At 68.3% G+C, this 54,817-nt stretch carries 55 protein-coding genes (2 of these 55 cut by a window edge); 29 read left to right on the top strand and 26 right to left on the bottom strand.

Annotated elements, in window-relative coordinates:
• The 3 genes from ACE3QW_RS16945 to ACE3QW_RS16935 form a co-directional block, all read left to right on the top strand.
• Window positions 1–441: the 3' portion of a DUF1134 domain-containing protein gene (locus ACE3QW_RS16945; protein ID WP_374252771.1), read on the top strand. Its footprint begins 114 nt before the window's first position; only the last 441 of its 555 coding nucleotides appear in the window; its start codon lies beyond the left edge, outside the window; its stop codon occupies window positions 439–441.
• Between the two features lie 143 nt (window positions 442–584).
• Window positions 585–1,910 carry a hypothetical protein gene (locus ACE3QW_RS16940; RefSeq protein WP_374252707.1) on the top strand — a complete coding sequence of 442 codons (1,326 nt, stop codon included), beginning with the start codon at window positions 585–587 and terminating at the stop codon, window positions 1,908–1,910.
• A 48-nt stretch (window positions 1,911–1,958) separates the two neighbouring features.
• Entirely contained in the window at window positions 1,959–2,369 is a 411-nt protein-coding gene (locus ACE3QW_RS16935; protein ID WP_374252706.1) for a DUF1801 domain-containing protein, read from the top strand.
• A gap of 3 nt (window positions 2,370–2,372) precedes the next feature.
• On the opposite strand, the gene ACE3QW_RS16930 is transcribed toward ACE3QW_RS16935, so the two are convergent.
• Both ACE3QW_RS16930 and ACE3QW_RS16925 read right to left on the bottom strand, forming a co-directional pair.
• Window positions 2,373–3,152 carry a DUF2865 domain-containing protein gene (locus ACE3QW_RS16930; RefSeq protein WP_374252704.1) on the bottom strand — a complete coding sequence of 260 codons (780 nt, stop codon included), beginning with the start codon at window positions 3,150–3,152 and terminating at the stop codon, window positions 2,373–2,375.
• A gap of 304 nt (window positions 3,153–3,456) precedes the next feature.
• Window positions 3,457–3,618 carry a hypothetical protein gene (locus tag ACE3QW_RS16925; protein ID WP_156026377.1) on the bottom strand — a complete coding sequence of 54 codons (162 nt, stop codon included), beginning with the start codon at window positions 3,616–3,618 and terminating at the stop codon, window positions 3,457–3,459.
• A 273-nt stretch (window positions 3,619–3,891) separates the two neighbouring features.
• On the opposite strand from ACE3QW_RS16925, the gene ACE3QW_RS16920 reads away from it, so the two are divergent.
• The 6 genes from ACE3QW_RS16920 to ACE3QW_RS16895 all read left to right on the top strand — a co-directional run bounded on the left by ACE3QW_RS16920 (window position 3,892) and on the right by ACE3QW_RS16895 (window position 11,152).
• Window positions 3,892–4,821 carry a LysR family transcriptional regulator gene (locus ACE3QW_RS16920; protein WP_024279610.1) on the top strand — a complete coding sequence of 310 codons (930 nt, stop codon included), beginning with the start codon at window positions 3,892–3,894 and terminating at the stop codon, window positions 4,819–4,821.
• 272 nt (window positions 4,822–5,093) lie between these two features.
• On the top strand, window positions 5,094–5,588 hold the full coding sequence (locus ACE3QW_RS16915) for a formate dehydrogenase subunit gamma (RefSeq protein WP_374252702.1): 495 nt from the start codon (window positions 5,094–5,096) through the stop codon (window positions 5,586–5,588).
• Window positions 5,588–7,150, top strand: coding sequence for a formate dehydrogenase beta subunit (locus tag ACE3QW_RS16910; RefSeq protein ID WP_374252700.1), 1,563 nt, complete (start codon window positions 5,588–5,590; stop codon window positions 7,148–7,150). Before ACE3QW_RS16915 ends, ACE3QW_RS16910 begins: the two co-directional genes overlap by 1 nt.
• A 13-nt stretch (window positions 7,151–7,163) precedes the next feature.
• On the top strand, window positions 7,164–9,995 hold the full coding sequence (gene fdhF, locus ACE3QW_RS16905) for a formate dehydrogenase subunit alpha (RefSeq protein ID WP_374252698.1): 2,832 nt from the start codon (window positions 7,164–7,166) through the stop codon (window positions 9,993–9,995).
• 70 nt (window positions 9,996–10,065) lie between these two features.
• Window positions 10,066–10,932 carry a formate dehydrogenase accessory sulfurtransferase FdhD gene (fdhD, locus tag ACE3QW_RS16900; protein ID WP_374252769.1) on the top strand — a complete coding sequence of 289 codons (867 nt, stop codon included), beginning with the start codon at window positions 10,066–10,068 and terminating at the stop codon, window positions 10,930–10,932.
• Entirely contained in the window at window positions 10,922–11,152 is a 231-nt protein-coding gene (locus tag ACE3QW_RS16895) for a formate dehydrogenase subunit delta (protein WP_024279615.1), read from the top strand. Before fdhD ends, ACE3QW_RS16895 begins: the two co-directional genes overlap by 11 nt.
• 36 nt (window positions 11,153–11,188) lie before the next feature.
• On the opposite strand, the gene ACE3QW_RS16890 is transcribed toward ACE3QW_RS16895, so the two are convergent.
• The 6 genes from ACE3QW_RS16890 to ACE3QW_RS16865 all read right to left on the bottom strand — a co-directional run bounded on the left by ACE3QW_RS16890 (window position 11,189) and on the right by ACE3QW_RS16865 (window position 16,657).
• Complete coding sequence (locus tag ACE3QW_RS16890; protein ID WP_374252696.1) at window positions 11,189–12,190, bottom strand: cation diffusion facilitator family transporter; 1,002 nt, start codon at window positions 12,188–12,190, stop codon at window positions 11,189–11,191.
• A gap of 80 nt (window positions 12,191–12,270) precedes the next feature.
• Entirely contained in the window at window positions 12,271–13,044 is a 774-nt protein-coding gene (gene pcaD, locus ACE3QW_RS16885) for a 3-oxoadipate enol-lactonase (RefSeq protein WP_374252695.1), read from the bottom strand.
• Between the two features lie 93 nt (window positions 13,045–13,137).
• Window positions 13,138–13,524, bottom strand: a complete 387-nt coding sequence (locus ACE3QW_RS16880) for a DUF3126 family protein (protein WP_024279618.1) — start codon at window positions 13,522–13,524, stop codon at window positions 13,138–13,140.
• A 68-nt stretch (window positions 13,525–13,592) separates the two neighbouring features.
• Complete coding sequence (cysE, locus tag ACE3QW_RS16875; protein ID WP_374252693.1) at window positions 13,593–14,492, bottom strand: serine O-acetyltransferase; 900 nt, start codon at window positions 14,490–14,492, stop codon at window positions 13,593–13,595.
• Between the two features lie 78 nt (window positions 14,493–14,570).
• Window positions 14,571–15,323: an alpha/beta fold hydrolase gene (locus tag ACE3QW_RS16870; protein WP_374252691.1), complete on the bottom strand. Its 753-nt coding sequence runs from the start codon at window positions 15,321–15,323 to the stop codon at window positions 14,571–14,573.
• Window positions 15,251–16,657 carry a hypothetical protein gene (locus ACE3QW_RS16865; protein ID WP_374252689.1) on the bottom strand — a complete coding sequence of 469 codons (1,407 nt, stop codon included), beginning with the start codon at window positions 16,655–16,657 and terminating at the stop codon, window positions 15,251–15,253. Before ACE3QW_RS16865 ends, ACE3QW_RS16870 begins: the two co-directional genes overlap by 73 nt.
• A 196-nt stretch (window positions 16,658–16,853) precedes the next feature.
• On the opposite strand from ACE3QW_RS16865, the gene ACE3QW_RS16860 reads away from it, so the two are divergent.
• The 3 genes from ACE3QW_RS16860 to ACE3QW_RS16850 are packed head-to-tail and all read left to right on the top strand — an operon-like array spanning window position 16,854 to window position 20,734.
• Window positions 16,854–18,686 carry a type I secretion system permease/ATPase gene (locus ACE3QW_RS16860; protein WP_374252688.1) on the top strand — a complete coding sequence of 611 codons (1,833 nt, stop codon included), beginning with the start codon at window positions 16,854–16,856 and terminating at the stop codon, window positions 18,684–18,686.
• Between the two features lie 7 nt (window positions 18,687–18,693).
• Complete coding sequence (locus ACE3QW_RS16855) at window positions 18,694–20,037, top strand: HlyD family type I secretion periplasmic adaptor subunit (protein WP_029557978.1); 1,344 nt, start codon at window positions 18,694–18,696, stop codon at window positions 20,035–20,037.
• Between the two features lie 55 nt (window positions 20,038–20,092).
• Window positions 20,093–20,734, top strand: coding sequence for a glutathione S-transferase family protein (locus ACE3QW_RS16850; protein ID WP_374252686.1), 642 nt, complete (start codon window positions 20,093–20,095; stop codon window positions 20,732–20,734).
• Between the two features lie 18 nt (window positions 20,735–20,752).
• Here the strand turns inward: ACE3QW_RS16850 and ACE3QW_RS16845 are convergent, their stop codons facing one another.
• Together ACE3QW_RS16845 and ACE3QW_RS16840 are read right to left on the bottom strand one after the other, a co-directional pair.
• Window positions 20,753–21,502: a sulfite exporter TauE/SafE family protein gene (locus tag ACE3QW_RS16845; protein WP_374252684.1), complete on the bottom strand. Its 750-nt coding sequence runs from the start codon at window positions 21,500–21,502 to the stop codon at window positions 20,753–20,755.
• 139 nt (window positions 21,503–21,641) lie between these two features.
• On the bottom strand, window positions 21,642–22,349 hold the full coding sequence (locus ACE3QW_RS16840) for an aspartate/glutamate racemase family protein (RefSeq protein ID WP_374252682.1): 708 nt from the start codon (window positions 22,347–22,349) through the stop codon (window positions 21,642–21,644).
• Window positions 22,350–22,601: 252 nt separating this feature from the next.
• Between ACE3QW_RS16840 and ACE3QW_RS16835 the strand changes: the two genes are divergently transcribed.
• The 9 genes from ACE3QW_RS16835 (at window position 22,602) to ACE3QW_RS16795 (ending at window position 31,792) form a co-directional block, all read left to right on the top strand.
• Complete coding sequence (locus ACE3QW_RS16835) at window positions 22,602–24,296, top strand: ABC transporter substrate-binding protein (RefSeq protein ID WP_374252680.1); 1,695 nt, start codon at window positions 22,602–22,604, stop codon at window positions 24,294–24,296.
• Between the two features lie 219 nt (window positions 24,297–24,515).
• Entirely contained in the window at window positions 24,516–25,460 is a 945-nt protein-coding gene (locus tag ACE3QW_RS16830) for an ABC transporter permease (protein WP_374252678.1), read from the top strand.
• Between the two features lie 8 nt (window positions 25,461–25,468).
• Window positions 25,469–26,350, top strand: coding sequence for an ABC transporter permease (locus ACE3QW_RS16825; RefSeq protein ID WP_374252767.1), 882 nt, complete (start codon window positions 25,469–25,471; stop codon window positions 26,348–26,350).
• Window positions 26,347–27,408, top strand: a complete 1,062-nt coding sequence (locus tag ACE3QW_RS16820; protein ID WP_029557971.1) for an ABC transporter ATP-binding protein — start codon at window positions 26,347–26,349, stop codon at window positions 27,406–27,408. Before ACE3QW_RS16825 ends, ACE3QW_RS16820 begins: the two co-directional genes overlap by 4 nt.
• Window positions 27,405–27,620, top strand: coding sequence for a hypothetical protein (locus ACE3QW_RS16815; RefSeq protein WP_250166645.1), 216 nt, complete (start codon window positions 27,405–27,407; stop codon window positions 27,618–27,620). The genes ACE3QW_RS16820 and ACE3QW_RS16815 overlap by 4 nt, the downstream gene beginning before the upstream one ends.
• Window positions 27,617–29,059, top strand: a complete 1,443-nt coding sequence (locus ACE3QW_RS16810) for an amidase (RefSeq protein ID WP_374252676.1) — start codon at window positions 27,617–27,619, stop codon at window positions 29,057–29,059. Before ACE3QW_RS16815 ends, ACE3QW_RS16810 begins: the two co-directional genes overlap by 4 nt.
• Window positions 29,056–30,072 carry an ABC transporter ATP-binding protein gene (locus ACE3QW_RS16805; protein WP_374252674.1) on the top strand — a complete coding sequence of 339 codons (1,017 nt, stop codon included), beginning with the start codon at window positions 29,056–29,058 and terminating at the stop codon, window positions 30,070–30,072. The genes ACE3QW_RS16810 and ACE3QW_RS16805 overlap by 4 nt, the downstream gene beginning before the upstream one ends.
• On the top strand, window positions 30,072–31,322 hold the full coding sequence (locus ACE3QW_RS16800; protein ID WP_374252673.1) for a Zn-dependent hydrolase: 1,251 nt from the start codon (window positions 30,072–30,074) through the stop codon (window positions 31,320–31,322). The genes ACE3QW_RS16805 and ACE3QW_RS16800 overlap by 1 nt, the downstream gene beginning before the upstream one ends.
• Window positions 31,319–31,792 carry an ureidoglycolate lyase gene (locus ACE3QW_RS16795; RefSeq protein ID WP_374252671.1) on the top strand — a complete coding sequence of 158 codons (474 nt, stop codon included), beginning with the start codon at window positions 31,319–31,321 and terminating at the stop codon, window positions 31,790–31,792. Before ACE3QW_RS16800 ends, ACE3QW_RS16795 begins: the two co-directional genes overlap by 4 nt.
• A gap of 6 nt (window positions 31,793–31,798) precedes the next feature.
• Here the strand turns inward: ACE3QW_RS16795 and ACE3QW_RS16790 are convergent, their stop codons facing one another.
• The 11 genes from ACE3QW_RS16790 to ACE3QW_RS16740 all read right to left on the bottom strand — a co-directional run bounded on the left by ACE3QW_RS16790 (window position 31,799) and on the right by ACE3QW_RS16740 (window position 43,850).
• Complete coding sequence (locus ACE3QW_RS16790; RefSeq protein ID WP_374252669.1) at window positions 31,799–32,947, bottom strand: acyltransferase family protein; 1,149 nt, start codon at window positions 32,945–32,947, stop codon at window positions 31,799–31,801.
• A gap of 188 nt (window positions 32,948–33,135) precedes the next feature.
• On the bottom strand, window positions 33,136–34,080 hold the full coding sequence (locus ACE3QW_RS16785) for an NAD(P)H-dependent flavin oxidoreductase (RefSeq protein WP_374252668.1): 945 nt from the start codon (window positions 34,078–34,080) through the stop codon (window positions 33,136–33,138).
• Between the two features lie 95 nt (window positions 34,081–34,175).
• Window positions 34,176–35,093, bottom strand: coding sequence for an enoyl-CoA hydratase-related protein (locus ACE3QW_RS16780; RefSeq protein ID WP_374252666.1), 918 nt, complete (start codon window positions 35,091–35,093; stop codon window positions 34,176–34,178).
• A gap of 3 nt (window positions 35,094–35,096) precedes the next feature.
• Entirely contained in the window at window positions 35,097–36,305 is a 1,209-nt protein-coding gene (locus ACE3QW_RS16775) for an acetyl-CoA C-acetyltransferase (protein ID WP_374252664.1), read from the bottom strand.
• Between the two features lie 24 nt (window positions 36,306–36,329).
• Window positions 36,330–38,135: a long-chain fatty acid--CoA ligase gene (locus ACE3QW_RS16770; RefSeq protein WP_374252662.1), complete on the bottom strand. Its 1,806-nt coding sequence runs from the start codon at window positions 38,133–38,135 to the stop codon at window positions 36,330–36,332.
• A gap of 10 nt (window positions 38,136–38,145) precedes the next feature.
• Window positions 38,146–38,955 (bottom strand): ABC transporter ATP-binding protein, encoded by an 810-nt coding sequence (locus ACE3QW_RS16765; protein WP_029557960.1) that lies wholly within the window; start codon window positions 38,953–38,955, stop codon window positions 38,146–38,148.
• 5 nt (window positions 38,956–38,960) lie between these two features.
• The gene (locus tag ACE3QW_RS16760) at window positions 38,961–40,142 is read right to left on the bottom strand and encodes an ABC transporter substrate-binding protein (protein WP_250166656.1); all 1,182 of its coding nucleotides are present in this window, start codon (window positions 40,140–40,142) and stop codon (window positions 38,961–38,963) included.
• A 44-nt stretch (window positions 40,143–40,186) separates the two neighbouring features.
• On the bottom strand, window positions 40,187–41,230 hold the full coding sequence (locus ACE3QW_RS16755; RefSeq protein ID WP_374252659.1) for a branched-chain amino acid ABC transporter permease: 1,044 nt from the start codon (window positions 41,228–41,230) through the stop codon (window positions 40,187–40,189).
• Entirely contained in the window at window positions 41,230–42,108 is an 879-nt protein-coding gene (locus ACE3QW_RS16750) for a branched-chain amino acid ABC transporter permease (RefSeq protein ID WP_029557956.1), read from the bottom strand. The genes ACE3QW_RS16755 and ACE3QW_RS16750 overlap by 1 nt, the downstream gene beginning before the upstream one ends.
• Window positions 42,108–42,962, bottom strand: a complete 855-nt coding sequence (locus ACE3QW_RS16745; protein WP_374252657.1) for an ABC transporter ATP-binding protein — start codon at window positions 42,960–42,962, stop codon at window positions 42,108–42,110. The genes ACE3QW_RS16750 and ACE3QW_RS16745 overlap by 1 nt, the downstream gene beginning before the upstream one ends.
• 126 nt (window positions 42,963–43,088) lie before the next feature.
• Window positions 43,089–43,850 (bottom strand): FadR/GntR family transcriptional regulator, encoded by a 762-nt coding sequence (locus tag ACE3QW_RS16740; RefSeq protein WP_029557954.1) that lies wholly within the window; start codon window positions 43,848–43,850, stop codon window positions 43,089–43,091.
• 410 nt (window positions 43,851–44,260) lie between these two features.
• On the opposite strand from ACE3QW_RS16740, the gene ACE3QW_RS16735 reads away from it, so the two are divergent.
• Both ACE3QW_RS16735 and ACE3QW_RS16730 read left to right on the top strand, forming a co-directional pair.
• Window positions 44,261–44,872, top strand: a complete 612-nt coding sequence (locus tag ACE3QW_RS16735; RefSeq protein WP_374252655.1) for a hypothetical protein — start codon at window positions 44,261–44,263, stop codon at window positions 44,870–44,872.
• 66 nt (window positions 44,873–44,938) lie between these two features.
• Window positions 44,939–45,436 carry a nuclear transport factor 2 family protein gene (locus ACE3QW_RS16730; RefSeq protein WP_374252653.1) on the top strand — a complete coding sequence of 166 codons (498 nt, stop codon included), beginning with the start codon at window positions 44,939–44,941 and terminating at the stop codon, window positions 45,434–45,436.
• 7 nt (window positions 45,437–45,443) lie between these two features.
• On the opposite strand, the gene ACE3QW_RS16725 is transcribed toward ACE3QW_RS16730, so the two are convergent.
• The 5 genes from ACE3QW_RS16725 to ACE3QW_RS16705 form a co-directional block, all read right to left on the bottom strand.
• Entirely contained in the window at window positions 45,444–45,581 is a 138-nt protein-coding gene (locus tag ACE3QW_RS16725) for a hypothetical protein (RefSeq protein WP_374252652.1), read from the bottom strand.
• Window positions 45,582–45,600: 19 nt separating this feature from the next.
• Complete coding sequence (locus tag ACE3QW_RS16720; RefSeq protein ID WP_374252651.1) at window positions 45,601–45,915, bottom strand: BrnT family toxin; 315 nt, start codon at window positions 45,913–45,915, stop codon at window positions 45,601–45,603.
• A gap of 149 nt (window positions 45,916–46,064) precedes the next feature.
• Window positions 46,065–47,084, bottom strand: a complete 1,020-nt coding sequence (gene ilvC, locus ACE3QW_RS16715; RefSeq protein WP_024279649.1) for a ketol-acid reductoisomerase — start codon at window positions 47,082–47,084, stop codon at window positions 46,065–46,067.
• A 162-nt stretch (window positions 47,085–47,246) separates the two neighbouring features.
• Window positions 47,247–47,762, bottom strand: a complete 516-nt coding sequence (gene ilvN / locus ACE3QW_RS16710) for an acetolactate synthase small subunit (RefSeq protein WP_029557951.1) — start codon at window positions 47,760–47,762, stop codon at window positions 47,247–47,249.
• Window positions 47,763–47,948: 186 nt separating this feature from the next.
• On the bottom strand, window positions 47,949–49,709 hold the full coding sequence (locus ACE3QW_RS16705; protein WP_029557950.1) for an acetolactate synthase 3 large subunit: 1,761 nt from the start codon (window positions 49,707–49,709) through the stop codon (window positions 47,949–47,951).
• Between the two features lie 427 nt (window positions 49,710–50,136).
• Here ACE3QW_RS16705 and ACE3QW_RS16700 point away from each other — a divergent pair, with 427 nt between their 5' ends.
• From ACE3QW_RS16700 to ACE3QW_RS16675, 6 genes are all read left to right on the top strand, one after another.
• Entirely contained in the window at window positions 50,137–50,619 is a 483-nt protein-coding gene (locus tag ACE3QW_RS16700; protein ID WP_051679152.1) for a hypothetical protein, read from the top strand.
• Between the two features lie 10 nt (window positions 50,620–50,629).
• The gene (gene ubiA, locus ACE3QW_RS16695; protein WP_374252648.1) at window positions 50,630–51,595 is read left to right on the top strand and encodes a 4-hydroxybenzoate octaprenyltransferase; all 966 of its coding nucleotides are present in this window, start codon (window positions 50,630–50,632) and stop codon (window positions 51,593–51,595) included.
• Between the two features lie 84 nt (window positions 51,596–51,679).
• Window positions 51,680–52,531 (top strand): 3'(2'),5'-bisphosphate nucleotidase CysQ, encoded by an 852-nt coding sequence (locus ACE3QW_RS16690; protein ID WP_250166664.1) that lies wholly within the window; start codon window positions 51,680–51,682, stop codon window positions 52,529–52,531.
• On the top strand, window positions 52,528–52,773 hold the full coding sequence (locus ACE3QW_RS16685) for a DUF4170 domain-containing protein (protein WP_024279655.1): 246 nt from the start codon (window positions 52,528–52,530) through the stop codon (window positions 52,771–52,773). The genes ACE3QW_RS16690 and ACE3QW_RS16685 overlap by 4 nt, the downstream gene beginning before the upstream one ends.
• A gap of 60 nt (window positions 52,774–52,833) precedes the next feature.
• Window positions 52,834–53,532 (top strand): lysophospholipid acyltransferase family protein, encoded by a 699-nt coding sequence (locus tag ACE3QW_RS16680; RefSeq protein WP_029557946.1) that lies wholly within the window; start codon window positions 52,834–52,836, stop codon window positions 53,530–53,532.
• Between the two features lie 10 nt (window positions 53,533–53,542).
• Window positions 53,543–54,817, top strand: partial view of a 3-deoxy-D-manno-octulosonic acid transferase gene (locus ACE3QW_RS16675; RefSeq protein WP_374252645.1) — the 5' portion only. Its footprint extends 21 nt past the window's final position; only the first 1,275 of its 1,296 coding nucleotides appear in the window; it begins with the start codon at window positions 53,543–53,545; its stop codon lies beyond the right edge, outside the window.

Below are 54,817 nucleotides of genomic sequence, written 5' to 3'. Positions count from 1 at the left end.
TTCTTCGGCAGCGTCTCCCGCGGGCTGGCGCTGTCCATCGAGAAGGCGGTGGGCCAGTGGGGCCAGCCGAACGGCTACATCCTCGGCCAGGAAGGCGCCGGCGCCTTCATCGGCGGCCTGCGCTACGGTGAGGGCGTGCTCTACACCCGCAACGCCGGCGACCTGAAGGTCTACTGGCAGGGCCCCTCGGTAGGCTGGGACTTCGGCGGCGACGGCGCCCGCACCATGATCCTCGTCTACAACCTGAAGAGCGTGGACGACATCTTCCGCCGCTTCGGCGGCATCTCCGGCTCGGCCTATCTCGTCGCGGGATTCGGCATGACCGCGCTCGGCGCCGACGGGATCGTGGTGGTTCCGATCCGCTCGGGCGTGGGCGTGCGCCTCGGGGCCAATCTCGGCTACCTCAAGTTCACCCCCAATCCCACCTGGAACCCCTTCTGATCGCATTGGGGGCCTGACGGCGCTGGCACGCGCGCGCGGGCCATGGCATGAATGACGCTGGCGCCCCCTGCGACGGCGGGCGGAAGGCTCGGTCGCAGGGCGGCTCCGCCGATGTGGCCTCTAGGCAAAGGGCGAGTGCGCGCGTGATCGAGCAGATCATGTACTTCATGCTGGGCGTGCTGATCGCAACGCTCGTGGCTTTGCTCGTGCTGCCCGCGGTCTGGCACCGGGCCGTCCGGCTCACCACCAAAAGGGTGGAGGCGGCGGTGCCCATCTCCATCTTCGAGGTGCAGGCCGACAAGGACCAGCAGCGCGCCTTCTTCGCCCTCAACCAGCGGCGGCTGGAGCTGCAATCCGACGCCATGCGCGACACCATCGTCGCCAACGCCGCCACCATCGAGACCCAGCGCCAGCGCACGTTCGAACTGGAAGGGGAACTGAAGACCCTCCAGGCGCAGCACACTTTCCTGCAAGCCACCAGCGCCGAGCGCGATGTGCTTTTGGGCGAAACGCAGGACCAGCTCGCCGACCGCACCGCCACCGTCGCCCGCCTGGAAGAGGCGCTGGCGGATCGGGTCGCCGCCCTCGCCGCACTGGAAGCCGCACACGGCACCCTCACCGGGGATGCCCGCGCCCAGGCCGAGGCCTTGAAGGCCCGCGAGGAGGCGCTTGCCGCCGCCCGCACCCGCGTTACCGCCATCGAAGCGGACGTGGCGAGCCTGAGCGCGCGCCTCGCCGACACCGCCCGCCGGCTCGAGGAAACGTCCGCCACCCTTGAAGCCGAGCGCGCCGCCACCCTTGAGGCCCGCGCCATCGCGGCCCAGGCTGCGACCGAACTTTCCACCGATCTCACCGAGGCGCAGGAAGCCCTTGCCCTCAAGGTGGTCGAGAGCGAGGCGCGGGCGCAGACCATCGCCGCTCTGGAGGCCGAGCGCGACCGGCTCGCCCAGACGCTCGCCACGGCGGAGGCCGACCTCGACGCCAACCGCGCCGTCGTCCACGCCTTCGAGCAGCGGCGCGCCAGCGAGTTCGGCGCGGCCGAGGCCGAGAACCGGCGGCTTGAGGATGCCCTGCGCATGCTCAAGGCCGACCACGCCCTCATGGAAGAGGCAGTGCAGCGCCGCCGGGACGACGGCAATACGGCTCCCGCTCCGCTCGCTAGCGAAGTCTCTGCTGCCGATGGCGCCGACAACGCGATCCTGCGCGAAAGCATGACCGACCTCGCGGCGCGCCTCGCCGCCCTCACCGCCCGGTTGGAGGGTAACGGCTCACCCATCCGTCAGGCCGTGGCGGATGACGCCGGCGGCGACCTTGCCGCGCGCATCCGCGCCCTGCTCGATCAAACCGACGGCAGCGCCGAAGAAGAGGCACCCGCCGGCGACGCTCCGGCGATCGAAGCCAATGCCGTTCCGTCCGATGGCACCGTCCGTCGCAATCGCAAGTCCGCGCGCAGCCGGGCGGCCGTCTAAGTCGTCCGGTTGGACGCGATCTGCCTCTCGCACAGCCGAAGAGGATGAATGAGCGACCTCGATTCCCCTGAGGCCCGCATTGACGCCAGGATTGCGGGACTGAAGGACTGGCGCGGCGACGCCCTCGCCCGCGTGCGCGCCCTGATCCACGAGGCCGATCCTGAGGTGACCGAGGCGGTGAAGTGGGTGAAGCCCACCAATCCGTCCGGCGTGCCCACATGGGAACATGACGGCATCCTCTGCACCGGGGAGGTCTACAAGGCCTACGTGAAGCTGACCTTCGCCCATGGCGCAGCGCTGGATGATCCGAGCGGGCTGTTCAATGCGGGCCTCGGCGGCGGCACCCGCCGGGCCATCGACATTCATGAAGGGAAAGAGGTGGAGCCCGAGGCGTTCAAGACCCTGATTCGGGCCGCCGTGGCCCTCAACACCGCCCGGCAGGCCTCGAAGCGCCGGTAACGCCTATCGCGAGGCCACCGTGAGCTCGTCGAGGCGCGCGCGCATGGATCGCGGCAGCTCGGGGAAACGGGACGGCTCGACGAAGTCCGCCGCGCGATAGGGCGGCCCCTTGGTCTTGCCGGTGAAGACGCGGGTGCCCTCGGCGGTCATCACCACATCGCCGCGCTTCAGCGTGGGGTCTTCCATGACATCCACATGGGTGAGGCCGCCGACCTTGCCGTTGCAGGTGCAGCCCTCGACGAGGCGCTGACGGTAGACATAGGCATTGGGCAGTTCCGAATAGGGCTTGCCCTCGCGGGTGACGGCTCCCTCGATCCCGCGCGCTGGATCCGAGGTGCTCACCACGGTCATCTTCGCGGCCGGACAGAAGGCGGCGCATTGGGCCAGATCGCTCTTCTCCACCCCGGCGCGGCCGGCGAGCGGGAAATACCGCCCGTCGCAGGTGCGCACGCAATAGCCGTGGCCACCGCCGCTGTAGCTCGGTGCCGCATCAAGCATGCGCGGGGTGACGATGATGCGGGGCTGCTCGCTGGACCGATAGGTCGGGCGAGCGCCGAACAAGGCTGAGAAAAAGTCCGTCAGGGGCGACCCGCCATGCGAGGGGAACATCCCCCGCGACTGCGCCCTGGCATCGCTGCCGAAGGGCACGAGCGCCAGCGCAAGGCCCAAGGCGAAGGCCACCATCAGTGCCAGCAGCCCGTCTTCCCGGCCGCGTGCCGATGGAAGCGCACGCTCGCCAGCATTTTCGTACTGCGGCGCTCCTTGCACAGCTTGTTCCGCCATTTTCCACCCCATCCCAGGCTCTTCGCATCCCAAGCGTCACCGCGTCTCACCGCGGCCACACGCCGTTTCGAGGCCGTGGCTGGCGAGATGCCCGCTCAGGCTGAAGACGTGTGCGGCGCCCCGATCGTTCCGCCCGGCGTTCGCGACTGGTCAGGGCAGCGGACGTTCGGGCCGAAGGCGCTGGCATCGAATTTGGCGCGGTTCCCGCGCGTGAAGATGCCCCGGGGCATGGGGCTCAAGACGTGCGATATCGCCCGGAAGCCTCGCCGCGCAAGCCACGGACAAGCTCCATCTCGATATGATCTCAGGCGAATGCGGATACGCTGCGAACAGGCGGCCTCGGCGTTTCGGCCGGGTGCTCGTGCGGCTGCATCAGGAAGGCAAGGGTGGGCGTCGCGACCAGCAGGGTGGCGAACAGCATCACGACCACGGAAATCAGAACAGACCCATTGGCTACGCGGAGCATCGCGGGACTCCCTCTCCCCGATTCCGGCTGATGGTCCGCCGCACCATCGCCATCCCTAATATAACCTTAATTGCTGGTGGACGGTTCCCGTGCCCAAGGTCACGTTCGCGAGAGTGGGATTGCGCGAATCAGCAAATACACCTTCGGCTTACCGCCACTGACGGCAGCGATGTTTCCCGTGTCGCGCTGCGGCAGTGGATGACCTCCGCCAGCGCTGCGGTGCGGCAACGAAGCCGCCTTGCGCGCCACCGCCCGCGGCACTGATATGGCGGCATGATAGACAAGCTCGAATACCTGATCGCTCTTGCCCGTGAACGCCATTTCGGCCGGGCCGCCGAAGCCTGCGGCGTCACCCAGCCCACCCTCTCCGCCGGCATCAAGCAGCTGGAGGACACGCTGGGAGTGCTGCTGGTGCAGCGCGGCTCCCGTTTCATGGGCTTCACCCCCGAGGGCGAGCGGACGCTGGAATGGGCGCGGCGCATCGTGGCCGACTCGCGCGCCATGCGTCAGGACATCGACGCACTGAAGCGCGGCCTCGCCGGCCCCCTGCGCATCGCCGCCATTCCCACAGCCCTGCCCATGGTGGCGGCGCTGACGACCCCGTTCCGCGCCCGCCATCCGGACGTGCGCTTCACGGTGATCTCGCGCACCTCCATCGAAATCCTGAACCACCTGGAAAATCTGGAGATCGACGCGGGCCTCACCTATCTCGACAACGAGCCCCTCGGCCGGGTGAACACGGTGCCGCTTTATCGCGAGCGCTACCGCCTCGTGACGGCCGCCGATGCCAAATACGGCGACCGGGAAAGCGTGACCTGGGCGGAAGTGGCGGAGTTGCAGCTCGCCCTCCTCACCCCGGACATGCAGAACCGGCGCATCGTGGACAATCTCCTCGCCGCCGCCGGCGCCAGCCACAAGCCGACACTCGAATCCAATTCCATGATCGTGCTGTTCACCCATGTGCGCACGGGGCTTTGGTCGAGCGTGATGCCGGCCATGCTCGCGGACTCGCTGGGGCTCACCTCCACCGTGCGGTCGATTCCGATCCTGGAGCCGGACATCTCCCACTCCATCGGCCTCGTGGTGCCCCATCGGGAGCCGACCACGCCGATCACGGCAGCTCTCGTTGCGGAAGCGCGACGCATCGCTCCGAAGCTGGAGCAGGCCACCGTGACCGACCCGGCAATTGCTGCAATGCAATAATTCGGAGCGGCCATGGCCGCTCCCAAAACCGTGTCCGCATAGAAAAACACGATCAATATACCAAGAACCATCCCAGACTGACCGGAATGACGCAGGCCAGCGCCTTGATTTCCGGTTCTGGCTCGTCTCGAACGGGCGCCGCTTGATAGAGATGTTCTATCGCAACATCCCACAGCTGCCTTGATTGAAGGGCCGCGTATGACACACTTTCCCCCAAGCAACACGAAGCAGCGGCAACGCGGCCTCGGTCAGTTGGGGAAAGTGAGACGTCCATGGCGGTCTATGAGGATTGGAGCACCGAGCGCGCAGCGCAGGTGATCGCGGAGCACAAGCATCTCGACGGGGCGACCATGCCGATCCTGCACGCCCTGCAGGAGACGTTCGGCTTCGTGCCCGATCCCGTGGTGCCGATGATCGCGGAGACGCTCAATCTCTCCCGCGCCGAGGTCTACGGCGTCCTCACCTTCTATCACGACTTCCGCCGCGAGCCGCCGGGCCGCACGGTGGTGAAGCTCTGTGCCGCCGAGGCGTGCCAGTCCATGGGCAGCACCGCCCTCACCGCCTATGCGGAGGAGAAGCTGGGCGTCTCCATGGGCGAGACCTCGGCCGATGGCCGCGTGACGCTTGAGCCCATCTACTGCCTCGGCCTGTGCGCCTGTGCCCCCTCCGCCCTCGTGGACGGGCAGCTGGTCGGCCGCCTCGACCACGCTACGGTCGACGAAATCGCCGAGTGCGTCGCCGCCGGCAAGCACTTCGGAGAGGTGTGATGAAGTCCCCCCGCATCTTCGTTCCCAACGACGCCACCGCCATCGCCTGCGGCGCCGACCGGGTCGCCAAGCGGCTCGAGGCCGGCCTGCTGGCCCGTGGCATCACCGCCGACATCACCCGCAACGGCTCGCGCGGCATGTTCTGGCTGGAGCCGCTGGTGGAGATCGAGACCGAGCGCGGCCGCATCGGCTACGGCCCCGTCACGCCCGCCGAGGTGGACGAGCTGCTGCACGCCGGCTTCCTGCATGGCGCCGACCATCCCAAGTGCATCGGCGTGGTGGACGAGCTGCCCTGGCTGAAGAAGCAGACGCGGCTCACCTTCGCCCGCATCGGCATCATCGACCCGCTCTCCCTCACCGAGTACGAGGCCCACGGCGGCTATCGCGGCCTGAAGCGCGCGCTGGAGCTGGGACCGTCCGGGACGGTGGAAGAGGTGTTCGAGAGCGGCCTGCGCGGCCGTGGCGGCGCAGGCTTCCCGACCGGCATCAAGTGGCGCACGGTCGCCGCTGCCCCGGCCGACCAGAAGTACATCGTCTGCAACGCAGACGAAGGCGACTCGGGCACCTTCGCCGACCGCCTCATCATGGAAGCGGACCCCTACTGCCTCATCGAGGGCATGACCATCGCCGGCCTCGCCGTGGGCGCGACGAAGGGCTTTGTCTATTGCCGCTCGGAATATCCCCTCGCCTTCGTGGTGATGGAGAAGGCCATTGAGAAGGCCCGCATGGCCGGGCTGCTCGGCGACAACATCATGGGCTCGGGCGTCTCCTTCGACATGGAAATGCGCATGGGCGCCGGCGCCTATGTGTGCGGCGAGGAAACCTCGCTGCTCGAAAGCCTGGAAGGCAAGCGCGGCCTCGTGCGCGCCAAGCCGCCGCTGCCGGCGCATGTGGGCCTGTTCGGCAAGCCCACGGTCATCAACAACCTCGTCTCCCTCGCCACCGTGCCGATCATCCTCGACAAGGGCGGCAAGTTCTATCGCGACTTCGGCATGGGCCGTTCGCGTGGGACGATGCCCATCCAGCTCGCGGGCAACATCAAGCACGGCGGCCTGTTCGAGACCGCGTTCGGCATCTCGCTGGGCGAGCTTGTCAACGAGATCGGCGGCGGCACCGCCTCCGGCCGTCCGGTGAAGGCGGTGCAGGCGGGCGGGCCGCTGGGCGCCTACCTGCCGGTGCACCAGTTCGACACGCCGTTCGACTACGAGGCCTTCGCGGCCAAGGACGCGCTCATCGGCCATGGCGGCATCGTGGTGTTCGACGACACGGTGGACATGGCCCACATGGCCAAGTTCGCCATGGAGTTCTGCGCCCACGAGAGCTGCGGCAAGTGCACGCCCTGCCGCATCGGCTCCACCCGTGGCGTCGAGACCATCGACAAGATCGTCGCCGGCGAGAAGCGCGAGCAGAATCTCGCCCTGCTGGAAGACCTCTGCCACACCATGAAGCTCGGCTCGCTCTGCGCGCTCGGCGGCTTCACGCCCTACCCCGTCGTCAGCGCCCTCACCCATTTCCCGGAAGACTTCGGCGCCACGCCGAAGCTGCCGGCCGCCGCAGAATAATTGGAGGAACGACATGTCCCTCGTCCATGAAATCGACTACGGCACGCCGGCTTCCAAGTCCGAGAAGCTGGTCACGCTCACCATCGACGGCATGAAGGTGCAGGTGCCGGAAGGCACCTCCATCATGCGCGCCGCGATGGAGGTGGGGAACCAGATCCCCAAGCTCTGCGCCACCGACATGCTCGACGCCTTCGGCTCCTGCCGTCTGTGCCTCGTCGAGATCGAGGGCCGCAACGGCACCCCCGCCTCCTGCACCACGCCGGTGGCGGATGGCATCGTGGTGAAGACCCAGACCGAGCGGCTCAAGAAGATCCGCAAGGGGGTGATGGAGCTCTACATCTCCGACCACCCGCTGGACTGCCTGACCTGCTCCGCCAACGGCGATTGCGAGCTGCAGGACATGGCCGGCGTCGTCGGCCTGCGCGACGTGCGCTACGGCTATGAGGGCGAGAACCACACGAAGCTCGGGAAGGACGAGTCCAACCCCTACTTCACCTATGAAAAGTCGAAGTGCATCGTCTGCAACCGCTGCGTCCGCGCCTGCGAGGAAGTGCAGGGCACCTTCGCGCTCACCATCTCCGGCCGTGGCTTCGACAGCCGCGTCTCGCCCGGCATGGACGAGAGCTTCCTCACCTCGGAGTGCGTCTCCTGCGGCGCCTGCGTGCAGTCCTGCCCGACCGCGACGCTGAACGAGAAGGCCATGTACAACATCGGCACCCCCGAGCATTCGGTGGTGACGACGTGCGCCTATTGTGGCGTCGGCTGCACCTTCAAGGCCGAGATGCGCGGCGACGAGCTGGTGCGCATGGTGCCCTACAAGGATGGCAAGGCGAACCGGGGCCATTCCTGCGTGAAGGGCCGTTTCGCCTATGGCTACGCCGTCCACCAGGACCGCATCCTGAAGCCCATGATCCGCTCCTCCATCCACGAGCCGTGGAAGGAAGTGAGCTATGAGGAGGCGATCGCCTACGCCGCCTCCGAGTTCAAGCGCATCCAGGAGAAGTACGGCAAGCGCTCGGTGGGTGGCATCACCTCCTCGCGCTGCACCAACGAGGAGACCTACCTCGTCCAGAAGCTGATCCGCGGCGGCTTCGGCAACAACAACGTGGACACCTGCGCCCGCGTCTGCCACTCGCCCACCGGCTACGGCCTGTCCGTGACCTACGGCACCTCGGCCGGCACGCAGGACTTCGACAGCATCGAAGAGTCCGACGTGGTGCTCATAATCGGCGCCAACCCGACCGACGGCCACCCGGTGTTCGGCTCGCGCCTCAAGAAGCGGCTGCGCCAGGGCGCCAAGCTCATTGTGGTCGATCCGCGCCGCACCGACGTGGTGCGCTCGCCCCACATCGAGGCGGCCTACCACCTGCCGCTGCGGCCCGGCACCAACGTGGCGATCGTCACCGCCATGGCCCACGTCATCGTCACCGAGGGTCTGGTGAACGAGCAGTTCGTGCGCGAGCGCTGCGACTGGGAGGAGTTCCAGGAATGGGCCGCCTTCGTCGCCGAGGAGCGCCACTCCCCCGAGGCGGTGGAGAAGTACACCGGCGTTCCGGCTGACGCGGTGCGCGGCGCCGCCCGGCTCTATGCCACCGGCGGCAACGGCGCGATCTATTACGGCCTGGGCGTGACCGAGCATTCGCAGGGCTCGACCACCGTCATCGCCATCGCCAACCTCGCCATGGCCACCGGCAACATCGGCCGCAACGGCGTGGGCGTGAACCCGCTGCGTGGCCAGAACAACGTGCAGGGCTCGTGCGACATGGGCTCGTTCCCACACGAGCTGCCGGGCTACCGCCACATCTCGGACGACGCCACCCGCGCATCGTTCGAAGCCCTCTGGGGTGTCGGGCTCGACGACGAGCCGGGCCTGCGCATTCCGAACATGTTCGATGCGGCCGTGGAAGGCACCTACAAGGGCATGTACGTGCAGGGCGAGGACATCCTCCAGTCCGACCCCGACACCAAGCATGTCTCCGCCGGCCTTGCCGCGCTGGAGTGCCTGGTGGTGCAGGACCTGTTCCTGAACGAGACCGCCAACTACGCCCACGTCTTCCTGCCGGGCTGCTCCTTCCTTGAGAAGGACGGCACCTTCACCAATGCCGAGCGCCGCATCCAGCGCATCCGCAAGGTGATGGCGCCGAAGAACGGCTATGCGGACTGGGAAGTCACCCAGATGCTGTCCAACGCGCTGGGCTTCCCCATGACCTACAGCCACCCCGGCGAGATCATGGACGAGATCGCGGCGCTGACGCCCTCGTTCGCCGGCGTGAACTACAAGCTGCTCGACGAGATGGGCTCGGTGCAGTGGCCCTGCAACGAGAAGGCGCCGGAAGGCACGCCGATCATGCACATCGGCGGCTTCGTGCGCGGCAAGGGCAAGTTCATGCTCACCGAGTATGTGCCCACCGACGAGAAGACCGGGCCGCGCTTCCCGCTGCTGCTCACCACCGGCCGCATCCTCAGCCAGTACAACGTGGGCGCCCAGACCCGGCGCACCGAGAACGTGGTCTGGCACCCGGAGGACGTGCTGGAGATCCATGCCCACGACGCCGAGGTCCGCGGCATCCGCGACGGCGACTTCGTGAAGCTCGACAGCCGCGCCGGCTCCACCTCGCTGCGCGCGGTGATCTCCGATCGCGTCGCCCCGGGCGTGGTCTACACTACCTTCCATCACCCGGTGACGCAGGCCAACGTGGTGACGACCGACTATTCGGACTGGGCCACCAACTGCCCCGAATACAAGGTGACGGCGGTGCAGGTCTCGCCCTCCAACGGCCCGACCCAGTGGCAGGAGGAGTACGAGAACCTCAGCCGCACCAGCCGCCGCATCGCGGCGGAGTGAGGCCGGGGGCCTCCGCCCCCCTGCTCCCCCCTTCCGGGCGCCCTCAGGTGCTCCCATCTGAATGGACGAGATGACCGACGAGCCTGCCTGCCCCCTGCCTGCCAACCTCCCCGCGCCCCCTCCGGCGCGGCGGGTGGAGCGTGTGCAGCTGCGGGACGGGCAGGTCTCCTCCGGCACCCGGGCGGTGCCGGAGGAAGTGCCGGTCGCCCTCACCTTCAATGGCACCACCCATGCGGTGATGATGGCGAGCCCCACCGACATCGCCGCCTTCGCGCTGGGCTTTGCCCTCACCGAGGGCATCGTCGCGGCGAAGGAGGAAATCCTCTCCCGCGACGTGATCGTCGTCGATGAGGGCATCGAGGCGCGCATGTGGATCGCCGAGGAGAAGATGAAGCATCTTTCCGCCCGGCGCCGGGCGCTCGCCGGCCCCACCGGCTGCGGCCTGTGCGGGGTGGAAAGCCTCGCCGAGGCGGTGAAGCCCGCCGCCCATGTCACCGCCACGTCCGTCTTCGCGCCGGACGTGGTGCTGGACGCCATGGCGACCCTCGGCCCGCTTCAGACGCTGAACCGCGAGACCCGCGCGGTGCACGCCGCCGCCTATTTCGAACCCGGCCGGGGCATCCTCGCGCTGGCGGAGGACGTGGGCCGCCACAACGCTTTGGACAAGCTCGTCGGCATGGCCGCCGATGCCGGCTTCGACACCGCGCGGGGCCTGCTGCTGCTCACCAGCCGCGTCTCCATCGAGATGGTGCAGAAGGCGGCAGTGCTGGGTGTGGGCGTCATCGCCGCGGTATCCGCTCCCACCTCCCTCGCCATCCGGACGGCGGAGGCAGCGGGCATCACCCTTGCCGCCATCGTGCGCGATGACGGCTTCGAGATTTTCACCCATCCCGGGCGCATCGCGCCCGCGTCATCGGAACGGGACCATGTCGCATAACTCCACCGAGAAGCTGGTCTACATGGCCAACCAGATCGCCACCGCCTTCGCCGCGCAGAAGCACGAGGCGGCCGTGGAGGCGACGCGCACGCACATCAAGAAGTTCTGGGACCCGCGCATGCGCTCCAAGATCGCCGAGCACGTGGCGCACGGCGGCGAGGGACTTCAGCCCATCGCCCGCGAAGCGCTGGAAGGGTTGCAGGCGCCGAAGGCGGCCTGATTTCGCCCGCCGCCCGCCTGGAGCGGGCGATCGGCTTTACACCACATCCCTCGGCGCGAGGGCGCATTGCATGCGCCCCTCTTCCACCTGCAGCACCGGGTGGACGATGCCGAAGCGGGCTTTCAGCTCCGCGCACGTCTCCGACAGGAAATCATCGTCCAGCGTCGCGCCGGGCCGCACCAGATGGGCGCTGAGCGCCACAGATGTGGTGCTGAGGCCCCAGATGTGCAGGTCGTGGACCTCACTCACCCCCGGCCGCGCAGCGAGATAGGCTTCCACCTCCGCGGCGTCGACGCCCTCCGGCACCATGTCCATGGCGAGGTTCACGCTGTCCCGCAACAGCCCCCATGTGCCGGCGATGATGGCGACGGAGATCGCCAGCGACACCACCGGGTCCAGCCACAGCCAGCCGGTGAGGGCGATCACCGCACCGGCGATCACCACGCCCAGCGAGATCGCGCCGTCCGCAACCATGTGCACGAACGCGCCCCGGACGTTCAGATCGCCCTTGCGCCCCGCCATGAACAAAAGCGCCGTGCCGATGTTCACGCCGACGCCCACCAGCGCCACCACCATCACGATTCCGGTCTGGATCGGCTCGGGATCGGCGATCCGGCCGAAAGCTTCCAGGATGATGCCGCCGGTGGCGACCAGCAGCAGCGTCGCATTGGCGAGCGCGGCGAGGATGGAGGAACGGCCGTAGCCGTAGGTGTGCTTCGCCGTCGGCGCCCGGCGCGACAGCCATGCGGCACCCCAGGCGAGCAGCAGGCCGAGCACGTCGGAGAGATTGTGGCCCGCATCCGCCAGAAGGGCGAGCGAGCCGGACATGAAGCCGAACCCTGCCTCGATGATGACGAAGCCGAGGTTCAGCCCGGCACCGATGGCGAAGGCCCGCAGCGAATCCGGCGGGGCGTGGGAATGGCCGTGGCCGCCATGGCCGTGCGAATGGCCGGCGTGGTCTTGGTGTTGGTCGTGGTCTTGGCTATCGTGGTCGTCGTGATCGTGGCCGTGACCGTGACCGCTCTGATGGGATGCCATGCCGCGCCTCCACGCATTCGCGGCATCTTCCACAAGCGCCGGGCGATGTCACGCCCGGCCGGCGCGACGCGAGCGCGCGCCTATGCGAGGAACGCCGAGACGGTCCGCACAAACGCCTCCGGCTGCTCGATGGCGGAGAGGTGCCCGCCCGGCAGGCGCGCCAGCTTCGCGCCGGGAATGGCCGCGGCGATGGCCTCGCCCCAGGCCGGTGGCGTCGAGCGATCGCCGTCGGAGACGATGACCAGCGTCTGGGTGGCGATGCGCGCCACGTCGGTGCGGAAATCCATGTCGCGCATGGCGGCACTGGTGCCTATGTAGCCGGAAGGCTTCGTGCCCGTGACCATCGCCCGGACCTCCGCCACGCGGGCGGGGCGCTGCGCCTTGAACTCGGACGTGAACCAGCTGTCGATGACGGAATCGGCGATGGGGCCGGTGCCGTCCTTGCGCACCGCCTTGATGCGGTGATCCCAGAAGCGCGCCGGGCCAGCATGGGCGGTGGTGTTGGACAGGATGAGGCGGGTGAGGCGCTGGGGCGCATTCAGCGCCAGCCACTGGCCCACCATGCCGCCCAGCGACAGGCCGCAGAAATCAGCGGTGGCGAGGTTCAGCCGGTCCATGATCGCCAGCACGTCGCGGCCGAGGTCGCCCATGGAATAGACTTGGTCGGGTGCGGCGCTCTCGCCATGGCCGCGGGCGTCGTAGCGGATGAGGCGGCGGCCCGCGAACAGCGGCACCACCTCGTCCCACATGCCGAGCGTGCAGCCGAGGGAATGGGAGAGGATGAGCGGCGGCGCGCCCTCCGGCCCCGTCACCTCCACCCTGAACCGCTCCCCGGAGACCTCCAGCAGCGCCACGGCGCCCTCCCCTCTGGATTCAATATGCCAGAGGTGTAGCGCGTTCAGGGCCGGGCGCAAGCGTCCCGCTGGACGCCCGCGCCTGTCGCAGGCTCACTCGAGGTCGGTCTCGAAGATGGCCATGCGGAAGTTCTGCGTGGCCTTCCCCTTTTCCTCGTCCTTGGTGAGAGTGCCGATGGCATCATCGCCGAGATAGACCTCGGCCGTGTCCTTGGACTTGGCGAAGGCGACCACCTTGAACTTCGGGTTGCCAAACTTGGTGCGGAGGTAGCTGGGGGCATCCTTATCCAGAACCGGCATGCGGAAATGATAGGAAAGCTCGCCGTCCTCCTCGTCCTTGTCCAGAGTGCCGATCGCTTCCTCGCCGAGGAACACCTCGGCGCTGCCCTTCGGCTTCGCGCGGGCTGCCACGTTGATCTGCGGATTGTTGAAGAGGTTCCGCATATAACGCTGCACCTGCTCGATCTCGGTCTTGTCCAAGGGGTGTCCTCCTGAGAGCGGATGGCCGCCTTATGGCCGCCATCGGGTGCGCGTTCAAGCCGGCGGGGTCAGATGTCCGCACCGGACCAGATGTTGTCCTCGAACATCTGGTCCATGGAGCGCGAAGGCTCGGCGCAGCCGGCCTCGCCCACCACCTTGGCCGGGATGCCGGCGACGGTCGAATTGCGGGGCACCGGCTTCAGCACCACGGAGCCGGCGGCGACGCGGGCGCAGCGGCCCACCTCGATATTGCCCAGCACCTTGGCCCCGGCACCGATGAGCACGCCGCGGCGGATCTTGGGATGGCGGTCGCCGCTTTCCTTGCCGGTGCCGCCGAGGGTAACACCCTGCAGGATCGAGACATCGTCCTCGATCACCGCCGTCGCGCCGATCACGATGCCGGTCGCATGGTCGAAGAACACGCCCCGCCCGATCGGTACCTGCGGATGGATGTCCACGGCAAAGACGGAAGAGGCCCGGCTCTGGAGATAGAGCGCGAAGTCCTTGTGCCCGTTGTTCCACAGGGAATGAGCCAGCCGGTGCGACTGGATGGCGTGGAAGCCCTTGAAATACAGCACCGGCTCCAGCGTGCGGTCAGCGGCGGGATCGCGGTCCACCACCGCCATCACGTCCGCGCGGAGGGCCTGGGAGATGTCCTTGTCGCGGGCGACCGCATCGAGCCAGGCGGCGCGGATGGCTGAGCCCGGCAGATCGGTGTCGCCGAGACGGGCGGCGATGCGCTCGCCGATCACGGCTTCCAGGCTCGGCTGGCCGAGGATGGCGCTGGTGAAGAAGCCGGCGAGCAGCGGCTCGCGCTCGGCGGCCTCCTCGGCCTCGTTGCGCAGGCGCGCCCAGACCGGGTCCACCACATCGTGCCAGCGCTCGGTGCCAACGCGCGTCACGCGCGGCACGGCGATGTCGGGCGCGGGCGAAACCGGCAGGGGCGAAACCATCGGCACTTGCGGCATCTCTGCCTCCTCGGGGATCAGACTTGCTCCTGTTCTAGCACATGCTGCGGCAAGGCGAGAGGTTCCCACAGGCCGGCGTCAGGGGCGCGCCTTCAGGAAGTCGAGAGCGCCCTGCTTGAACACCTTGTCGCCCACGGCGGGATTGTGGTCGCGGTTGGGGATGTCGAGCTGGGTACCGTCCGGCAGCAGCGCCACCAGCGGCGCTGCTGCGCCGGCCACCGCATCGCGGGTGCCGATGGCGACCATCACCGGCTGGAAGATGCGCCCCACCTCCTCCTGCGTCAGCACCTGCCGGGAGCCACGGATGCAGGCGGCGAGCGCCTTGAGGTCCGCCTTGTTGGCGTCGGCGAAGGCGCGGAACATGCGGCCCATGGCATCCTTCACCTCGTCGAGGCTCGGCGCCTCCAGCGCGTCCGCCACCGTCTGCGGCAGGCCCGCGCCTTCCACGAGATGGATGCCCAGCCCGCCGAAAATGGCCGAGCGCACGGCGTGGGGAAAATGCAGCGCCATCTGGGCCGCGACCCGCGCGCCCATGGAATAGCCGATCACGTCCGCCCGATCGAGGCCGAGGTGTCGCAGCAGGTTGTGGGCGTCCTCCGCCATCAGGCGGGTGTCGTAAAGGGCGGGATCGTAGAGCTTTTCGGATTCCCCGTGACCGCGATGGTCGAAGGCGATGACGCGGTATCCGGCCTCGGTGAGCGTCTTGGTCCAGGAGGGGCCGACCCAGTTGATCTCCTTGGTGGAGGCGAAGCCGTGGATCAGGAGGACCGGCTCGCCGGCACCCTGATCGAGATAGGCGATATCGACGCCATCGGAGGAGAAATGGGGCATGAGGGACCTTCGGGGGGAACGACAAGCGGGGGAGCCTCGCGCCGCTCGGGCGCGCGGGCGGGGAAACTAGAAGGTCCCTCCCCGCCTGCCAACTCCCCGTCGGTCTCCTCCTGCCCCAGCGCGCGCACCGCTTCCGTGGCCGCGAGCACGTCGCGGGTAGCGGCGGCGATGACATCGGCGGCGACCGGGGCCGGAATGGCGATTTCCGCTGCGGGCACGACGGTCGGCGTCCGCCGCACGAAGAGCCTTCCGCGTGGCATCGCACCGGGAGGCTCGGGCCGGCGCCCCCGGCGCCGCTTGTGCCGCCATGTGCGCCGGGCGCAGGCGACGCAGAAGGAATTGAAGCTCGACACCAGGGCGAACAGGTAGAAGGCCGCGAGGAAGCCCCACCAGATGAGTTGGAACAGCAGGCTGGTGATGGCGATGGCGCCGCGCCCCAGCGTCTTCAGGATGGCGAGCGTCTGCACGCCCTTGGTGTCGGCGAGCCGGGCGACACGGGAGAGGTCGCGGCCGCCCTCGGCCACCTTCAGCCCTTCCAGCGCGGCGCGGGTGCCGGCCTTGGCCTCGATGCGGGCGGTATCGTCCAGCATGCGGGTGAGGGTGGCGAGGCGATCGGTGCGCACCACGCTCTTCACCGCCGCCCCGTCCACCGCTGCCGAGCCGGAGAGGAGGCGGCGCAGGGCGACGAAATCCACGCTTTCCCGAGCGGCGCGGGTGAAGCTGCGCAGCAGCCCGGCGGAGAGGCGGCCGGTGCGCTTCGCCACCTTAACCAGGGAAATTCCCATGCGCACCGGCAGGCTCGCGCCCACGGTGGCATAGGTGCCGGCGGTCACCGCGATACCCACGGCGGACAGGCCGAGAATGAGCTGGTCCGGTTCCTCCCCGCGCGCGATCTTCAAACCCTCGCGGCCGGCATCGCGGATGTCGCCCCAGACCATGAGGTCGCTGGTCGCCGCGCCGGCAAGACCCGCGAGATCGGTCGGCTGGCCGGTCACGAAGCCCATGCCGAACGCCTTGGCGGAGTGGAGCGCCTGCGCCGCCACGCCGTTGGCCGTCTCCACCCGCGCGCGCAGATCGGCGGGGACGGCGAGGTGCCGGGCGTCGGCCAGCGCGAGATAGGAGCTGGCCAGCGCCGCATCGTCCTCCGCCAGGGCCGCCTCGATGGCGCGCGCCGCATCCGCGCCCGTGAAGCCCTGAAGGCCGAGGTCCGCGAGCGCGGCGGGATCATCCCGCGCGGCGATGAGCTTCGCGCTCTCCTTCGCCACGGGCACGAGCCAGGGCGCCGCGCCGAGCAGCGAGATGAAGACGACGAGGAGGGCGAAGATGCGGGCCATGGTCATTCCGTGCCGTTATCTTCGCACCGCATTGTGGCGAAGTCGAAGACGCCCACCTGCCGCAAGGACACGGCAGATTGCCATCGCGCCGTGTCGCGGCGCGGCTTCCGCCGGCCGCTTCGCCCGCATACAAGGGAGGGGCGCCGTCGCGCGCGAGACGAGCACAGGCCCGAAGCCGGGCCGGAGACGCTGGGGCATGAGCGTTACGGGATCGAGAGAACCAGCCGCCGCGGGCGCGCCGACGGCACTGGACCAGGCTCTGAGGACGATCCGGCCGGCCTTCGTGAGCGTCGTGGTGTTCAGCTTCTTCATCAACCTGCTCGGCCTCAACGCCTCCATCTACATGATGCAGGTCTATGACCGGGTGCTCGGCAGCCGCAGCATCGAGACGCTGGTGCTGCTCACCCTCATCACCGGCTTTCTCTATCTGGTGTGGGCGGCGCTCGAAGGGCTGCGCTCCCGCCTGCTGGAGCGCGCGGGCATCGCCTTCGACACCAAGGTGGCGGCGGACGTGTTCGATGCCGTGCGCCGCATGGCGCTGCGCGCGCCGGGCAACGGACAGGCGCAGGCGCTGCGCGACCTCGACACCGTGCGCGACTTCTATGCCGGCGCCGGCCTCGCCGCTTTGTGCGATGTGCCGTGGGTGCCCATCTACATGATCTGCGCGACGCTGCTGCATCCCTATTACGGGGTGCTGGCGGTGGCGAGCTGCCTGTTCTCCGGCTTCCTCGCGGTGCTGAACAACCGCGCCACCCGCGAGAGCCTCGCTGAGGCGGGCCGCGCCGGCATCAAGGCCAATGCCCTCGCCACGGCCACCCTGCGCAATGCGGAAGTGCTCAAGGCCATGGGGATGTCGAAGGCCCTGCGCGCGCGCTGGAGCGAGGCGCACGAGGGCGCCATGGGCTGGCAGAGCCGCGCCGGCGACCGAGGCGCGCTTCTCATCGGCATCACCAAGTTCAACCGGGCGCTGGTGCAGAGCATCGTGCTCGGGCTCGGCGCCTGGCTCGCCATCCAGAAGCAGATTTCGCCGGGCATGATCATCGCCGGCTCCATCCTCGTGGGCCGCTGCATCCAGCCCATCGAGCAGGCGGTGAGCAACTGGAAATCGGTGGTGAACATGCGCACCGCCTATGGCCGCATCCAGCTGCTGCTGCGCGCCGCCCCTCCCCCGCCTGAGCGGCTGCGCCTGCCGGAACCCACGGGGGTGGTGAGCGTGGAGAACCTGTTCGTGCGGGCGCCGGGCCGCGAGACGGCGGTGCTGCGGCAGCTGTCGTTCCGGCTCGACGCCGGCAGCGTCCTCGGCGTCATTGGCCCGACGGCGGCCGGCAAGTCCACCCTCGCGCGAGCGCTGGTCGGCGTGTGGCCGGCCGCGTCAGGCGCACTGCGGCTCGACGGATCGGACCTCGCCCATTGGGACGAGGAGCAGCTCGGCCGCCATGTCGGCTACCTGCCGCAGGACGTGGAGCTGTTCGCCGGCACCATCGCCGAGAACATCGCCCGCTTCACCGCCGCCGAGCCGGAGGCCGTGGTGGCGGCGGCGCAGCTCGCCGGGGTCCATGAGATGATCCAGCAACTGCCGCAGGGCTACAATACCGAGATCGGCGACGGCGGCCTCGCCCTGTCGGGCGGGCAGCGCCAGCGCATCGGCCTTGCCCGCGCGGTGTTCGGCCTGCCGGCGCTGATCGTGCTGGACGAACCCAATGCCAGCCTCGATCCGGCCGGCGAAGCCGCGCTCACCGAGGCGCTGAAGCAGTTGAAGGCGGCGCGCCGCACGGTGGTGCTCATCACCCACAGGCCGGCCGCCCTCGCCCAGTGCGATCTCGTGCTCGCGCTCAAGGATGGCGCCGCCCTCGCCTTCGGCCCGCGCGACGAAGTGATGAAGCGCGTCGCCCAGGGTTCGGCGCCCACACAGATGCCCCAGCCCGCAGCCTCTGCCGGGGGTGGGGCACCGACTGTTCGCGTCCGCAAATCCGTCGCCGGCCTCGGCACCGCGCCGGCCTCTTCGGCCGGCCCGGCGAACCAGCCGTGAGGCGCGCATGACCTCGCCCGCCTTTCCCGACCGTCCCTTCGCCGGCGCCTCGCCCCGGCCGCCCTCGGGCTATCGCAGCGTCGCGCTCGCGGGCTACGCCCTGATCGCCGTCACCTTCCTCGGCTTGGGCGGGTGGGCGGCGATGGCCCGCGTCGACGGTGCGGTGGTCGCGCCGGGCGTGATCGGCGTGGAGAGCAAGCGGCAGGTGGTGCAGCATCTGGAAGGCGGCATCGTCGCCGCCATCCTGGTGCAGGAGGGGCAGAAAGTGGGACGGGACGAAACCCTGTTCCGGCTCGATCCCACCCAGTCGCGGGCCAATGACGAGGCCGCCCTCGCCCAGCGACGTGCCGCTTTGGCTCTGGAAGCCCGGCTCGTCGCCGAACGGGACGATGCCACCACCATCACCTTCCCCCCGGAGCTTCTGGAACTCGCCCGCGTGCCTGCCGTCCGGGAGGCCATGGCCGACCAGATCGCCCAGTTCCGCGACCGCCGCGCCGCATTCCAGAGCCAGATCGACATCCTGAACGGCCGCATCCTCCAGCTCGGCCATGAGCTGGAGGGGCTTGCCCAGGAACGCGCTTCGGCCCGGCAGCAATTGGTCTTCGTCGAAGACGAACTGACCGCCGTGCGCGAGCTGGAGCGCAAGCACCTCGTCAACAAGTCGCGCGTCTCCTCACTGGAGCGGGAAAAGGCGCGGCTGGACGGGCTCGTCGGCCGCAACATTGCTGACGAGGCCAAGGCACGGGGCTCTATCGGCGAGCAGAAGATGCAGATCGTCCAGCTCACGCAGCAGCGGGCGGAGGATGTCGGCTCCCAGTTGCTCGACATCCGCGAAAAGCTGGCGGAGCTGAAGGAGAAGGTTCAGGTCACGCGCAGCGTGCTGGAGCGCATCGAGATCCGCGCCCCGAGCAGCGGGATCGTGCAGAACATCAACCCGCGCATCTACACGGTGGGCGCCGTGGTGCGCCCCGGCGATACGCTGCTGGAGATCGTGCCCCTGGACGCGCCGCTGGTGGTGGAGGCCCGCGTGCCCGTGCAGGACATCGACCGCCTCGACCTCCATGAGGCGGTGGAAGTGCGCTTCCCCGCCTTCCACGGCCGGACCACGCCCATGGTGCTCGGCCATCTCGCGTCGGTGTCGCGCGATCGGCTGGTGGACGAGACCACCCACCAGCCCTATTTCCTCGCCCGCGTCGGCGTGGACGAGACGGACGTGCCGGCCGACCTGCGCAGCCGGCTCCAGCCGGGCATGGATGCGGAAGTCGCCTTCCACACCGGCTCGCGCACAGTGCTGAGCTATCTGCTGCGCCCCCTCGCCGATGCCATGGCCCGCGCCTTCACGGAGCGATGACGGCCTCGCGCCAGCAAGCGAACGGGACTAGAAGGGCGCCGAAAGAGGACGGGATATGACCATGCTGAAGGTCTGGGGCCGCATCAATTCGGTGAACGTCGAGAAGGTGATCTGGACCGCCCAGGAGCTTGGCTTGCCCTTCGAGCGGATCGAGGCCGGCGGCGCCTTCGGCCTGGTGGATAGCCCGGAGTTCCGGGCCAGGAATCCGGTCGGCCGGGTGCCGGTGATCGACGATGACGGCTTCGTGCTGTGGGAATCCAACGCCATCGTGCGCTATCTCGCCACCCGCCACGGGCTCGGCACGCTGATGCCCGCCGATCTGCGCGCGCAGGCCGAGGCCGGGCGCTGGATGGATTTCCAGCTCGGCACCGTCGCGGCACCGCTGAGCGCGCTGACCTGGGGCATCGTGCGCACCGCGCCGGAGAAGCGCGATCCGAAGGCCCTCGCCCCGGCCTTCGCCAATCTCGGCGCGGCGCTGGCGATCGTGGAGGCGGGGCTCGCCGGCCGCACTTATCTGGTGGGCGAGAGCCTCACCGTCGCCGACATTCCGCTCGCCTGCTGCGCCCACCGCTGGTTCAACATGCCGCTGGAGGGCACCGGGCTGGAACGGCCCGACTTGCCCAACCTCGCCGCGTGGTACGGACGGCTGAAGGCGCGGCCGGCGGTTGCGGGACTGATGCCGGCGCCGCTCACCTGAGGCGCGGGTGATGCGCCTTCAGAAGTGCGTCACCCCATCGTAGATCAGCTTCACGCCGACCACCGCGAGGATGGTGTAGACGAGGCCGAAGAAGCGCGCCGGTGAGACGCGGCGCACCAGCCAGACGCCGGCCATGGTCGACACCACGGCGATGGGAATCAGCGCGGCCGAGGTGGCGAGATTCTCGAATGAGATCTGGCCCAGCGCCAAAAAGAACGGCAGCTTCACCCAGTTCACCACCGCGAAGAAGGCGGTGGCCGTCGCCGCGAACTGCTGCACGGGAAGCGGGCGCCGCAGCAAATATATCATCAGCGGCGGACCACCCGCATTGGCGATCATGCTGGTGAAGCCGGAGACGGCGCTCCACACCGCGGCGGCGATGGGGCCCGACTCCCCCGGCGCGCGCTTCAGCCGCCGCGACAGGAAGGCGCGTGCCGCCTCCACCACCGAGAGCACGCCGATGCCGAAGGCCACCGCCGCGTCGGACACAGAGGCCGCGAGCAGATAGCCGAGCACGATGCCGGCAAGGGCGCCCGGAAGGGTGCGCAGCAGTTCCTTCGGGCTCCAGCGGCGCCAGTAGGCGTAGAGGCTCACCACGTCCTGGACGATCAGCACCGGCAGGATGATGGCGGCCGCCTGGATGGGCGACATCACCAGCGCCAGAATGGGCTGGCCCAGCACCGAAAGGCCGGTGAAGCCGCCCTTGGAGAGGCCCACCACAATGGTGGCCGGCACGGCGGCGGCATAGAAGAGGGGATCGACGATCAAGGGGGAACTCGCTGCGGCAGCCGCCCCTCACGCGGGGACGGGCACCGGTCGCGCGGAGGCGCCGGCCTGCCGCCTATAGCAGCCCGCCCGGCGCGGCACGACAGAAAATCCCCTGCAAGGCCAAGCCCCAGTCCGCCGCTCAGCGCCTTTCCCTGCGGCATGAGCCGAGCCGGGCGAGGGCCAGCGCCTGCTCGAATCCGGCTTCGAGGGAATCGATGATAGGCAGGGGCGCGGCGACCTCGATCTCGGCGGCGTAGCCGGCCAGCGCCGCGCCGCCGAGGATGAGCACGTCCGGCGCCTGTGCGGCGATGGTCTCCTCCACCACCCGCGCCACCGCCCAGGTCTTGTCCGAGGAGCCGTCCGCATGGCGGGCAGACAGAGCGAGCGCGTCGCCGGGCACCATGGCGATGCCGGCGCAGCGTCCGTCCAGATGGGTGCGGCGCATCAGCTCGCGCAACATGGCGGGCCATTCGCCGTGCGGCACCACGATGGAGAAGCGTTCGCCCAATTGGAGCGCGGCGAGGATGCTCGCCTCGGCCATACCGGCGAAGGGAAAGGCGAAGGTGCCGCGCAGCGCCTCCAGGCCCGGCTCGCCGAAGCAGGCATAGAGGGCGGCATCGAAGGGGGGACGCCCTTCCTCCTGCTCCTTGGCCGCGGCCGCAGCCACCGCCTCCAGCGCCGCATGGCCCGCCACCGCCGCCGACTGGCGCGTGGTGACATAGGGCTGGCCGAAGCTGGCCGTGACGCCGGCAAGTTCGACGCCTGCGGGCGCACGACGGTTCAGCGCCGCCACCATGCGATCGGTCACGGCCTCGCTGGTATTCGCGTTCAGGACCAGAATCTTCAAGGCGCCCTCCCCTGCCCGCCCCAAAGGAAGCATCCGGGGGCCGCCCTGAAAAGCGCCCCGCACGCCTCTCGACCCAAAATGCATGCGATGAACCGCATTTGCTCAATTGATAGGCAATCATGCAATTTGTCGATGATTTGACGACGAACTGTTTCAAGCATTCCGCAGCGGCACAAAGGATCGGGACGGCTTCTGCGCCGTGGCACAGGGGTTGCTAGCCAGCATGGGCATCGCGCCGAAGAGGACTCGACGATGCTCAAGAATGACCTGCGCAACAGCCCGGCCAGCCGCCTCCTGAGGACGGCCGCCTTTCTCGTGGCCACGGGGGGCGCCATCGCCGTCCCGGCCCTTCTGGCACCGGGCTTTGCCGCTGCGGAGACCACCCTGCGCATCGGCATGACGGCGGCCGACATTCCGCGCACCCTCGGCCAGCCCGACCAGGGTTTCGAGGGCAACCGCTTCACCGGCCTCACCATGTATGATGCGCTGGTGCTGTGGGATCTGTCCTCGGCCACCAAGCCCAGCGTCCTCGTTCCCGGCCTCGCCACCGAGTGGAAGGTGGACGATCAGGACAAGACCAAGTGGATCTTCAAGCTGCGCCCCGGCGTGACCTTCCATGACGGCTCGCCGTTCAACGCCGATGCCGTGGTGTGGAACGTGGACAAGGTGCTCAACAAGGAGGCACCCCAGTTCGATGCCAGCCAGGTGGGCGTTACGGCTTCGCGCATGCCGACACTCCGCTCGGCGAAGAAGATCGACGATTTGACGGTGGAGCTGACCACCGCCGAGCCCGACTCCTTCCTGCCCTACAACCTCACCAACCTGTTCATGGCGAGCCCCGCCCACTGGCAGAAGCTCTATGAGACCGCCGAGGGCGCCGACGCCAAGGCGAAGGCCGCTGTGGCCTGGACCATCTTCGCCCGCAGCGCCTCCGGCACCGGCCCGTGGAAGATGGCCGCCTTCGTGCCGCGCGAGCGGCTAGAGCTGGTTAAGAACGCCGCCTACTGGGACAAGAACCGCATCCCGAAGACCGACCGCATGGTGCTCCTGCCCATGCCCGAGGCCAACGCCCGCACCGCCGCCCTCCTCGCCGGGCAGGTGGACTGGATCGAGGCGCCGGCGCCCGACGCCCTGCCCCAGCTGAAGTCTCGCGGCTTCAAGATCGAGGCGAACGAGCAGCCCCACGTCTGGCCCTGGCAGTTCTCCCGCATCGAGGGCTCGCCGTGGAACGACATCCGGGTGCGCATGGCGGCGAACCTCTGCATCGACCGCGAGGGCATGAAGGAGGGCCTGCTCGGCGGCCTCATGGCCCCCGCCACCGGCACCGTGGAGCCCGGCCATCCCTGGCGCGGCACCCCTACCTTCCAGATCAAGTATGATGTGAAGGAAGGCCAGAAGCTGATGAAGGAGGCCGGATTCGGCCCCGACAAGAAGCTGAAGGTGACCACGCAGACCTCGGCCTCGGGATCCGGCCAGATGCTGCCGCTTCCCATGAACGAATACCTGCAGCAGGCGCTGGCCGAGTGCTATTTCGACGTGAAGCTCGACGTGATCGAGTGGAACACGCTGTTCACCAACTGGCGCAAGGGCGCGAAGGACCCGTCCGCCAACGGCTCCAACGCAGTGAACATCACCTATGCGGCCATGGACCCGTTCTTCGCCATGGTGCGCTTCCTCCAGTCGGGCATGGCGCCGCCGGTGTCCAACAACTGGGGCTACATCAACAACCCCAAGTTCGACGAGCTGGTGAAGAAGGCGCGCAACTCCTTCGACCCCGCCGCGCGCGACGCCGCCCTCGCCGAGCTGCATGCGGCTTCGGTGGACGATGCCGCCTTCCTGTGGGTCGCGCACGATGTGGGCCCGCGCGCGCTCAGCCCCAAGATCAAGGGCTTCGTGCAGCCCAAGAGCTGGTTCGTGGACTTCTCGCCGGTGTCCATCAGCCAGTGAGGCACGCAGGGTAACGGCGCGCGCTTCCGTTCCCCTGACGGCCGTCATGCCCGGGCTTGTCCCGGGCATCCACGTCGGGCCGCCTGAGTGACCTCTGACGCTGAACCCGGCCGCACCACGTGGATGGCCGGGACAAGCCCGGCCATGACGGTCGGCAGATACGCATCCAAGCGCGGGGCCGCCGGCCCCGCGCCCTTCCAACACAAGCAGGATCGCCCCGTGCTGGTCTATGTCCTCAGGCGCATCGTTTATGTGATCCCCATCGTCGTCTCGGTGGCGCTGGTGTGCTTCCTTCTGGTGCACATCACCCCCGGCGACCCGCTGGTGGCGGTGCTACCGCCGGACGCCTCGGCGGAACTCGCGGCGCAGCTGCGCGCGGCCTACGGATTTGACCAGCCGCTTCCGGTGCAGTTCGGCCTGTGGGTCTGGCATGCGCTGCATGGCAATCTCGGCACCTCCATCGCCACCGGCCGCCCGGTGCTGGCCGAGGTGACGGCGGCGGTCGGCAACACCTTCATCCTGGCGGTTTCGGCCGCCGTCATCGGCTTCGCGCTGGGGGCCTTCTTCGGCCTCATCGCCGGCTATTTCCGCAACACCTGGGTGGACAAGCTCGCCACCTCCATCGCGGTGGCCGGCGTTTCCGTGCCCCATTACTGGCTGGGCATGGTGCTGGTCATCATCTTCTCGGTGTGGCTCAACTGGCTGCCCGCCGTGGGCATGGGGCCGGGCGGCTGGTCGTGGGACTGGGAGCACATGCGCTTCCTCATCCTGCCCGCCGTCACCATGTCGGTGATTCCCATGGGCATCGTCACGCGCACGGTGCGGGCGCTCACCGGCGACATCCTCTCGCAGGATTTCGTGGAGGCGCTGCGCTCCAAAGGCCTGCGTGAGACGCAAGTATTCCGCCATGTGGTGAAGAACGCCTTGCCCACCGCCATCGCCGTCATGGGCCTGCAACTCGGCTACCTGCTCGGCGGCTCGATCCTCATCGAGACGGTGTTCTCCTGGCCGGGCACGGGCTTCCTTTTGAACTCGGCGATCTTCCAGCGCGACCTGCCGTTGCTGCAGGGCACGATCCTCGTGCTGGCGCTGTTCTTCGTCTTCCTCAACCTCGTGGTGGACATCGCCCAGGCGGCGATCGACCCGCGCATCAAGAGGGCCTGATCGTGGCGATGACCAGCGATGCTGCCCTCGAGGCGGCCCCCGTCGAGAAGGCCCGCGGCTATTGGGCGACGGTGGCCCGCCGCATCTCCCGCGACAAGATGAGCATGGCCTGCGCGGCCATCCTCATCCTCATCGTGCTGGCGGCCATCTTCGCGCCCTGGCTCGGCCTCGCCGATCCCTACCAGGGCTCCATGATCCGCCGGCTGCGCCCCATCGGCACGCCGAACTATCCGCTCGGCACCGACGAGCTCGGCCGCGACATGCTCTCCCGCCTTGTCTATGGCGGGCGCCTCTCGCTGCTCATCGGCATATTGCCGGTGATCCTCGCCTTCGGCATCGGCACCAGCCTCGGGCTGCTGGCCGGCTATCTCGGCGGCAAGGTCAACACGATCATCATGCGCACGATCGACGTGTTCTACGCCTTCCCCTCGGTGCTGCTGGCCATCGCCATCTCGGGCGTGCTCGGGGCGGGCATCGTCAATTCCATCGTGTCTCTCACCGTGGTGTTCGTGCCGCAGATCACCCGCGTGGCGGAGAGCGTCACCACCTCGGTGCGCTCGCTCGACTTCGTGGATGCGGCGCGGGCGTCGGGCGCCTCGGCGCTCACCATCATGCGCGTGCACATGCTGGGCAACGTGCTGGGGCCGATCTTCGTCTATGCGACGGGCCTCATCTCCGTCTCCATGATCCTCGCGGCGGGCCTCTCCTTTCTCGGCCTCGGCACAAGGCCGCCGGAGCCCGAATGGGGCCTGATGCTGAACACCCTGCGCACCGCCATCTACGTCAATCCGGGCGTCGCGGCTCTGCCGGGCGTGATGATCTTCGCCGTCTCCATCTGCTTCAACATGCTCAGCGACGGGCTGCGCAGCGCCATGGACATCCGCAATTGAGCACCATCGAACCTCTTGAGGACCTCGGCGGACCGGCCCAGCCGCTGCTCGCCGTCAACAGCCTCACCAAGCACTTCCCCATCGGCGGCGGCCTGTTCGCCGAAAAGAAGACCGTACGGGCGGTGGACGACGTGTCCTTCGCCGTCGCCAAGGGCGAGACCCTCGGCATCGTGGGCGAGAGCGGCTGCGGCAAGTCCACCACCGCGCGCCTGCTCATGCACCTCATGCCGCGCACCTCCGGCGAGATCCTGTTTGACGGGCAGGTCGTCGGCTACAGCCTCTCCATGCGCGAGTTCCGGCGCGGGATGCAGATGGTGTTTCAGGACAGCTATGCGTCCCTGAATCCGCGCCTCACCATCGAAGACAGCATCGCCTTCGGCCCCAAGGTCCACGGCATCCCCGACAAGGAGGCACGGGCGCTCGCCCGCGAGCTGATGGGCAAGGTGGGCCTGCGCCCGGAAGTGTTCGCCAACCGCTATCCGCACGAGGTCTCTGGCGGCCAGCGCCAGCGCGTCAACATCGCCCGTGCCCTCGCCCTGAAGCCACGGCTCGTTATCCTGGACGAGGCAGTCTCGGCGCTGGACAAGTCGGTGGAGGCGCAGGTGCTGAACCTGCTCACCGACCTCAAGCGCGAGTTCGGCCTGACCTACGTGTTCATCAGCCACGACCTCAACGTGGTCCGCTACATCTCCGACCGGGTGCTGGTGATGTATCTCGGGCAGGTGGTGGAGGTCGGTCCGGTCGATGAGGTGTGGGAGGCCCCTGCCCACCCCTACACGCGCGCTCTGCTCGCCGCCATGCCGGCCCTCGATCCCGACAAGCGCACCGAGACGCCGCCCCTCTCGGGCGATCCGCCCAACCCCATCGATCCGCCCGCCGGCTGCCGCTTCCACACCCGCTGCACCTTCGCGGAAGAGGTGTGTGGACGGGTGTGCCCCGCCCTCTCCCCGGCGACGCCGGGCGATACGGCGCCCGATGCCCATCTCGCCGCCTGCCACATGGTCATTCCGGGCTCCGGCCACAGCCGCGCGCCCGCCGCGACGGAGGTCGCCGCATGAGCCAGCATCTTTCGTCTGAAGACGCCGCCGCCATCATCCGCGCCGCCGGCCTCGATCTTCCCGCCAGCGATGCCGCGCGCATCGCTTCCGGCATCTCGCCCGGCCTTGCCGCCTTCTCCGCCGTGGCCGGCACCCTGCCGTTCGATCTGGAGCCGGCGACCTTTCTCGCGGTGCAGCGGCCCTGCGCGGAGCCGAAGGAGGGCGGCCAATGAGCCTGTCGCTCCGCCCCTCCGCCGGCGCGCCGGCCGATCCGGCGCTGATGACGCTCGCGGAAGCCGCCATGGCCATCCGCGCCGGCGTGCTCTCCTCCCGCGAGGCGACGGAGGCGTGCCTCGCCCGCATCGCGCGGCTCCAGCCGGCGCTCAACGCCTTCATCGCCATCGAGCCCGAAGCGGCGCTGGCCGCCGCCGATGCGGCCGATGCCGCGCTGGCGCAGGGCGAGGTGAAGGGGCTGCTGCACGGCCTGCCCCTCGCCCACAAGGACATGTTCTACGAACAGGGCCGCGTCTCCACCTGCGGCTCGAAGATCCTGCGGGACACCGTGGCGACGACAAACTCCACGGCCCTCGCCCGCATCAAGGCGGCGGGGACGGTGCGGCTCGGCGCGCTGCACATGGTCGAGTTCGCCTATGGCCCCACCGGCCACAACGCCCATTTCGGCGCGGCGCGGAACCCGTGGAACACCGCCCATGTCACCGGCGGCTCCTCCTCCGGCTCGGGGGCCGCAGTGGCGGCGCGGCTCACCTATGGCGCGTTGGGCTCGGACACCGGCGGCTCCATCCGCATGCCGGCGCATTTCTGCGGCGTCACCGGGCTGAAGACCACGGTCGGGCTCGTGAGCCGCTACGGCGCCATGCCGCTGTCCTTCTCCCTCGACACCATCGGCCCGCTGGCCCGCACGGTGGAGGATTGCGCCATCCTGCTCGGCCTCATGGCCGGCGCCGATCCGTTCGATCCCACCACCGCCACCGCCCCGGTGCCCGACTATCTCGCCGCCGCCGAAGGCCGCCTCAAGGGCCTCACCATCGGCATCCCTGACGCCTTCTATGTGGATGATCTCGACCCCGAGGTCGCCCGCGTACTGGACGAGACCATCGCGACCCTGAAGCGCGGCGGCGCGCGCATCGTCAGCGTCTCCCTGCCGGACCAGATGAAGCTCTCCGGCGCCTCGCAGGTGGTGCTGAACTGCGAGGCCTCTGCCAGCCACAAGGCGTGGCTCCTTGAGCGCCCGCAGGACTATGGCCCGCAGATCCGCTCCCGGCTGGAGAACGGCTTCGCCATTCCCGCCGTGACCTATCTGGAGGCGCTGCGCTGGCGCGGGCCAGCGCTGGCCGAGCATCTGGCGGCGGTCGCCGAGGTGGATGCCGTGCTCGCCCCCACCGCGCCCATGCCCGCCCCCACCATCGCCGAGACCGATACCGACGGCGGGCCGGGCGCGGAGGCGATGATCCAGCGCATCACCCGCTTCACCCGCCCGGTGAACTATCTCGGCCTGCCCACCGTGAGCCTGCCCTGCGGCTTCACCCGCACCGGACTTCCCGTCGGCTTGCAGGTGATCGGCCGGCCGTTCGCCGAGGCGACATTGATCCGCATCGGCGCCGCCTTCCAACGCGAGACCGATTTCCATGAACAGATGCCGGAGGAGCCATGAGCGAAGCGAACGGCACGAAAACCATGGCTGAAGCCGCAAGGCCACTCGTCGACATCCGCGACCTCACCATCCGCTTCACCGGCGAACGCACCGTCCATGCGGTGAATGGGGTGTCCCTCTCCCTCGGCGAGGGCGAGGTACTGGGCCTGCTGGGCGAGTCCGGCTCGGGCAAGAGCGTCACCATGCGTGCGCTCATGCGCCTCCTGCCCAAACGGCGCTCGGTGATCTCCGGCAGCGTGCATGTAGCGGGGCAGGATGTGCTCGCCATGGACGACGCCACCCTCTCCGACTTCCGCGGCCGCACCGTCTCCATGATCTTCCAGGAGCCGGCGCTGGCGCTGGACCCGGTCTACACCATCGGCCGGCAGATCTCGGAATCGGTGATGCGCCACGAGGGCGCGAGCCAGCGCGACGCCACCGCCCGCGCGCTGGAGATGCTGGAGCTGGTGCGCATCCCCTCGGCGAAGCGCCGGCTGGATGCTTATCCCCACGAGATGAGCGGCGGCATGCGCCAGCGCGCCATGATCGCCCTCGCCCTCGCCTGCCGCCCGAAGATCCTGCTCGCGGACGAGCCCACCACCGCGCTCGATGCCACCGTGCAGATCCAGATTCTGCTGCTGCTGCGCGAGCTGCAGCGGGAGATGGGCATGTCGGTGATCTTCGTCACCCACGACATCGGCGTCGCCATCGAGATCTGCGACAAGGTGGCGGTGATGTATGCCGGCCAGATCGTGGAGACCGGTACCCTGGGCCAGATCGTCCGCACGCCGCAGCATCCCTATCCGCGCGGGCTGCTCGCCTCCACCGTCCACGGCGCGGCGCGCGGTGCGCGGCTGGAGACCATCCCCGGCACGCCGCCCTCCCTCGACAAGGCGCCTGTCGCCTGCTCCTTTGCGCCGCGCTGTGCCTTCGCGCAGCCGCGCTGCACCGTCGCGCCGCCGCCGCTCGTCCATCTCGGCCCCGGCCGCGACGTGCGCTGTGTTCTGGCTGAAACCCCCGTCCCGGTGAACTGATGACCGCCTACGCCTCCAACCTCACGATCAACGCCGACCGCCTCTGGAGCACAATCATCGAAACCGCCCGCTTCGGCGGCACGGAGAAGGGCGGCGTGCGCCGTCTCACCTTGTCGGAGGAGGACCGGCAGGTGCGCGACTGGTTCCGCGCCGCCTGCGAGGCCGCTGGCTGCACCGTCACCGTGGATGGCCTCGGCAACATGTTCGCCCTGCGGCCAGGGAAGGACATGACCAAGCCGCCGCTGGGCATCGGCTCGCACCTCGACACCCAGCCCACCGGCGGCAAGTTCGACGGCGTGCTGGGGGTGATGGCGGCGCTGGAAGTGGTGCGCACGCTCAACGATGCCGGCATCGAGACCGAGACGCCCATCTGCGTCTGCAACTGGACCAATGAGGAAGGCTCCCGCTTCGCCCCGGCCATGATGGGCTCGGCGGGCTACGTGGCGGACCTGCCGGTTTCCGACATCCTCGCACGCACCGATGCGGAGGGCATCAGCGTCGGCGCGGCGCTGGACGCCATCGGCTATCGTGGGCCGGAAGAGGTGGGCGCGCAGAAATTCTCCGGCTTCCTCGAACTCCACATCGAGCAGGGGCCGATCCTGGAGGCGGAAGGCCTCCCCATCGGCGTGGTGGAGCACGGCCAGGGCATCATCTGGTACGACGGCCGCATCTCCGGCTTCGAGAGCCATACGGGCTCTACACCCATGCATCTGCGCAAGGATGCGCTCGCCGCTTTGTCCGAAATCGTGCTGGCCATCGAAGCCCTCGCCAAGGCGCACGGGCCGAACGCGGTGGGCAGCGTCGGCGAGGCGGTAATCGCGCGGCCCTCGCGCAATGTGATCCCCGGCGAGATCGCCTTTTCCGGCGAGTTCCGCACCCCCGACGCCGGCATCCTCGATACCCTCGACAAGGCGCTTCAGGAACAGGTGAAGGAGATCGCCGCGCGGCGGAAGGTGGACATCCGCCTCGACACCATCTGGCGCAAGGAACCCACCCATTTCGACCCGGCCATGACCGGTGCCATCGCCGCCGCCGCCGACCGGCTGGGCCTGCCGCACCGGCCCATCGTGTCGGGTGCCGGGCATGACAGCTTCCACCTCGCCACCGTGGTGCCCACCGCCATGGTCTTCGTGCCGTGCAAGGACGGCGTGAGCCACAACGAGCTGGAGTCCGCCAAGCCGGAGGAGTGCGCCGCTGGCGCCAACGTGCTGCTGCACGCGGTGCTCGCGGTGGCGGGCGGCGGCGCGTGAGGCCTCTCGTCCCACGTCCGCTGACGGGGGAGGCCTTCGCGCCCTATGGCGAGGTATTGGCCGTGCCGCAGACGGTGGGGGTGCGCACGTCGTTCAACACCGTCCTCGCGAACCTGCGGCCCGATGTTCCGGCCTGCCTCTCCCTCATCCTCGCCGCGCCGGTTCCTCAGCCGGTGGGGATCGAGGTGATCGAGCGGCATGTCTTCACCTCCCAGAGCATCGTGCCGATGGCGCCGGCCCGCTGGGTGATCGTGGTGGCGCCGGGCGCCGCCGGGGACGGGCCGGACCTGGCGGCGGCGGAAGCCTTCCTGCCTGCGCCGGGACAGGGCATCACGCTGGCGCCGGGCACCTGGCACGCGCCGTTGACGGTGCTCGATGCCCCCGCCCCGTTCGCATTCCTCATGTGGCGCAACCACGCGACGGACGACGAAGAGATCATCGCCATTCCTCCGATCGCGGTGGCGGTTTAGCGCCGCTCACGCCTCGGCCAGTCGCGCCCGTCCGCGTTTACGAATGAAGCGCAGCCCATCCAATACCGGGCGTTCCACCGCGACGAGGAACAGGCTGGCGCAGGCGAAGGCGGCGAGGGCTGTAACCGCGAAGAGCAGCGCGAGCCCCCCGACGCCCACGGGCGCGAAATGCACGAAGGCCCAGGCTGCCGGCCCCACGATCAGCGGCACATGCACCAGATAGAGCGGAAACGAGAGCGCGCCGAGGTGCTGCAGCGCCGGCCGCTCGAACAGGTCCCGCAGCCACGGCGTGGTGAGGAACGAGACGATGACGAGCAGCGCCCCGGCCTCCCGCCAGCCGTCACCGCCGAGGCGGGACAGCACGGCATCGGCAAGGCCCGGCCCGTCCGCATGGCCGGGATAGGTGGCGCCGAGCACGAGACCGAGGAGGGCGAGCAGCGTGCCCCGCATCGGCATCGGCTTCAGCCAGCCGCGCAGCTCGAACAGCAGCGCCCCGCCGCAGAAGGCCGCGAGCGAGAAATCGACCGCAATCCCGATGCCAAGGCCCCCCGCCACCAGCGCCGGCACCCGCGCCCGCCCCCGCATGAGGGCATAGCCGCCATAGATGAGGATCGAGCCCATCAGCTCGATGCGCATGGTCCAGAGCGGGTTATTGAACAGCGGCTTGCCCGTTGTCACAAACACCTGCACCGCCCCCTCCCACGCCGCCTGCCACAGGGGCGGAATGGGCGGCTGGTGGGTCCAGCGAAACCACGTACTGCCGGAGAGCGCCTGCGCCGCCTTTCCGGCATCGGGAAAGCCGGCGATCCAAAACCATGCGATGAGCGATGCCGCCAGCGCCGGCAGGGCGAGGCGGAAATATCTGAGGCCGATCAGCAGCGGCGCTTCCTTCAGCGTCCGTGGCGCCGAGGCGGCCAGCACGAAGCCGCTCAGGGCGAAGAAGACGGCTACGGAGAAATGCCCGTTCCACAGCACCGCCAGCGGCGTGTCGGAAACGGAGAAGCCGGTGCGGCCCCAGGAGCGGAAGGGGCCGGGCGTGAAGGCGTAGAAGAAATGGAAGATCGCCACCGTGCAGGAGGCGAAGCCGCGCAAGCCATCGAGGCTGGTGACGCGGCCGAGGGGAGGCTCGATGAGGTGCGTTTCGGAAACAGGCATCAGGCAGGCATCGGGGCAGCAAGCGGGAGCCGGACCGTAGCCCCGCCGGGGACGCGGGTCCATCACCCCCGCCGCCGGGCACCGGATTGACCCGGGCACCCATCCCGCTGCCAGCTCCCGCCGACGCATGAGCCTTCCGGTCAGGCCGGAGGGCGACGGCGGAACGGGGAGACGGCGGCGTAGCGCTGTCAGGCGCCCCCAAACGCATCCGACGACAGCGACTTGAGCGCCGCGCGATACTCTTCCCGAAGTCGCGCGCACAGCTCGGCCGCGCCGGGCAGATCGGCGATGCCGCCCACCCCCTGCCCCGCCGACCAGACATTCTTCCAAGCCTTCGCCTCGTTCGACATGTCGAGCTTGGCGTGGCCCTGGAGATTGTCCGGGTCGAGCCCGGCGGCGCGGATGCTGGGCTTCATGAAGTTGGCGTTCACGCCACTGATGGCGGGCGTGTAGAGGATGTCCGCCGCCGAGGAGGACAGGATCATGTCCTTGAACTCCTGCGGCACCATGGCCTCGCGGGTGGCAATGAAGCGCGTGCCCATGTAGGCGAGGTCCGCCCCGGCCGCACGCGCCGCGAGGATCTGCGCGCCGGTGTTGATGGCACCGGCCATGAGGATGGTGCCGGCGAACACCTGCCTGATCTCGGTGACGAGGGCGAAGGGGCTGAGCTGCCCCGCATGGCCGCCGGCGCCGGCCGAGACGGCGATGATGCCGTCCACGCCGGCTTCCGCCGCCTTCTCCGCATGACGGCGGCTGATGACATCGTGGAAGACGACGCCGCCGTAGGAATGCACCGCCTTCACGAGATCGGGCACCGCCCCGAGCGAGGTGATGACGAGCGGCACCTTCTCCTCGACACAGATGGCGAGGTCTGCCTCCACGCGCGGGTTGGACTTGTGGACGATGAGGTTGACGCCGAACGGCGCCGCATCTTCCACCTCGGCAAGGCGCGCCTTGATCTCCCGCACCCAGTCGCGGAAGCCGTCGCTGGTGCGGGCATTGAGCGCCGGGAAGGTGCCCACCATGCCCGAGCGCGAGACCTCCACCACGAGATCGGGACCGGAGGTAAGGAACATGGGCGCGGCCACGGCGGGGATTTTCAGGCGGCCCTCGAAGGCGGCGGGAAGCGGCATGGGATGGTCCTTGTCGTTGGGGGCGGCCGGGCCGCCGTCGCGTTTGTAAATTTCGAACCGTCATGCCCCGGCTCGAGGCACGGGATGACAAGCGCTTACGATGCCGCTCCGCCCGCCTTGGCGGCCTGACGGGCAAAGAAAGCGGCGATCTTGTCCTGCGCCTGCGGGCTCTGAATGAGGGCGGCGCAATAGTCGCGCTCCACCTTCAGCGCCTTGTCCATGGGCAGGCGTGCCCCCTCGAACACGCAGGAGAGGATGGCGCGCGGCGCGGGGTCTTCCCCCTTGGTCCGCGCCAGCACGCGGGCATTCCAGACCGCGAACAGGTCGCCCGCGGCGGTGCTGGTCGGCGCGAGGCCGGCCAGGCGGAAGCCCTTCACGTCCCATGGCGCGACAGGGTTGACCCGCCCCTCGCGCAAGGCGGCCTTGGCGGCGGGCAGGAGATCGTCCGGCGCCACGATCGCATCGATCAGCCCCGCCGCCTGCGCCTCGACGGCGGTCATGGGCCTGCCGTCTACCAGGATCGGCAAGGCGGCGGCGATGCCCAGGCGCCGCAGCACGCGCTGGGTGCCGCCGGCGCCGGGCAATATGCCGAGCGTCACCTCCGGCAGGCCGAACAGGCCCTTGGGATTGTCCGCGACGAGCCGGTGATGGCAGGCGAGCATCAGCTCCAGCCCCGCCCCCAGCGCCGTGCCGGGCGCGACAGCCACCACCGGCTTGCCACACGTCTCCAGCCGGCGGAACAGCGCCCCCATGCGGCCGATGCGCCGCGCCGCCTCCGGCAACGTCACGTCCGGTACCGCGAGGCCGTTCATGATCGACAGGTCCGCGCCGGCGAGGAAGGAAGACTTGCCCGAGGTGACGATGATGCCGGAGACGGCGCCATCCGCCGCCAGCCGCTCCACCTCGGCCTCCAGCGCATCGACGAGCCCCCAGCCCAGCGTGTTCACCGATCGGCCGGGCTGATCGAGGATGAGAATGGCGATGCCGTCGCCGTCGATCTCCGTGCGCAGCATGGCTCAGACCCGTTCGATGATGGTGGCGACGCCCATGCCGGCGCCAATGCACAGGGTGGCGAGCGCCGTGGCCTTCCCCGTCCGCTCCAGCTCGTCGAGCACGGTGCCGAGGATCATGGCTCCGGTGGCGCCGAGCGGGTGGCCCATGGCGATGGCGCCGCCGTTCACGTTCACCTGTGCGGGGGCCAGCCCCAAAGCGTCGATGAAGCGCAGCGCCACGGCAGCGAAGGCCTCGTTGATCTCGTAGAGGTCGATGTCGGCGGCGCTCATGCCCGCCCGCTTCAACGCCTTCTCGGCGGCGAAGGAGGGGGCGGTGAGCATGATGGTGGGTTCCGAGCCGATCTCCGCGAAGGCGCGGATGCGCGCGCGCGGCTTGAGCCCCGCCGCAGCCCCGGCCTCCCGCGTGCCGATGAGCACGGCCGCAGCGCCGTCCACGATGCCGGAGGAGTTGCCGGCGTGGTGGACATGGGCGATCTCGCCGACTTCGGGATAGCGCAGACGCGCGATGGCGTCGAAGCCGGGGTCCGCCCCCATGGCCGCGAAGGCGGGCTTGAGGCGGGCGAGATCATCCACGCTGGAATTGCCCCGCACCGTCTCGTCGCGGTCCAGCATCACCTCGCCGATAGCGTCGGTGACGGGCACGACGGAGCGGGCGAAGCGCCCCTCCGCCCACGCCCGCGCGGCGCGGTGATGGCTCTCCACGGCGAAGGCATCCACGGCGGCGCGGTCATAGCCCCATTTCGTGGCGATGAGATCGGCGCTGATGCCCTGCGGCACGAAGCGGGTGGCAAAGGCCACGTCCGGGTCCTGGCTCCACGCCCCGCCGTCCGAGAGGATGGGAATGCGCGACATGCTTTCACAACCAGCGCCGATCACCATGTCCGCCTGCCCGGCCATCACCTTGGCGGAGGCCATGTTGACCGCCTCCAGCCCGGAGCCGCAGAAGCGGTTGATTTGAACGCCCGCCACCTCGTCGTCATAGCCCGCGCGCAGCGCGGCGATGCGCGGCAGGCACTGGCCCTGCTCGCCGATGGGCATGACGACACCCATCACGATGTCGCTCACCACCGACGTGTTGAGGGCGCTGCGGTCGCGCAAAGCGGAAAGCACGGTGGCGGCGAGATGCACGGGCGTCGCCGCATGCAGCGCGCCATCCGGTTTGCCGCGGCCGCGCGGGGTGCGCACGTGGTCGAAGATGTAGGCGTCTGGCATGGAGGGTCCTTGCAGCCGCGCCGCTCAGGCGTAGAGGCCTTCGATCTCGGTGGCGTATTTCTTCTGGATGTTGGAACGGCGGATCTTCATGGTCGCCGTCACCTCGTCGTCGTCGTGGTCCAGCTCCTTGGTGAGGAGGTGGAAGCGGCGGATGTGGGACACCTGCGCCAGCTCCGCATTGGCCTTGGCGATCTCACCCTCGATCAGCGCGCGAACCTGCGGATTTTCGACGAGATTGCGGAAATTGGTGTAGGCGAGCGACTTCTCCTCCGCCCATTTGCCCACCGTCTCGAAATCGATCTGGATGAGCGCGGAGACATATTTGCGCGCCTCGCCGATGACGATGCATTCCTTGATGAAGACGCTAGACTTCGCGACATTCTCGATCTCCGACGGGCTCAAATTCTTGCCGCCCGCTGTAATCATGATGTCCTTCAGGCGATCGACGATCTTCACCTGATCGCCCACCATCTCCACCACATCGCCGGTGTGCAGCCAGCCGTCGCGGAGCGCAGTGGCCGTCGCCTCCTCGTTGCGGTAGTAGCCGGCGAAGACGAGGTCGCCCTTCACCATGAGTTCGTTGTGCGGGCCGAGCTTCACCTCCATGCCCTCCGCGGCCGGGCCGACGCAGCCGGGGCGGAGATCGGTGAGCCGCTGGCCGGTGCACATTCCGGTGGTCTCGGTGGCGCCGTAGACCTCCACCAGAGGCACGCCGAGGGTGCGGAAGAAACGCACGATATTGGGCGAGATGGGCGCCGCGCCGGTCATCGCCACCTTCGCGCGCCTGAGGCCGATGAAGTTCTGCAGCGCGCGGAAGAAAAGCAGGTAGGCCACGAAGAAGAGCGCCCGCTCCTTCAGCGAGCGCTTCGACGGGTGCTTCTCGGCGAACGGCTCGCACGCCTTCACGAGGCGTTCGTACAGCGCGCGGCGCAGGCCGCCTGCCTCCATCATCTTGATGGTGATGGAGGCCGCCAGCTTCTCCCAGATGCGCGGCACGCCGAGGAACATGGAGGGCGCGACCTCCCGCAGGTCCTCCTGGATGGTGCGGATGCTCTCGCCGAAATTCACCTGCGATCCCAGATAGATGGGCGCCATGGTGGTGAGCATCTGCTCGGCCACATGGCAGAGCGGCAGATAGGAGACGTGGGTGGTGGTTTCATCCAGCCCCAGCCGCTCGGCGAGCGCGATCGCCTCGGCGCGCAGGTTGCGATAGGTGAGCATCGCGCCCTTGGGCTTTCCGGTGGAGCCCGAAGTATAGATCATCAGCGCCACATCGGAGAGCGACTGACGCGCCAGCGCGTCCTCGATGATCCCGGGCTGGGCCGCGCGATGGGCGGCGCCCATCTCGATCATCGTGTCGAAGGCGATCACCTCGCCGCCCGCGTAGGTGCGCAGGCCCTTCTTCTCCACCACCACGATGCGCCGGAGCTTGGGCAGTTCGGCCCGGCGCTCCAGCACCTTGTCCACCTGCTCCTGGTCCTCGCAGACGACGATTTCCGCCTCCGCATGGCCGAGCACATAGGCCACCTCATTGGCCGGGCTGGTGGGGTAGACACCCACCGTGACCGCCCCGAGAAGGCCGGCGCCGAGCTGCGTCAGCACCCATTCGATGCGGTTTTCGGAGAGCACCGCCACATGCCCGCCCTCGGGCAGGCCGAGGGCGCGCAGGCCGTGGCCGGCGAGGGCCGCGCGCTCGAAATAGGCCTGCCACGACACCGGATTCCAGATGCCGAAATCCTTCTGGCGGATGGCGGTGCGCGGGCCGATGCGCTCCGCATTGAGACGCAGCATCTGCGGCAGGGTGAGGTCCGGGAAAACGGGTGCGGTCATGGTCGCGCGCTCACGAAAGCCAGCGCTTGCGGCGCTTGTAGTGCTTGATGTCGCGGTAGCTCTTCGCCCCCGCCTCCCCGGCCATGCCGAGGTAGAATTCGCGCACGTCCTGGTCCGCCATCAGCCGCTCGGTGGGGCCGTCCAGAACGATCTTGCCGGTCTCCATGATGTAGCCGTAGTGCGAGACCGCGAGCGCCACCGCCGCGTTCTGCTCCACCAGCAGCATGGAGACGCCCCGCTCGCGATTGATGCGGGCGATGATGGTGAATATCTCCTCCACCAGCTTGGGCGAAAGCCCGAGGGAGGGCTCGTCCAACAGGATCAGCTTCGGCTCCGCCACCAGCGCGCGGCCGATGGCGAGCATCTGCTGCTCGCCGCCGGAGAGATAGCCCGCGCGCCCGTTGCGTCGCTCGTGCAGGCGGGGGAAATACTCGTAGACCGCGTCGAAGGACGAGGGCTTCGTTTTGCGCCCGGTGAGCGCATAGGTGGCGGCGACGAGGTTCTCCTCCACCGTGAGGTCCTCGAAGATGCGCCGCCCCTCCATCACGTGGAACAGGCCGCGGCGCACGAGGTCGTGCGGCTTCAGCGCGCCGCTCGGCGCGCCGTCGAAGGTGATGGCGCCGGAGGTGACGTCTCCATCCTCCAGCGCGAGAAGGCCGGACACCGCCTTGAGGGTGGTGGACTTGCCGGCGCCGTTGGAGCCCAGCAGCGCCACCACCTTCCCGGCCTCCACCTTCAGCGACAGGCCGCGCAGCACCTGGATCGTCTTGTTGTAGACGACCTCGATGTTGGAGATGTCGAGTATGGCGTGCGCGGTCATATCAATCACTTCTTCAGGCTGATCCAGTCGGATGCCGGCTTCATCTGCTTGTCGGCGGCGTTGAACTGGTAGATGCGGCCGACGGGGACGGAATTTCCGGGCACCGAGATCGGGACGCCGATGATGCCGCCCGTGTCGAAGTCCTTGATGGAATTGAGCGCGGCCTTCAGCGTCTTGCCATTCAGCTCCTTGCCGGCCTCCAGCGTGCGCTTGGCCGCCTCGCCCATGAGCATGGCGGTGAGAAAGCCCTGCATGTAGCCCGTCGCCTGATAGGTGGGGCGGAGCTTGCGGATCTTTTCGAGGATCGGCGCGTCGGGCGAGGTGTCGTAATAGTAACGGTAGGGCATCACGCCCATGAAGCCGTCGGCCGGCGCGCCCACATTGGCCCAGAGCGAATTGTCCATGGACCAGAAGGTGCCCATGAACTTGGTCTTCAGCCCGAGCTGCTTGGCCTGCGACATGAATTCAGGCAGCGGCGCCAGCACATAGCCGTGGAAGATGGTGAAGTCCGGATTGGCGCGGCGCAGCTTCAGCACTTCGGTCGAGACATCCACCGCGGTGGGCGGCGTGACGATCTGCGCCACCACGTCGAGGCCCATCTCCTTCGCCCGCTTCACGCTCGCCTCGATGGGGTCGCGGCCGAACTCGGTGTCCGAATTCACGAAGACGAGCTTCGCCCCCGGCTGCGCCTTGGCGATGTATTCGAGCAGGATGGCGAACATCTCCACATAGTCCGGCCCGGCCATGAACTGGAACGGATACTTCTCGGGATTGTTCAGCTCGCTGCCGAAGGACGCGCCGGCCATGAGGATGGTGCCGCGGCGGTTCAGCTCCTCGTTGATGGTCTTGGCGAAGCCGGTGCTGTCGCCATAGTAGAGATGGATGTCGTTCTGGGTGGTGAGCTTGTTGAACACCGCAACGGACGTATCCACCTTGTAGGCGGTGTCCTCATAGGCGAGGCGCAGCTTGCGCCCGGCGATGCCGCCGGCCTCATTGGTGAGCTTCACATAGTCGGACATCCCCGCCTCGATGGCCACGCCGGCGAAGGCGAACACGCCGGTCAGCGGGATGGACCCGCCGATGACGATCTCCTTCTCCTGCGCATAAGCGGTGAAGCCGGGAAAGGCGGAGGCAAGGCCGGCGCCGGCGGCGAGGCCCATGATCTGGCGTCTGTTGAGACTGGTCATTGGCGTTTTCTCCCTTGGATCTTTTTACTTGGTCTTTTCTTGCGTCACGTGCGAAACGGCCACAGATGGAAGAATCGGCGCGCGCGGCGCACCATTTCCGCAAGTCCATGCGGCTCGAAGACGAGAAACAGGATGATGAGCGCGCCGAACACGATAGTGCGCACCGGCGAGAGCGCCGCGCCGGCATTGGGGAAGATCGGCGCCAGCCAGTCCACCACATACTTCAGCAGCTCCGGCACCAGCGTCATGAAGGCCGCCCCCAGCACCGAGCCGATGATGGTGCCGAGCCCGCCCACGATGACCGCCGCGAGGAAGAAGATGGAGGTGGCGAAGGGGAAGCTTTCCGGCGTCACCACGCGGAAGAAATAGGCCCACATGCCGCCCGCCACGCCCGCGTAGAAAGAAGACAGCGCGAAGCTCATCAGCTTGTAGCGCAGCAGCGGGATGCCCAGCACCTCGGCCGAGATGTCCCGGTCGCGGATGGCGATGAAGGCGCGGCCGATGCGGGTGCGGAACAGGTTCGCCGCGCCCAGCACCATCAGGCAGGTGATGGGCACGATGACGAAATAGAGCGCGAACGGGCTCGCCAGTTCCAGCCCGAACAGGCGCGCCGGAGCCACATTGATGCCGCGCACGCCGCCCGTCACCGAAACCCAGTGGGTGAAGACGAAATGCAGGATCACCGAGGCCGCGATGGTGGCGATGGCGAGATAGAGCCCCTTCACCCGCAGGCTCGGAATGCCCACCAGCACGCCCACGAAAGCCGCGACGAAGCCGGCGGCGATGATGTTGACGAGGAAGGGCGTGCCCACCTGCCCCTCGAAGAAGGCGACCGCATAGGCCCCCACCGCCATGAAGGCCGCCTGCCCGAGGCTGACGAGGCCAGTAAAACCGGTGAGGATGTTGAGCCCTGTCGCGCTCGCCACGTTGATGGCGACGAGGCAGGACAGATAAAGCCAGTATTGGTTGAGCACGAAGGGCGCGAGCACCAGCATGGCGAGGAGCACGCCCATCCACGCCCGTTGCGTCGAGGTGACGAGCAGCCCCTCGTCGGCGATGTAGGTTTCCTTGGCGGTTGCGATGCGCATCAGAGCCGCTCAATCTCCACGGTGCCGAACAGGCCGTAGGGCCGGATCATCAGCGCCGCGATGAGGATGGAGAAGGTGGTGACGAGCTTGTACTCGCCGCCGAGGAAGGTGCCCGCCCAGGCCTCCACGAGGCCGATGAGGATGCCGCCGACGAGCGCGCCGAGCACGCTGTCCAGCCCGCCGATGATGACCACCACCAGCGCCGAGAGGCCGAACACGCCCATGGTGGGCGAGATGCCGCCGATGGCCCCCACCAGCAGCCCCGCCCCGGCGGCGGTGGCGCAGGCTACCATCCAGGCCAGCGAGAACACCGCCGGCACGTTGATGCCGCAGGAATAGGCCGCCGCCTGGTCGGTCGCCGTGGCGCGCAGGGCGACGCCGCCGCGCCAGAAGCGGAACAGCAGCAGAAACAGGGCGATGACCAGCGCCGACACCACGAAGCCGATGGCGATCTTGCGCGAGACATAGGCTTCGCCGATGAACACCGGCGCCTGCCCCATGAAGTCCGGCAGCGCGCGCGGATCGGTGTTCCAGATCAGCTCTGTTGCGCCGATGAGCACCGAGCCGAGCCCCACGGTGAGCATCAGCACGGAGATGGAGCTTTCGCCCAGCATGGGCCGGATGAGCGTACGCTCCACCACGAAGCCGAACAGCGCACCACCGGCGATGGCGAGCGGAATGGCGAGCCATGTGGCGAGACCGAAGGCGGTGACGAAGGCGAAGAAGAGATAGCCGCCCAGCATCAAGATTTCGCCCACCGCGAGATTGATGACGCGGGTCGCCTTGTAGATCAGCACGAAGGACAGGGCCGTGAGCGACAGCAATGCCCCGGAGCCGAGCCCCGCCAGTGTCACCTCGGTGAAGAAGAGCCAATCCATCAGGCCGCCTCCCCCACTCCGGAGAGGCGCCGCATCAGCTCGGCCGGATCGCCGGAGCCAAGATAGGCGGCGGCGACTTCCGGATTGCCCTGCACCTCGGCCGGCAGCCCCTGCGCAATGACCTTGCCGAAATTCAGCACCACCACATGGTCGGAGATGTCCATGACCATCGCCATGTCGTGCTCCACCATTAGGATGGAGATGCCCCATTCCTCCTTCACGTCGAGGATGAAGCGGGCCATGTCCTCGGTCTCTTCCCGGTTCATGCCGGCGACGGGCTCGTCCAGCATCAGGAGGCGCGGGCGCATGGCGAGCGCGCGGGCAAGTTCCACGCGTTTCTGGAGGCCGTAGGAGAGGGAGGCGACGGGCTTGTTGCGGATGTGGTCGATCTCGAGGAAATCGATAATCTGCCGCTCCACCTCGGCGCGCAGCTCCATCTCCTCGGCCCGGGCCGCGCCCCAATAGGTCAGCGCCTGCAGGAGGTTGGTCTTCATGTGGGCGTGCCGGCCGAGCTTGATGTTGTCGAGCACGGTCATGCCCTTGAAGAGCGCGATGTTCTGGAAGGTGCGCGCCAGCCCCGCCTTCGCCCGCTCCGGCGGGTGGGTGCGGGTGATGTCCACGCCATCGAGGCGGATCGCCCCGGCGCGCGGGCGGTAGAAGCCGGAAATGCAGTTGAACAGCGAGGTCTTGCCGGCGCCATTCGGGCCGATGAGGGCGGTGATCGAGCCCTTCTTCACCTCGAAGGACACATTGGTGAGCGCCCTGAGCCCGCCGAACCACAGGCCGAGGCCGTCCACCGCCAGATGCGCGGCGACGGGCGCAGGCGTTGCCGCGGAGGCTGGCGCGGCGTTCATGCCCCCTCCCCCGGCCGCGGGCTGGCGCACGGGCGCCGCCCGGCCACAGGGACCGAGTTGACGTGTTCCAAGGCATTCCCTCCAAAGCCGCCGGTTTTCCGGCGATCATCTTGGCTTTACTTCACCTCAACTCTGCGACTTGCTCAGCGCATAGCGCGCAAAGATGCGCTCCACTGGCTCGTCAATCTCGCGGCCGGCTCGCACGAAGCCCTTGCGCCAGTCCACCAGATGCCGGCGCATCCAGGTGCGGGAGAGTTCGAGGTCGCGGGCCCTGACGGCGTCGATGATGAAGCGGTGCGCCTGCGCCATGCGCCCGGCGCCCTCGGGCACCCTCCGGCAGATCATCTCCGTGGAGGGAAAGAACAGCAAGGCGGCGGGCTCGCGCGCCATCTCCAGCACGCGGTTGCCGCAGGCACGGGCGAGGAGCGCGTGAAATTCTGAGTCCAACTCGGCCACGACGACGGGATTGTTCACCGCCGCCTCGAGGCGCTCCTGGTTATCTTCCAGCGCCGCCAGCATGTCCGCATCCGCATGGACGACCGCGCCTTCGACCGATCCCACCTCCAGCACCATGGCGGTGTCGAACAATTCGCGAAAGGTCACGTCCTGCAGCACCAGCGCGCGGCTGATGCGGGTGGAGAGGCCGCCGGCCCGCGGCTCGCAGACGAACAGCTTGCGGCTCGCCTCCCGCCGCACGAGGCCGCCCTGCTCCAGCACGCGGATGCCCTCGCGCACGGTGGAGCGGTTCACCCCGAACTGCCGCACCAGCGCCGCCTCGGTGCCGATCTCGTCCCCGGGCCGCAGCCGGCCGGACACGATCTCGGCCTCGATGGCCTCGGCGACCATCTCGTAGGCGGAAGGGACCTTGATGCGGTCGAACCGTTCCATCGCGGGCGGAAAATCCTCAAAAGGAGGCTTTGTCGGACAAAAGGCTATTTGTAGCGAAATGGGTTGTCAACGGGGAGAATGGGAAATGCATTTTACGGCATAAACAACTGATAAAAAACACCTTTCCTTGCCATCGCAATTTCGCCCGACATCTTTTGCATCGCATCATTGCAGGCGCACACTGATGCGTTCCCCCGATCGCGCGGCGCGTCGTATCCACCCGTCCCGGACAGTCCCCGGCCCTATTCTTGCGTCGCTCGCCATCGCGCGATCCCAACGCGCGACGTGCCTTGGACGGGTTTGGTCATGCCATTGTATTTCCAACGAGATTGCGCACATCGAGGGCGCGCCCCCGGCGTGTCGCAAAGCAGACGACGCGCAGCGGTCCCCAGCTTCGGGATGGCCGCGCGATGACGGCCACCCCACCCGAGCCGCTGCGTCGCTTTTGCTGGGACATCCAGTCCATGGTGGAACTGGCGGACGATCCACGCGAGATCCTGATGATCGGTCGCGACCTCATGGGCCGGCTGGTGGCGCAGGACGACTGGCTGCCGGAGGTCTTCGCCCGGCTCGACGGCGCGCCGTTCCAGCAATACCAGCTCTATGCGGACCAGATGACCCGCTTCACCGTCATCGCCACCGTGCTCGCCCCCGGCGACGCGCTGCCGGTGAGCGAGCAGACGGTGTGGGAACTGGCCGGCGTGCTGCGCGGCGAGGTCGTGCGCCAGCGTCTCGCGCTGCCCGATGGCGCACCGCCGGTGGCACGGGCGGCTTCGAAATGTCTCGGTGCGGGCGCGGTGGATGCCTTCGCGCCCAAGGACGGGGACGGGCTCGCCATTGCCAACGGCTCGTCCACCGCTCCCGCCATCCTGATCGAGGTGCATGGCGCGGAGATCGGCGACCAGCCCCGCCGCACGGTCGGGCCGGACGGCACCGTGGGCAGCTTCACCACCGTCTACGCCAACCCGCCGGAGGCGCCGGCCTGGGACATCCTGACCATCCAGGCGCGCATTGTGGACTGACGGTTGCCGGCTGGCGGGCGGCGGTGCTCTAGTCGTTCCGCGCCCGCCGGCGCGGAGACCTGCGAGATGCTGCGCCGCGCCGTCCTTGTCCTCGCTCTCCTCCTCGCGCCGGCCCTCGCCCATGCCGAGGACCGTTCGGCGGGGGACCGCGCCGCCGAAGCCGCCATCCGCGCCCGCCTTGCCGCCTGGACCGAGGCGTTCAACCGGGGCGATGCCGCGGCCACCTGCGAGCTGTTCGCCGACGATCTGAAATCCGATGTGCGGGGTGCCCCTGCAGGGGACAAGGCCGCCGTCTGCGCGCGCATCGCCAGGGCGCTGGCGAAGTCCGGCGGCAAGCTCGCTTATGTCTGCCAGATCCACGAAATCCTGGTGTCCGGCGACCTCGCCATGGTGCGCCTCACCTGGGTGCTCACCGAGCGCCCGGGCGGCAATGCGCTTTCGCGCGACGAGGGCATGGACATCTTCCGCCGCGACGCCGACGGCATCTGGCGTATCGCCCGGTTCATGGCATTCGCGGTGGAGAGCGAGAGCACGCCGGGCGGGAAGATCGATGAGGCGCGCTGAAGGTCGGTTACTCCGCGGCTTCCTTGGGCGGCTTACGGCGGCTTTTCGCGGGAATGACGAGATCGAACTCGGCCAGTTGCTCATCGGTGGGCCAAGTCATGTCCTTGTCCCACGCCCAATGCGCACGGATTTCCTCGTCGCTCATGGCGTCGAACTTCGCCCAATCAACCGTCTTTGCGAGACGATCGGCCTCTTCCAATTGCTTCTTGGTAGGCACGGCGTTCACTCCGATGGGCGATCCTCAGGGAAATGATGCGGCGCCGCTCGCCGTTCCATTTCCACACGCAGAATAGCACACGCCCCTCATATTCGGCCAACGTCTCGAAACGAACCTCGTTGTCGGGAGATTTCGGCGAGACATCATCGACGCGCGGCCGTCCGTCGAACAAGCGCGCAGCGAGAGGAAGGGGCAAACCACGCAAATCGCGGTTCGCCCCGTCCTTTTTGTCATCCCACTCAAGGTCGTCGGTCTCGCCCATGGATTGGCTCGCGATCAACTGGCGTTGACCACAACCGCAGGCGAATAAAGCAACCCCGAGCACGGGCAGACGCGATTTATCCCCAATTTCAACCTTTTCCTCGCGTTTTCAACAGAGGATATCAATGGGGATAACGGCGATGTTCTACCTTAGTTCTTGGACTTGTCCACGAGCGCCTTGGCCTTGATCCAGGGCATCATGGCGCGCAGCTTCTCGCCAACTTCCTCGATGGGATGGGCGTTGACGCGGGCGCGGGTGGCCTTGAAGGAGGCCTGGTTGACCTTGTTCTCCAGCATCCAGTCGCGGGTGAACTTGCCGGACTGGATGTCGTTCAGCACGCGCTTCATCTCGGCCTTGGTCTCGGCGGTGATGATGCGGGGGCCGGTGACGTACTCGCCGTATTCGGCGGTGTTGGAGATCGAGTAGTTCATGTTGGCGATGCCGCCCTCATAGATGAGGTCGACGATCAGCTTCACCTCGTGGAGGCACTCGAAATAGGCCATCTCGGGGGCGTAGCCGGCTTCCACCAGCGTCTCGAAGCCGGCGCGGATCAGCTCCACGAGGCCGCCGCAGAGCACCACCTGCTCGCCGAAGAGGTCGGTCTCGCACTCTTCCTTGAAGGTGGTCTCGATGACGCCGGCGCGGCCGCCGCCGATGGCGGAGGCGTAGGAGAGGCCGAGGTCATGGGCGTTGCCCGAGGCGTCCTGGGCGATGGCGATGAGGGTCGGCACGCCGCCGCCGCGCTGGTACTCGGACCGTACGGTGTGGCCGGGGCCCTTGGGGGCGACCATCAGCACGTCGAGGTCCTTGCGGGGCTCGATGAGGTTGAAGTGCACGTTGAGGCCGTGGGCGAACAGCAGCGCCGCGCCGTGCTTCATGTTGTCGGCGAGGCTCTCGCGATAGATGTCGCCCTGCAGCTCGTCGGGGGTGAGCATCATCACCACGTCGGCGATCTTGGCGGCCTCGGCGGGCGCCATCACCTTGAAGCCCTCGGCCTCGGCCTTCTTGGCGGAGGCGGAGCCGGGACGCAGGCCGATGATGACATCCTTCACGCCCGAGTCGCGCATGTTGAGCGCATGGGCATGGCCCTGGCTGCCATAACCGATGACGGCGACCTTCTTGCCCTTGATCAGGTTCAGGTCGGCGTCGCTGTCGTAATAAACGCGCATCGTGGTCTCCTTATGGGCGTTATCTCGAATTGGGGGATGGCCGCGGCTCCTTTGCACCGGATCGCGGCAAATGGAAACAGGCGTTTCGCCCGGCACCGCTGCCGGTGAACGCCTGTTTCCGATCGGTCACATGGTCAGGCCGCGGTCCTCACGTGGCCCATTTCACATGGCCTCCGGGCCGCGGGAGATGGCCACCACGCCGGTGCGCGCCACCTCCACAAGGCCGAGCGGCTCCATCAGCCAGGCGAACTGGTCGATCTTGTCCGACTTGCCGGTGATCTCGAACACGAAGCTCTCGCGGGTCGCATCGATGACGCGGGCGCGGAAGGCCTCGGCGAGCCGCAGCGCCTCGCCACGGGCCTCGCCCACGCCGCGCACCTTCACCATGGCCAGCTCGCGCTCCAGCGCCGAGGCCTCCACGGTCAGGTCGCGCACCCGGTGCACGGGCACGAGGCGGTCGAGCTGGTTCTTGATCTGCTCGATCACCATGGGCGTGCCGGTGGTGACGATGGTGATGCGCGAGAGGTGCCCCTCATGGCTCACCTCCGACACCGTGAGGCTGTCGATGTTGTAGCCGCGGCCGGAGAACAGGCCGATGACGCGCGCCAGCACGCCCGGCTCGTTGTCGACCAGGACGGAGAGGGTATGGCGCTCGATGGGCTCGGAAGAGTTGGGCATGGGTGTCTCGGATGGAATGGCGTGAGGGCGCGGGGGAAGAGGCTCCCTCTCCCCTTGCGGGAGAGGGTCGGGGTGAGGGGTATGGTTCAGCTTGGCCAGCGCCGGGCGTTTCGACCCGGCGGCCTCACCCCTCACCCCCAGCCCCTCTCCCGCGAGGGGAGAGGGGAGGAAGCGAAAGGGCCCGCCTCACACCAGCATCTTGCCCTCGTCGGTGATGGCCTCGTCGAGGTCCACGGCCATGTCGCCGAGGATCATCTCGTTGTGGGCGCGGCCCGAGGGGATCATGGGGAAGCAGTTTTCCTGCTGGTCCACGATGCAGTCGAAGATCACCGGCCGCTTGATGGCGATCATCTCCTCGATGGCGGCGTCCAGATCCGAAGGCTTGTCGCAGCGGATGCCCACGCCGCCATAGGCGTCGGCGAGCTTCACGAAGTCGGGCAGCGCCTCGGAATAGGAGTGGGAGTAGCGCGCGCCGTGCAGCAGTTCCTGCCACTGGCGCACCATGCCCATGTACTTGTTGTTCAGGATGAAGATCTTCACCGGCAGGTCGAACTGCACGGCGGTCGACATCTCCTGCATGTTCATGAGGATGGAGGCTTCGCCGGCGATGTCGATGCACAGGGCATCGGGATGCGCCTTCTGCGCGCCGATGGCGGCGGGCAGGCCGTAGCCCATGGTGCCGAGGCCGCCGGAGGTCATCCAGCGGTTCGGCTCCTCGAAGCGGAAGAACTGCGCGGCCCACATCTGATGCTGGCCCACCTCGGTGGAGATGTAGACGTCCTTGTCCTTGGTGAGATTGTAGAGCCGCTCGATGGCGTATTGCGGCTTGATGATCTCGTCAGACTGCCGGTAGGCGAGGCAGTTGCGCCCCCGCCAGCGGTCGATCTGCGTCCACCACGCATCCAGCGCCGCCTTGTCGATGGACAGGTCGCGGGCCTTCCAGGCGGCGAGCATGTCCGCGAGCACGCGGGTGCAGTCGCCGATGATGGGCAGGTCGACCTTGACGTTCTTGTTGATGGACGAGGGGTCAATGTCGATGTGGATCTTCTTGGAGCCCGGCGCGAAGGCGTCGAGGCGGCCGGTGATGCGGTCGTCGAAGCGCGCGCCGATGCAGACCATGACGTCGCAGCCGTGCATGGCCATGTTGGCTTCATAGGTGCCGTGCATGCCCAGCATGCCCAGCCACTGGCGGTTGGCCGCCGGGAAGGCGCCGAGACCCATGAGGGTCGAGGTGACGGGCACGCCGGTGAGGCGCGCCAGCTCGCGCAGGATGCGGCTCGCCTCGGGACCGGAATTGATGACGCCGCCGCCGGTGTAGAAGATGGGCCGCTTCGCCCCGGCCAGCATCTCCACCGCCGCCGCGATCTGCGGCGCCTCGGCGTCGAGCTTCGGACGGTAGGTCTTGTGCTGGATGTTCTCGCGGCCGACATAGGTGCCGGTGGCGAACTGCACGTCCTTCGGAATGTCGACCACCACCGGGCCGGGACGGCCGTTCTGGGCGACATAGAAGGCCTCATGCAGCACGCGCGCGAGGTCGTTCACGTCCCGCACGAGGTAATTGTGCTTGGTGCAGGGGCGGGTGATGCCGACCGTGTCGCATTCCTGGAAGGCATCGTTGCCAATGAGGTGGGTCGCCACCTGCCCGGTGATGCAGACGATCGGGATGGAATCCATCAGCGCGTCGGTGAGGCCGGTGACGGCATTGGTGGCACCGGGGCCGGAGGTGACGAGCACGACGCCGACCTTGCCGGAGGAGCGGGCATAGCCCTCGGCCGAATGCACCGCCGCCTGCTCGTGCCGCACCAGGATGTGCTCGATGTGGTTCTGGTGGAACAGCGCATCGTAGATCGGCAGCACGGCACCGCCGGGATAGCCGAAGATGTGCTCGACGCCCTGGTCGGCGAAGGCCTGGATCACCATCTCGGCGCCGGTCATCTGCTTGCTCATGGTGCAACTCCCTGCGGGAACCATCCGGTCCCGGCCGGCGCGCTTCGCCGGACTTTTATCCTTGTCTCCACCCGGCCTGCGGCCCGGCTCGATCCTGAAATTCCGCGCCGGCGCCCCGGCTCAGAAACGACGAAGGGGCCCGAAGGCCCCTCGTCACGCGCCACTTCATTCGTCACAGCCCTCAGGCCGGACGGAAAGTGGCGCACCACCCTACGAGAAGAATAACGATCTTGCGCATGGCCGCGCTGTCCCTTTCAAAAGTTGCGCGAAATTACCCACGCGCAAGGGGTCCGTCAAGCGCAGATGCACTCCGTTAGGGAATGCGTGGTAGCTTTCCGCGCGTTCCGCCGTGATATTGCCCAAAGTTGGGGGTCTGTATATCAAACCTGCGGTCCGAGAGGATCCCGATGAGGAGGGGCTCTGCCTCATGAAGACGTTCACGCTCGCGATTTCGGCCACTCTGGTCGCAACTGCGCTGTCCGCCGGCGTCGCGCTCGCGGATTGCCAGACCGATGTCGCGTCGGTTCGCGGTGAACTGGAGGAGAAGGGCAAGGCCCTGCAGGCGGTGGTGAACAAGAAGGAGAAGGACCCGCAGGTGCTCTGCCCCGCGTTCCGCGCCTTCGCCGCCGCCGAACAGAAATGGGTGAAGTTCCTCACCGACAACAAGGACTGGTGCCAGATCCCGCAGCAGGCCGTCGATCAGGCCGCCGCCTCCAACAAGAAGACCGTGGACATCCGCAACCGGGTCTGCGAGGCCGCCGCCAACGGCGCGTCCGGCGTGGGCGGGCCGAACAAGCCGCCGCCGCAGGGTTCCATGTCCAGCGCGCTCGGGATCACCACCGGCTACAGCATCGATGCGGGGAAGAACACTGGCGTCTTCGGCACCCTCAACGGCAACGCACTGAAGTGAGGTCGCCGGATTGAGTGCCCGCGAAGGGGCCGCCGCCCCGCCGATCGCCGATGCCCCGCGTGGTAACTGGGTGGAGCGCCTGGCCCCTGGCCCGGTGCGCCCATACCTGCGACTCGCGCGGATGGACCGTCCGATCGGGTCGTGGCTCCTGCTTCTGCCCTGCTGGTGGTCCACGGCGCTCGCCGCCATTGCCAATGACGACCCCTATCCCTCGCCCAAGCTGCTGGTGCTGTTCGCCATCGGCGCCGTCGCCATGCGCGGGGCAGGCTGCACCTGGAATGACATCCTCGACCGCAAGATCGACCGGCAGGTGGCGCGCACCCGCGGCCGCCCCGTCGCATCCGGACAGGTGAGCGTTCCCGCCGCCTTCGCGTTTCTGATTTTTCAGGCCCTCGTCGGCCTCGCGGTGCTGCTCTCGCTGCCGCATTTCGCCATCGTCACCGGCATCGCCTCCCTCGGCGTGGTGGCCGTTTACCCGCTGATGAAGCGCGTGACCTCGGTGCCGCAGCTCATTCTCGGCATCGCCTTCTCCTGGGGCGCGCTGATGGGCTGGGCGAGCGTGATGCGCACCATTGCCGATCCCGCCTTGCTGCTGTTCGCCGGCTCGGTGCTGTGGGTGTTCGCCTACGACACCATCTATGCGCATCAGGACAAGGAGGACGACGCCATCGTCGGCGTGCGCTCCACCGCCCTCCTGTTCGGGCGCAGCACCGGCCTTGCCGTGTCGCTGTGCTATGCGCTGGTGGTGTTCCTGTTCGCCGCGGCGCTCATGTCGGTACCGGTGGGGCCGTTCGCCTATCTCGGGCTGATCGGCTTCGCCATTCACCTGTGGATGCAGGTGCGCCGGCTCGACATCGACGATCCCGAGCGCTGCCTCGCCGTCTTCAAGTCGAATCGCGATGCCGGCCTGATTCTGTTCGTGGGCCTCGCCCTCGACACTCTTCTGCCCAACACCATCCTCCCTCTTCTGCCGTAAGGACACCCTTCGGGGCGGTCCGATTGACGCGGTGCAGCATGAGATGGCTTGCCTCGCGGCGTCCGCGCCCCTATTTGGCAGGCAATGAGCACCGAACCGACGCGCGCCGGCGGCGGGGATCATCCCCGTTTCGCCATCGACGACGCCTTCGCCCGCCGTATGGTCCATACGGTGGCCGAGGCCGGCGAGATGGCGCGCGGCATGTTCGCGGCCGGCGTGAAGACCTGGACCAAGGGCAACAATTCCCCCGTCACCGAGGCCGACATGGCGGTGGACGCCTTCCTGCGTCAGCACCTGACGGCGCTTGATCCCGCCGCCGGCTGGCTGTCGGAGGAATCGGCCGATACGCCCGCGCGCCTTTCCGCCTCGCGCCTGTGGGTGGTGGACCCCATCGACGGCACCCGCGCCTTCATGGCGGCCGGCAGCGACTGGGCGGTGTCCGTGGCGCTGGTGGAAGCGGGACGGCCGGTGGCCGCCGCCTTGTTCGCCCCGGCCACCGACGAGATGTTCACCGCCATTGCCGGCGCCGGTGCCTTCCACAATGGCCGCGCCCTCGCCGTCGCCTCCCGCGCGCGGCTGGAAGGGGCCCGGGTCGCCGGCCCGCCGGCCGATCTCGACCGCATCGCCCGCGCCGCCCCCATCGAGCGCCTGCCGCGCATCCGCTCCCTGGCGCTGCGCCTCGCGCGGGTCGCCACCGGCGAAATCGACGTCGCCTTCGCCGGCGGCAATTCCAATGACTGGGATCTGGCCGCCGCCGACCTCGTCGTCACGGAGGCGCAGGGCCGCCTCACCGGCCACGACGGCATGGCGCTGCGTTACAATGCGCCCATTCCCAGCCACGCCCCCCTCGTCTGCGCCGGTGCGCCGCTGCACCAGGCCGCGCTCGAGGCGATGGGCGCACCCGTTTCTTTCAAAGCCGCATTGGATACGCCATGACTGAGACGAAGAAGCAGTTGCCCCACCTGGTTTTCGGCGGGGAGCTCACCGCAATCGACAGCGCCGAGTTCAAGGATCTGAGCAAGCTCGACATCGTCGGCATTTATCCCGACTATGCCAGCGCGACGGCGGCCTGGAAGGCCAAGGCGCAGCAGACGGTGGACAACGCCATGATGCGCTACTTCGTGGTACACCTCCACCGCCTCCTCGATCCGGAAACCGGCAAGGTTCAGGGCGGGTGAAGATCGGGTTCCTCGTCCCTCACCCGGTGCGGGACGCAACAACAGTGGGCAAACCATAAGATGTGGCGGCGACTGAGGACAAACCGCGCCTTCAAGGTGGCAGCGGGAACGACGTTTGCGTCCTATTTCAAGCTGGTGGCGCATACGACCGATTTCGTCGTCGAGCCCCCGGACGTCTTCGACACCATCGACGAGCACCTGCCGGTGATCGTCACCTTCTGGCACGGGCAGCATTTCCTCACCCCGTTCGCCATGAAACCCCACCACAAGGCCAAGGTGCTGATCTCCCGCCATGCGGATGCGGAGATCAATGCCATCGCCGCCGAGAAGCTGGGCGTCGGAACCATTCGCGGCTCCGGCGCCACGTCCAAGCGCGACTTCCACCGCAAGGGCGCGGTCTCCGCCACCTACCAGATGCTGGACACCCTGGCGGAAGGCATCAATGTGGCGATGACCGCCGACGTGCCCAAGATCGCCCGCAAGGTGGGCATGGGCGTCGTTACCATTGCACGCTACTCGGGACGCCCTATCATCCCCGTCGCCATGGCGACCCATAATCGCATCACATTGAAGAGCTGGGACCGTGCCAGCCTGAACCTGCCGTTCGGGAAGGGTGCCGCCGTCGCCGGTGCGCCGATCTGGGTCGACCGCGACGTGGACGAGGCCGGCCTCCTCGCCGCCCGCGATCAGGTGCAGGCCAGCCTTGAGGACGTGACCCGCCGGGCCGAGGCGCTGGCCGCACGGACCTCTCGTCGATGAAGGCCTCGACATGAAGGGGCGCAAGCTGCCTCTCACCCTCCGGGCCTACCGGCGGGCGAGTTCCGTAGCGGCGCTGCTGGCGCCGGCCTGGCTCTCCTATCGCGTCCGCAAGGGCAAGGAAGACCCGGCGCGCCTCGCCGAACGGCGCGGCTATGCCAGCACCGAGCGCCCCCCGGGCCCGCTGGTGTGGGTGCATGGCGCCAGCGTCGGCGAAGTCATTTCCGTCCTGCCGCTGATCGAGCGGCTCTCCCAGCGCGGCTTCCGCGTGCTGCTCACCTCCGGCACGCTCACCTCCAGCCGCGTGGCCGAGCGGCGGGCGCCCCCCGGCGTCATCCACCAGTTCGTGCCGCTGGACGCCCGCGCCTTCGTCGCCCGCTTCCTCGACCACTGGTCGCCGGACCTCGTGCTGCTGGCCGAATCCGAACTGTGGCCGAACCTGCTCGCCGAGCTGGGCCGCCGTGGCACACCCGTCGTGCTGGTCAATGGCCGGCTGTCCGAACGCTCCGCCACCCGCTGGAAAAAACTCCCCAAGAGCGCGCGGGCGCTGCTTTCCCGCGTGGATCTGTGCCTCGCCCAGAGCGAGGACGACGGCGCGCGCTTCCGGGCCCTGGGCACGCCGCGGGTGGAAGTCTGCGGCAACCTGAAATTCGACGTGCCGCCCCCCTCCGCCGACACGGCCGAACTCCAGCGGCTCGACAAGGCGCTCGGCAAGCGGCCGATCCTGCTCGCCGCCTCCACCCATGAGGGTGAGGAGGCGCTGATGATCGAGGCGCACGAGATCCTCACCTCCAAGATCCCGGAGCTGGTGACGGTCATCGCCCCGCGCCATCCCGAGCGCGGGCTGGATGTGGCGGCGCTCGCCCAGGCGGCGGACCTCGCCACCCGCCAGCGCAGCCTCGGCGAGCTGCCGGACCGGGAAACCGACATCTATATCGCCGACACCATCGGCGAGCTGGGCCTGTTCTATCGCATGGCACCGGTGGTCTTCATGGGCGGCTCTCTGGTGGAGCATGGCGGGCAGAATCCCATCGAGCCGGCGAAGCTCGGCGCGGTGGTGCTGCACGGCCCCCATGTGTGGAACTTCGCCAACATCTACGAGCGGCTCGATGCCGACGAGGGCGCGGCGGAAGTCACCGATGCGCTGGGCATCGCCCGCGCCGCCTATGCCCTCATCAAGGACCCGCAGCTGCACGGCGAGATGGCGGATGCGGCCCACGCCGCCGTGACCTCGCTGGGCGGCGCGCTGGACCGCACGCTGGTCGCCATCGAGCCCTATCTCGTCCAC

The sequence above is a fragment of the Xanthobacter sp. genome, assembly GCF_041911315.1.
Lineage (GTDB): Bacteria > Pseudomonadota > Alphaproteobacteria > Rhizobiales > Xanthobacteraceae > Xanthobacter > Xanthobacter aminoxidans.
The sequence above is the reverse complement of the archived record's forward strand: the minus strand, read 5'-3'. Positions and strand labels throughout refer to the sequence as shown.

What these genes read in the sequence shown, in the direction of transcription:
- ACE3QW_RS16810 (WP_374252676.1), top strand. Translation starts at nt 27,617, where the DNA reads ATGAGCCTGTCGCTCCGCCCCTCCGCCGGCGCGCCGGCCGATCCGGCG.
- ACE3QW_RS16920 (WP_024279610.1), top strand. Translation starts at nt 3,892, where the DNA reads ATGATAGACAAGCTCGAATACCTGATCGCTCTTGCCCGTGAACGCCAT.
- ACE3QW_RS16725 (WP_374252652.1), bottom strand. Translation starts at nt 45,581, where the DNA reads ATGAGCGACGAGGAAATCCGTGCGCATTGGGCGTGGGACAAGGACATG.
- ilvC (WP_024279649.1), bottom strand. Translation starts at nt 47,084, where the DNA reads ATGCGCGTTTATTACGACAGCGACGCCGACCTGAACCTGATCAAGGGC.
- ACE3QW_RS16785 (WP_374252668.1), bottom strand. Translation starts at nt 34,080, where the DNA reads ATGCCGCTTCCCGCCGCCTTCGAGGGCCGCCTGAAAATCCCCGCCGTG.
- ACE3QW_RS16735 (WP_374252655.1), top strand. Translation starts at nt 44,261, where the DNA reads ATGACGGCCACCCCACCCGAGCCGCTGCGTCGCTTTTGCTGGGACATC.
- ACE3QW_RS16895 (WP_024279615.1), top strand. Translation starts at nt 10,922, where the DNA reads ATGTCGCATAACTCCACCGAGAAGCTGGTCTACATGGCCAACCAGATC.
- ACE3QW_RS16730 (WP_374252653.1), top strand. Translation starts at nt 44,939, where the DNA reads ATGCTGCGCCGCGCCGTCCTTGTCCTCGCTCTCCTCCTCGCGCCGGCC.
- ACE3QW_RS16855 (WP_029557978.1), top strand. Translation starts at nt 18,694, where the DNA reads ATGACCTCGCCCGCCTTTCCCGACCGTCCCTTCGCCGGCGCCTCGCCC.
- ACE3QW_RS16935 (WP_374252706.1), top strand. Translation starts at nt 1,959, where the DNA reads ATGAGCGACCTCGATTCCCCTGAGGCCCGCATTGACGCCAGGATTGCG.
- ACE3QW_RS16860 (WP_374252688.1), top strand. Translation starts at nt 16,854, where the DNA reads ATGAGCGTTACGGGATCGAGAGAACCAGCCGCCGCGGGCGCGCCGACG.
- ACE3QW_RS16865 (WP_374252689.1), bottom strand. Translation starts at nt 16,657, where the DNA reads ATGGCCCGCATCTTCGCCCTCCTCGTCGTCTTCATCTCGCTGCTCGGC.
- ACE3QW_RS16775 (WP_374252664.1), bottom strand. Translation starts at nt 36,305, where the DNA reads ATGCCAGACGCCTACATCTTCGACCACGTGCGCACCCCGCGCGGCCGC.
- ACE3QW_RS16680 (WP_029557946.1), top strand. Translation starts at nt 52,834, where the DNA reads ATGTGGCGGCGACTGAGGACAAACCGCGCCTTCAAGGTGGCAGCGGGA.
- ACE3QW_RS16690 (WP_250166664.1), top strand. Translation starts at nt 51,680, where the DNA reads ATGAGCACCGAACCGACGCGCGCCGGCGGCGGGGATCATCCCCGTTTC.
- ACE3QW_RS16930 (WP_374252704.1), bottom strand. Translation starts at nt 3,152, where the DNA reads ATGGCGGAACAAGCTGTGCAAGGAGCGCCGCAGTACGAAAATGCTGGC.
- ACE3QW_RS16700 (WP_051679152.1), top strand. Translation starts at nt 50,137, where the DNA reads ATGAAGACGTTCACGCTCGCGATTTCGGCCACTCTGGTCGCAACTGCG.
- ACE3QW_RS16755 (WP_374252659.1), bottom strand. Translation starts at nt 41,230, where the DNA reads ATGCGCATCGCAACCGCCAAGGAAACCTACATCGCCGACGAGGGGCTG.
- ACE3QW_RS16770 (WP_374252662.1), bottom strand. Translation starts at nt 38,135, where the DNA reads ATGACCGCACCCGTTTTCCCGGACCTCACCCTGCCGCAGATGCTGCGT.
- ACE3QW_RS16790 (WP_374252669.1), bottom strand. Translation starts at nt 32,947, where the DNA reads ATGCCTGTTTCCGAAACGCACCTCATCGAGCCTCCCCTCGGCCGCGTC.
- ACE3QW_RS16815 (WP_250166645.1), top strand. Translation starts at nt 27,405, where the DNA reads ATGAGCCAGCATCTTTCGTCTGAAGACGCCGCCGCCATCATCCGCGCC.
- ACE3QW_RS16685 (WP_024279655.1), top strand. Translation starts at nt 52,528, where the DNA reads ATGACTGAGACGAAGAAGCAGTTGCCCCACCTGGTTTTCGGCGGGGAG.
- ACE3QW_RS16870 (WP_374252691.1), bottom strand. Translation starts at nt 15,323, where the DNA reads ATGCCCCATTTCTCCTCCGATGGCGTCGATATCGCCTATCTCGATCAG.
- ACE3QW_RS16720 (WP_374252651.1), bottom strand. Translation starts at nt 45,915, where the DNA reads ATGGGCGAGACCGACGACCTTGAGTGGGATGACAAAAAGGACGGGGCG.
- ACE3QW_RS16780 (WP_374252666.1), bottom strand. Translation starts at nt 35,093, where the DNA reads ATGCTGCGCACGGAGATCGACGGCGACGGCATCGCCATTCTCATCCTC.
- ACE3QW_RS16805 (WP_374252674.1), top strand. Translation starts at nt 29,056, where the DNA reads ATGAGCGAAGCGAACGGCACGAAAACCATGGCTGAAGCCGCAAGGCCA.
- ilvN (WP_029557951.1), bottom strand. Translation starts at nt 47,762, where the DNA reads ATGCCCAACTCTTCCGAGCCCATCGAGCGCCATACCCTCTCCGTCCTG.
- ACE3QW_RS16750 (WP_029557956.1), bottom strand. Translation starts at nt 42,108, where the DNA reads ATGGATTGGCTCTTCTTCACCGAGGTGACACTGGCGGGGCTCGGCTCC.
- ACE3QW_RS16910 (WP_374252700.1), top strand. Translation starts at nt 5,588, where the DNA reads ATGAAGTCCCCCCGCATCTTCGTTCCCAACGACGCCACCGCCATCGCC.
- ACE3QW_RS16925 (WP_156026377.1), bottom strand. Translation starts at nt 3,618, where the DNA reads ATGCTCCGCGTAGCCAATGGGTCTGTTCTGATTTCCGTGGTCGTGATG.
- ACE3QW_RS16825 (WP_374252767.1), top strand. Translation starts at nt 25,469, where the DNA reads ATGACCAGCGATGCTGCCCTCGAGGCGGCCCCCGTCGAGAAGGCCCGC.
- ACE3QW_RS16705 (WP_029557950.1), bottom strand. Translation starts at nt 49,709, where the DNA reads ATGAGCAAGCAGATGACCGGCGCCGAGATGGTGATCCAGGCCTTCGCC.
- cysE (WP_374252693.1), bottom strand. Translation starts at nt 14,492, where the DNA reads ATGCCGCAAGTGCCGATGGTTTCGCCCCTGCCGGTTTCGCCCGCGCCC.
- ACE3QW_RS16890 (WP_374252696.1), bottom strand. Translation starts at nt 12,190, where the DNA reads ATGGCATCCCATCAGAGCGGTCACGGTCACGGCCACGATCACGACGAC.
- ACE3QW_RS16800 (WP_374252673.1), top strand. Translation starts at nt 30,072, where the DNA reads ATGACCGCCTACGCCTCCAACCTCACGATCAACGCCGACCGCCTCTGG.
- fdhF (WP_374252698.1), top strand. Translation starts at nt 7,164, where the DNA reads ATGTCCCTCGTCCATGAAATCGACTACGGCACGCCGGCTTCCAAGTCC.
- ACE3QW_RS16915 (WP_374252702.1), top strand. Translation starts at nt 5,094, where the DNA reads ATGGCGGTCTATGAGGATTGGAGCACCGAGCGCGCAGCGCAGGTGATC.
- ACE3QW_RS16850 (WP_374252686.1), top strand. Translation starts at nt 20,093, where the DNA reads ATGACCATGCTGAAGGTCTGGGGCCGCATCAATTCGGTGAACGTCGAG.
- ACE3QW_RS16835 (WP_374252680.1), top strand. Translation starts at nt 22,602, where the DNA reads ATGCTCAAGAATGACCTGCGCAACAGCCCGGCCAGCCGCCTCCTGAGG.
- ACE3QW_RS16760 (WP_250166656.1), bottom strand. Translation starts at nt 40,142, where the DNA reads ATGACCAGTCTCAACAGACGCCAGATCATGGGCCTCGCCGCCGGCGCC.
- ACE3QW_RS16740 (WP_029557954.1), bottom strand. Translation starts at nt 43,850, where the DNA reads ATGGAACGGTTCGACCGCATCAAGGTCCCTTCCGCCTACGAGATGGTC.
- ACE3QW_RS16765 (WP_029557960.1), bottom strand. Translation starts at nt 38,955, where the DNA reads ATGACCGCGCACGCCATACTCGACATCTCCAACATCGAGGTCGTCTAC.
- fdhD (WP_374252769.1), top strand. Translation starts at nt 10,066, where the DNA reads ATGACCGACGAGCCTGCCTGCCCCCTGCCTGCCAACCTCCCCGCGCCC.
- ACE3QW_RS16745 (WP_374252657.1), bottom strand. Translation starts at nt 42,962, where the DNA reads ATGAACGCCGCGCCAGCCTCCGCGGCAACGCCTGCGCCCGTCGCCGCG.